Origin of the sequence: Sphingobium sp. KCTC 72723 (assembly GCF_014280435.1) — a bacterium.
Lineage (GTDB): Bacteria > Pseudomonadota > Alphaproteobacteria > Sphingomonadales > Sphingomonadaceae > Sphingobium.
Map to the genome: position 1 here is coordinate 2,369,631 of NZ_CP060388.1, position 47,870 is coordinate 2,417,500.

Below are 47,870 nucleotides of genomic sequence, written 5' to 3' on the forward strand. Positions count from 1 at the left end.
AATTCCTGTCTTGGCACCCGCCTCATCTAAGGCCTGGGCAATACCAGCGGCTAAAAAGTCAGCATCTTCCACTGTCACTGCTAGATAGACAGTTTTCCCAGCAACGTTCGAACGCTCTGCAAAACAGCGTCCAAGCGCCTTGCCTACCAGCGTCATAACATCGCCGTACTCAGACGGAGGCAATGAAGTGTCCGCTAGTCGCGCCAATGCCGCCACAATATCTTCACCAGCAGCATGAGCTAGCTTCGAAAGGGTTCGATTGCCACTCATACATGCGCCTTGAAAATGGCAAAAAACTCAAAGAAATCTGTAGCCTGAGCGTGAACCAAGGCGGTTAGAAACGCTCCGAACTCCGGGGTGTGGCAATGATATTCCGCCCATCCCTTCATCGTATGATCTCCAAATCCTTGATACTCAAAACCGAAAAAATTCTTGGTGACATAGAATCGCAAATACTCGATCTTGTCGAGTGCATTTTTTGCCTCCATGGGAATCTCAAAGGCAGGCAGAAGAGGGGCAACTATGCCGCCGGGTCCTTCAGCAGCCCGGTTTATCAGCTCCTCAAGGGATTGATCTCCGCGAGACTGAGCCCAAACTCCGACCAGCATACGCCAAATTTGTTCCCTCACCACTCGCTCTGGATCTCTTGGGCTTAAAAGGTCCAGTGCGACCGCGAGGTCCGGCCGGTTAGCAATCAGAGCCGTATCTGGAAAGCCTTCAGGGAATTGAACAACCTCAACGTTAGATAGATCTTGAGGACGGGAGGAGATAAGAGAGGCGCGACGCCCTTCGTCGGAAACGACTAAGCGATAATCGGCTTTAATTTCACATGCCGCATCTAACTTCATTTGTAGCCGGAAATCATCAGCTAGAGCATGGTCCCCGCCGTTCCAAGCGGCAGCGCCACTCTTCAACTGCTCAAGAGTTCGCTGGTCTTGGCGAGATATGATGAAATCATCCACGAACGACAGCACCTGGTCGTGGAAGGTAACCCCTTCCCCGAGTGTGCCCGTTTCGAACGCTTTTGAGGCTTCGAGCGCGATGCGGTAGGCACCATAAAGTATCTCGAAATCGCGCCCCTTTGCGCTCGACCTGCCGCCTCGATTTTTGTTCCGCGCGTAGGTTAATCCGTCGTCGCCGACTGCTGCGGCAATTTTTGCAGGATCGTACATACCCGAGGCGATACAGCATCACGGCACAATGCGATAGATTTCGCGTAAGCCCGTTCGCAATTTCCCCAGATCGGGATGGAGCGCTTCGCGCTACCAACAAATTTGGGGGCCAAATTGGGGGCCATGCTGAGATCCGTAATCAAAGATAGTTAGCAAATATGGCATTTTTGTCCATCAATACGAATCCGTCTCCGGGCACCATTTTTCCCCAACCTGTAAATGCTGGCCAGCGCACCCTCCTGTGTTGCGCCCATCCTGCGACACCCTTAGCGTTGGCACATCTTTCCCTTCGCGTGAGTGTCCGTTTTCCCGATGCGCCTGCTTGCCTGCTGCCTTTTCGTCCTGCTGTCGATCCTGCCCGGCATGGCCAGCGCGATCCCCGCCAACCGCCCTACGCCCGGCCCTACACCGGGCAATGTGCGCGTCGCGATCGACACGTCGGTCGGGCGGATCATCGTCGCGGTGGACACCCGGCGCGCGCCGCTAACCTCCGCCAATTTCCTGACTTATGTGGATGATGGCCGGTTCGACGGCGTGACTTTCTATCGCGCGGCCCGGCGCAAGAGTGCGCCGCAACTGGGGCTGATACAGGGCGGGATCGACAGTGATGCACGCCGGTCGCTGCCCCCCGTCGCGCATGAACCGACCAGCCGGACGGGCATCCGGCATCTGGACGCGACCCTGTCGATGGCGCGGCCCGATCGCCCCAATTCGGCGATGGGTAATTTCTTCATCACCGTGGGACCGACCCCCAATATGGACGCGCGGGGCAGCTATATCGGCTATGCCGCGTTCGGCCATGTCGTTGCGGGCATGGACGTGGTGAAGAAAATCCTGGCCGTGCCGACCTGTTGCGGGTCGGGACCGATGCGGGGGCAGATGATCGTCAAGCCGATCACCATATTGCGCGCAAAGCGGCTGGATGGCGTTGCCAAACCGTCGCGCGGGGTAAAACCCTGGCTGATCGGCCTGAACCGCGCCAAGGCACGATAGCGGCAGGTCAGGCGAACGCCGCCTGCCCCTTCATCCATTGGCGGGCGCCCGCACGCGGAGGCCGGGCCTGAATTTTCTTCCATGCCTGTTCGTGGAAGAAGAAGGCCACCGCATTGATGACCGGCTCGACCAACGCAATCCCGCCCGCCAGCGCGAGCGATCCGGTCATGAGATAAGCGACGGTGAAACCGACGGTCAGGTGAATGGTCAGATATGTGCCTGTCTTGATGAGGTCCAGCGACATGGGGATGCTCCTTGTTGCGATCTATTTAAGAATCGTTCGCAACTTGCGCCAACAGCTTTTTCCGCTGGCTCTGATCGCATCGGGCGATGATGGGTCATGACTGCGGCTTTGCGGTAACAGCACTGTTGCATTTGTTGCAATCGTAAACTCACGCTTTGCGATTGTTACAACAGCATGACAGGAGCATAGGCCCGGTCCGCCCAGTCGGGCGACAATCGATACTCAATCAAGGAACGAACATGCGACAGGCCTTTCAGGGCGCGGCGCTGGTAGTTGCGGTCGGCGTACAGATGCTGACCTTCTATTCGGTGCTATACGCCTGAGCGCACCCCGCGCTCCTATAATATCCCGATCTTTCGGAACATGAAAAGGCCGCCCGTGGCATATGCCGGGGCGGCTCTTTTATTATCCGCTGACTTTGGTAGACCGCAATCAACCTTCGGCGATCCAGCCCGCGAGCAGATAGGCCACGACACCGACCAGTCCGAGCGCGCAAAGCGTCAGCAGCACAAGCGCCACACGCATCAGCGTGACGTCCAATCCGGTACGGTTGGAAAGGCCCGCGCATACGCCCATGATTTTGCCGTTGCGGCGGTCGAGAGTGAAGCTGTTGTTCATGTGACTGACCTTTTCAAAAATGCGATGGATGGATTCAGGCGATCGGTGCCAGCGGCACTGCGGCACCGATGAACAGGGTGGCGACGATGACGGCACCGACAAAAGCGGTTGCGGCGGTCTGGATGCGGGCGATGGACATGGTGGAAACTCCCTGATGTTACTGGCCGACCGATGCGGCCTTGATGCCAACTGGTATTGCAGAAGCCGTGCCAATTTGCCGTTTCGGCAGAAATGCGCCACTTTCAGCGCCGCACCCACGAACAACGCCTGTTACAATTTCAGGATGTTGGTGAAATTCACGAATATATGGGCCAATTTTTTCAGGATGCCGTCATGACCATCCCCTTATTTGTCTATGGCACGCTGCGCAGGGGCTTTGACGGGGCGATGGCCCGGCAGTTGCGCGCCGCTGCGTGCTATGTCGGATCTGGCACGGTGGCTGGTCGGCTCTACCGCATTGCCGACTATCCGGGGCTGGTGCCGGGACCGGACGGGCAGGTTGCTGGCGACCTGTTCGCGCTGGACGATCCGGCAGCCACACTCGCGCTGCTGGACGAATATGAGGAATGTGCCGCCCATCACCCGCAACCGCATGAATATCGTCGTGAGCAGCTGGTGGTTGAGACGGCAGATGGTCCGGTTACGGGATGGACCTATATCTATGCACGCGATGTCGCGGGATTGCCGCTGATCGCCGGTGGCGACTTTCTGGCAGGATGAGGGACGCCAAACCGCACGCCCCTCCCCCCTGATATTTATTTCTGCTTCATCGCCTCGACGGCGGCCAATGTGTTTTTCACATGGCCGGCATAGCTCATTTCCGAATGGACGAACGCGATGCGGCCCGACGGCGCGATGACGTAAGACGTGCGATCGGTCATGCCCGGCCGCATTTTCAGCGCCACGTCATAGCCCGACACAATGCCCGGTCCGGCCGAAGCGACCGCAAACTTGCCCGCACATTCCTTGGTCGAAAAGGAAACCAGATCATCGACCGAATCAGCCGACATACCGATGACCGTTGCGCCAGCCGCCTTGAACTTGTCGATATTGTTGGCAAATTCGCGCGCCTCGGCCGAACAGCCCGGCGTGAACGCCTTGGGGAAGAAATACAGCACGACCGGGCCACGCTTCAACTGATGCGACAGGGTCAAGGTGAAGGTCTTGCCCGCCTGCGCGCCGCGCGTGGTGAAATCGGGCGCCTTCGCCCCGATGGCGAGGGCGGCCATCGCGCCGCTCGACCCCAGCAGGGCCACCGTGGCAGCGGCGAAAAACAGGATCGGGCGCTTCATCATCAGGTTCCTTGGCAATCGGGGATATGATCAGGTGATGGCCGCAATGCGCGCAACGCGCAAGTCGGCCTGAAGGGAATCGTCAGGGCAGGAACCAGTGAGCCAGTCACAGGTTCCTGTTAACATGCGCGCGCTGACCATCCTCCTGCTGCCGATCCTGCTTTCCGCCTGTTCTGGCGACGATCCGCCACAGCGCAAGGATGCCCGAGACACGCCGCCCGCCACCGATTTGGCGACAGCGAGGGAGACAGTGCCTGACGTTTCGCCAGCCCCGGAACCGATAAAAATTCCCGTTCTTCTTCAAGGACATTGGGCCGGCCTGAACGAGCAATGCGACGACAGGCGCGCGGTGCTGGAACTGACCATTTTGCCCGACCAGCTGGTCTTTCATGAAAGCGTCGGGACGGTCCAATCGGTAACCGGGCAGGCCGACGGCACATTCGCGGTAAAGGCCGCCTTCACGGGCGAAGGGCAAAGCTGGACCCGCACCCTGTCGATGGATGCAACGGACGACGGACAAAGGCTCACCATCGTCCATGACGCTGTCGCCATCACGCGCAAACGCTGCTGAACGCTTCCCCCGCCGTCCATCGCCCGCTACAGCCGGGCGATGATCGGCCGCCTTACCCTGAGCGATTTCCGCAACCATGCGGATGCGCTGATCGTGCCAGATCACGCTTTCATCCTGCTGACTGGCGACAATGGCGCGGGCAAGACCAATATATTGGAAGCGGTGTCGATGATGGCGCCGGGCCGTGGCCTGCGCGGCGCGGCGCTGGACGCGATGGCGCGGCAGGACGGACCGGGCGGCTTTGGCGTCGCTGCCGAAGTGGACGGCGTAGTGCTTGGCACCGGCGTCACGCCGCAGGCAGCGGGACGGCGGCAGGTGCGGATCGGCGGAGTGGCGGCATCGGCCAACGCGCTGGCCGACCATCTGTCGATCGTGTGGCTGACCCCGGCGATGGACCGGCTGTTCCTCGACAGCCCCGGCGGGCGGCGGCGCTTTCTGGACCGGCTGACACTGGCACTGCACCCGGCCCATGCCGGGCATAGCGCGCGTTATGATGCGGCGATGCGGGCGCGCAACCGGCTGCTCGCCGACCTGCGCCGGGCCGACCCGGCCTGGCTGACCGCGCTGGAAGCGCAGATGGACGAACATGGCAGTGCGCTGGACGCGGCCCGGCGCGATCTGGTCGATCGGCTGAACGCGCGGCTGGCCGACCAGCCCAACGCACCGTTCGCGCGCCCGCTGATCGCGATAGAGGGGGATGCCGCCGCCGCCGACACCGAACCGCTGGGGTTGCGTCTGGGCCGCGAACGGCGGCGCGACGCGGCGGCCGGGCGCACCCTGTCCGGCCCGCATCGCCACGACCTGAACGTCATTCACATCGCCAAGGATCAGCCCGCCGCGCTCTGTTCCACCGGCGAACAGAAGGCGTTGCTCCTGTCGATCCTGCTGGCCCATGCGGCGCTGGTTGCCGACCATCGCGGCCAGCCGCCGGTGCTGCTGCTGGATGAAGTCGCCGCCCATCTCGACCCGTCGCGGCGGGCCGCGCTGTTCGACCGATTGGCCGCAACCGGGGGGCAGGTGTGGATGACGGGGACAGAATCCAGTCTTTTCAGCGAATTAACATCATCGACCAGACTCACCGTAACCGCCGGCCATGTTTTTCGTTCCGCAACATAACGCACTACCGCAACGATTCATCGCCCGGCGGTTTTCAAGTCGGCCTGCGTCTGCCCTAAAGCGGCCATCGGGGTTTACCAAAAACCTAAAAGAATAAGTCGGGGTCGCAATCGCATGATCGTTGGTTTTCGGGCGCTTTTCGCAGCCACTATTCTTGCGCTCTCGACCCTGATCGTTTCGCCTGCGACCGCCGGAGTTCTCCAGTGCGCACCCTATGCCCGGCAGGTGTCCGGCATCCAGCTTTTCGGCAATGCCAACAGCTGGTGGGGTCAGGCGCAGGGCCGCTATGATCGTGGTAACGAACCCCGCGTCGGTGCCGTCCTCGCCTTCTCGTCCAGCCGTTCCATGCCCGTTGGCCATGTCGCCATGGTCAGCAAGGTGGTCAGCGATCGCGAAGTGCTGCTGACCCATGCCAACTGGTCCTATCGCGGCGGTATTGAGCGTGATGTGCGCGCGGTGGACGTGTCGGCCAACAATGACTGGTCGGACGTGCGCGTATGGTATGGCCCGATCGGCGGTCTGGGCCTGCGTTCCAACCGCGCCAACGGCTTCATCTATGCCGACGCGCCCAAGGCAATGGACAAGCCCGTGCAGATCGCATCGGCCGCCGGTATCCGCGCCGCCTTCTGATCCATCCCGACCCGTTTTCCGGTCGGTTTCCGGGCGCTTAACCTCTTCCTAAATATCCCAGTCTAGACCCGACCTCGGTGGGGCGATTCTTGTTTTTTTCAGGATCGCGCAAATGATTCGATGGTTTCGCTGGGCGGCTTTTTGCGTGCTGTCCGGCTTTATGACTGCGCCTGCTTTTTCAGCGGCGCTGCAATGCGTGCCTTATGCCCGGATCGTATCGGGCGTGGCCATTCGCGGGGATGCGCTGACCTGGTGGGAACAGGCAGAGGCAGCCTATAAGCGCGGACACACGCCCAAAAAGGGCGCAGTCCTTGCCTTCCGTCCCAACGGCCCGATGGTGCTGGGCCATGTCGCGGTGGTCAGCCGCGTGCTGGACGACCGGCGCGTGCTGATCCGCCATGCCAACTGGTCCGCCCCCGGCGCGATCGAGGAGGATGTGCTGGCGATCGACGTGTCGGACAGCGGCGACTGGAGCGAAGTGCGGGTGTGGCACAGCCCCACCGGCCAGATGGGCGCACGCACCAATCCGACCTTCGGCTTCATCTATCCGGCCAAGGCGAAGCTGCACGACTTCACGCCCGATCCGGCGCTGGGCAGCTTCATGCGTTTTGCAAAGGTCGATCCGGATATGTGGGACGGACAACAGGTTCCGCCTATGCGCCGCGCGGTGCAGCAGACCCCGCCCCTGACGCTGATGGCGCAGGCAAAGCCGGCCAAGCCCCGCCGCGCGCCCGCGCCCCGGCTGGAAGCGGACCCGTTCATCGTCGAATATGCCGACAATGCCCCATCGCAGCGCACGCTGAGCGCGATCATCGCCGACGTGAAGCGTGAGACGATGATGAACTGAGCGCCCGCCTGGAAGATCGGCGGGCGCGCCGACGCTTATTCGGCGTCGGTGGGCTTTTCTGCTTCGGCCTCTTGCGCCGGGTTTTCGAACCAGGCTTCGACCGGGCCGGTCAGCTTGATCGTCAGCGGGTTGCCATGGCGATCGCGGCTCTTGCCCGCAGCGACGCGAATCCAGCCCTCGGACATGGAATATTCTTCCACATCGGTGCGCACCCCGTCCTTGAAACGGATACCGATGCCGCGTTGCAGGACGTCCATGTTGAAATGGGGGCTGCGCGGGTTGGTGGAAAGCCGGTCGGGGGGGGTGTCGCTCATGATGAAAATCCCTGTAAAGTTGCCGCTGCGCCTACTCTTTTGCCCGTCGCCCCGTCAACCACCCGCTCAACCACCCCGCGCGCCGTCGACATCGCAGAATATGCGGCGGATGACGCCGTCATTCACCCATGCGGCAAAACGCCCCTCCGCATCGGCCAGGCTGGCGAAGGGATAGGCAACGGGCCGGTCGTCCACCGCGCGGCTGGCCGCGACCAGGCGGGCCATGGCGTCGGGCGCGGTCGTCAATATCCGCCCGCGCCGGTCGGTCGATGCGCTGTTGACGCCCACGACATGCCCGTCCTCGGCAAAAATCGGCCCGCCGCTGATCCCCGACAATGTGCCGTCGCCATCGGGTAGGCGGTTGCGTTCGGCCCATGCCAGCACTGGCTGGGTCAGGTCGCTGCGCCCCCGCCGGGCGCTGGCTTCCCCGATCAGTTCCGATACCACCAGCGTGGGTCGTCCGGCCGGAAAGCCCATATGATAGCCCAGCGATCCGAGTGCAGGGGGCCGGGCGGACAAGGGCAGCGCGCTGTCGCTGGCCAGCCCGTCGCGCACCATCGCCGCGTCCGCCTCCCGGCTTTCGATCACCTGGGACACGGGCCGGGCAAAGCCGCCATCGTCCAGCCCGATGCGGGCGCAGCCATGGGTAACATGTTCAGCGGTCAGCCATGCGCCGTCGCGATCGACCGCAAAGGCCGTTCCCATCGAATCGGCCGGGCCACCGGGGCGATCCTCTATGACGAATTGTTCGTCGCTCCATTGCGGCAGCGGGCGGCGGGGCGAGCGCGGGTCGAATGTTTCCACGTCCAGCGGCGGCACCGGCGCACCCTGCCCGAACCAGGCGAGCAGCAACAGGCCGCCCAGCGCAAAGGGAAGGCAGCCACAGCCGCCACGCGCCACGGGACTTACCCGGCCACGGCGGCGGCGGTCAGGCAGGCGATCGCTGCCTTCATCATCGCCAGAAAGATCGCGGCGGACCGCTCGTTCGCTTCGATCCGGCCGGACAGTGAACCGAGCAGGAAATCGACGAAGCGAAAGGCAATGAGTTGCAGGACCAAAGTGACGCTGCCCCAGATGACGATGTCCCACACATTGACTGACCCGGCCAGGCACAGCGCCAGCGGCACCGCCAGCCCGATCGCCGCGCCGCCCAGCGAAATGGCCGCCGCTTCATTGCCCGCGCGGATCAGGGCAAATTCGTCATGCGGGGTGATCCACAGATAGATGGCCAGCGCCGCCAGCCACACCAAAGTCGCGCTGCCCAGATGGAGCAGCAGGATGGGAAGGCCTGACAACAGGCTTTGGATTACGGGCATGGGATCGGTCATGCCCCCTCAAATGCCGCAACCCGCCCCAAGGTTCAATCGGGACGGGCCGCGGATGATATTTGTCAGCGACAGATGCGCACGCGCACGTCGCGGTCGCGATACCGATCATAGCGCCACTCGGTCCAGCAACGCTGGCGATAGCCCCTGTTGCCGCGCCAGTCGCGCCGGTCGCCGCGCCAGTGACGGCGATTGTCCCAACGGCGATCCCAGCCCCGATCATTGTCCCAGCGGCGATGATCGGACCTGTAATGCCGGTCGCCGCGCCAGCCGCCGTAATTCTGCGCCTGCGCCGGGACCGCGCCGCTCAGGCCCGCAATCGCCAGACTGGCCAGCGCCGCCGCTTTCCACACCAATTTCATCATGTCTCTCCTCATGCGGGCTTCGCCAGTGGATGGCGAAACCATGGAGGGAAGATGACCCGGCTCGACTGAACCGACCGCGAACGCCGTTGTAAGCGGGCGTTCAGTCAACGACCGCGCAGGTCCGCCTCGGCCTGCTGCATATAATCGCGGGTGATGGGCAGGGTCCGGCGGTCGCGGGCATATTGGACCTGATAATTGACCATGCCGCCATGTTCGAACACTGTCGCCGCGCCCGCCAGATAGAAAGTCCACAGGCGAAAAAAACGCTCGTCATACAGGGCGATAATGTCCGCCCGGCGCGCCATCGCCCGTTTATACCATTGGCGAATCGTCAGGGCATAATGCAGCCGCAGCACCTCTACATCGGTGACCATCAACCGCGTGCCTTCGCTGCCCGCCACCATTTCCGACAGAGCCGGGATGTAGCCGCCGGGGAAGATATATTTCTGCGTGAAGGCGTCGGTCACGCCCGGTCCGCCCATCCGGCCGATCGTGTGGACCAGCATCACGCCATCGGGGGTCAGCAGGTCGTGGCACTGGTTGAAGAAGACGCGGTAATCGGCGGTGCCGACATGTTCGAACATGCCCACCGACACGATCCGGTCGAACGGCCCGGTCATGTCGCGATAGTCGATCAGTTCGAACCGCACATGGTCGGCGACGCCGGCTTCCTCCGCCCGTTGGCGCGCGACCTTCAGCTGTTCTTCGGACAAGGTGATGCCGGTGACGTCCACGCCGCAGGTGCGGTGCAGATACAGCGCCATCCCGCCCCAGCCGCAACCAATGTCCAGCACCTTCATGCCCGGCGTCAGGTGCAGCTTGGCGGCGATATGCGCCTTCTTGTCCTCCTGCGCCTGATCCAGGCCGATGCCCGCTTCATCGTCGGCGTCGGGCCAGTAGGCGCAGCTATATTGGCGGTCGCGGTCCAGAAACAGGGCGTAGAGCGCGCCCGACAGGTCGTAATGATGGGCGACATTCGCTTTCGCCCGCGCGCGGTGGTTGGCCTGCCACAATTTCTGGCGCGCCGCCTTGAACCCGCGTGTCAGCACGCCCTTCGCATCGATCGACCGGCCGCTTTCCCACGGATTGTTGGCGCGGATCATGGACACCAGTTCCATGATGCCGCCACCCTCTACACTCACGCGCCCGTCGATCCACGCTTCCGCCATGCCAAGGCGCGGGTCGCGCATGATGTCGAAAGCGACTCGCCCGTCATGCAGCCGCAGCGCCAGGTCGGAAAAGGCGAGATCGGAGCGGCCCACTGTAAAATGCCTGCCATCCGGGGTAAAGAAGGTGATCTGGCCGCGTGTGACCAGTCGCCGGACTATCCGCTCGAACACTGTCATGCCGACATTTTGTCAGGCGGACAGGCGCAGGTCAAATACCGGCATACCAGTCATAATCGGCATGATCTTCCCAAAAGCCGCCCTTGCCGCGCCCGATGCCGTCCAGCGTGGCGACTGCCTCTATCCCCATCAGATATTTGGCGTGCTTATAGCCCAATTGCCGTTCGACCCGCAGGCGCAGCGGCGCGCCGTTGGCGACGCTCAAGGGGCGATCGTTGAGCGCGAAGGCCAGGATCGTCTGCGGATGGAAAGCATCGATCAGGTCGATGCTTTCATAATAGGGCCGCCCGCCGCCCATATCATCGGCGCAGCGAAAGACGATGTAGCGCGCGTCCTGCCGCATCCCCGCCGCGTTCAGGATGGTGGCGAGCGGCACGCCGCGCCACTTGCCGATCGCGCTCCACCCTTCGACGCAGTCGTGCCGGGTGATCTGCTGACGGTGCGGCATCGCCTGCAATTGCGACAGCGAGATGGACAATGGGTTGCGAAAAAGCCCGCTGACCTGCAAGCGCCAGTCGGCAAAGCCGTTGCGCCATAACCCCTTATATTCAGGCGTATTGGGGTTCGAAGTGCCATTGGCGCGAAAGGTCGGCGACATCTGGTCGGGGCGAAATTCCTGCGCCAGCGCGTCGCGCGCCATCAGGCTGCGCTGCGCCCATTTGTGGAAATTTTCCGCCGAGAACAAAGCCTCGCGAAAGGACGCATGGGTGGCGAGCCGATCGCACCCCGCCAGCGTCGCGGTAGCCCCCAGCAACAAGGTGCGGCGGGTCAGGATCATGGCCGTTCCTCCGGCAGGCGGAAGCGGCCAGTTATCATCGACCGCACCTCATTAACCGGCCCGGCGAGCAGCACCATGGCGATATGAATGATGAAAAAGGCGATCAGCGCAAAGGCGGCGATGAAGTGGAGCGAGCGAGCCGATTGCCGCCCGCCAAACAGGTCCGCCAGCCAGGGCCAGGCCGCATTCATGCCCGGCGCCATGGTGAGGCCAGTGAAGATAAGCAGTGGCAGAAGCAGGAAAATCACCCCGATATACGCTCCCTTTTGCAGGACGTTATAGCGCAGCGCCGCAGCACCCGTGGGAAAGCGTAGCCGGGCATGGTCCTTGATATCCTGCCAGATATGGCGCGGGGTGACATCGGCGCGGGTCAGCGCCAGATCGCGGACGATATGGCGATTGCCAAGGCTCCAGAGCATATAGGCGAGCAACGCGAAGGCAAAGATCGGCGCGGCGGCCAGATGCCAGTGCCGCGACATCGCCAGACTATAATGCGCAGGCAGGGTCAGCCAGCCGGGGAAACGATCCAGCTCCAGCCAGGCATGATCGAAATTCGCGCCATAGACGCCCCAATAAAGGCGCGGGTGCGCGTTGAAGATGCCAAGGCCGCTGGTGAACAGGATATAGAGCAGCAGCGCGTTCAGCCAATGCCATAGCCGCGTCGACAGCCGGTGCCGCCTGACCATCATGCCCACCGGCGCGGCGGGTCGTAGGGCGACGGGCGGCGGGCCGCCATCTTCCGTGCTGCTGTCCATCGCACCATCCTACGCGATCGGCGCGGATATGCCAGCACCACCATCGGGCAAACGCCATTGTCACCAATTTGCAACATTGCGCTGAAATCATTTGAAATAAACATCCACCCCCTTTGCAAAGGAAAAGAGCGACCCTAGATGAGCGTTGCGAGATGTTGATGCACATCAAGCCCATGGATACTCCTGATAAGGGAGACAATGGATCGCAGGAGTCATGTATTTTTGGATGATTTCCTTGCATCTAACCTGAACGCCAGATGAATTTACAATAACTGGCTACAAGAAAAATAACGAGGACTTTATGAAAACTGTGATTTTCGCTGCGATTGCTGCTGCCTGCGTTTCGGCCCCCGCTTTCGCTCAGGACGCTGCGCCCTTTACCGGGCCGCGCGCAGGCGTGACCATGGGCTATGACAAGTTCGATGGCGAAGAAGGCTTTTCCTACGGCGTGACCGCCGGCTACGATCTGGCGCTGGCCCCCCGCGTCACCGGCGGCGTGGAAGTCAGCCTGGGCGATTCGACCGTCGATGGCGCTGGCTTCGACGCCAGCCGTGATCTGGCCGCATCGTTGCGCCTTGGCTTTGTCGCCACCCCGCGCGTGCTGGCATTCGGCAAGGTCGGCTATGCGTCCTCGCGCGTCGAAGCGCTCGGCACCGGCTCCGCGTTCGAAGGCGTCCGTTTCGGCGGCGGTCTGGAATTTGCCGCCACGCCCAACACCTATATTTCGGCCGAATATCAGCGCACCGAATATGAACAGAATATCGGTGGCCGCGATGCTGCCGTCGTCGGTGTCGGCTTCCGCTTCTGATCCTTTCGGGTCGCACGGAACATAAGGAAAGGGCGGTCCATGCGGGCCGCCCTTTTTGCGTCATGGCAGGGGTTGAAGGTCCGGCGCGATCCAGCCGCGCCGCGCGGGCGCAGCCATCAGCGTGGCGCGCGACCAATAGGCAAATAGCCAATCCTTGTCGCCCAGCGGCGAATGATTCAGCGCGGCCAGCGCCGACGCAGGCGTCACGTCGGCAGGCAAGGTGGCGATCAGCGCGCGGGCCATATGCAGCGACGCCTGCGTGATCGTTTCGTGATAGCCGCTGCTGTCGCTGTTCACGCCGCCCACACTCTCATTATAGCGGCGGATCATGGCGGGCATGACGCTTTCCGGGCGCGGATCGGGACACCGCAGGATCAGCCAGAGCGCCGTGGCAAAATGAGCGGCGTGGGTCCATTGCGCCTTGGGCAGGGTGCAGGCGCGGAAGCGGGCAGCGAGATGTTCGATGTCTGCGTCGGTCATGGCGTTGCTCCCGGCATCGAGACAATCCCGCCCCTGTGGGCAAGGCTATCGCATATAAAAATGTCTTCTCTTTCAATCGTCATGCTGAACTCGTTTCAGCATCCATTTCTCGTTACGGGCGGCGGCTTTTTGGGCAAAATGGATCCTGAACTAAATTCAGGATGACGCTGAGGCTTGGCGAAAAGTCATATATGATTGCCCTCCCCTTGCAGGAGAGGATTTCGCACTCAGCCCAGCGCCGCCTGCTTTTCCGCCGCTAGCCGGTCCATCTCGGCGCGGCTTTTCTTTTCGCTGGCCGACTTCAACTGGCCGCACGCCGCCATGATGTCGCGCCCGCGCGGGGTGCGGACGGGGGCGGAAATGCCGCCTTCGAACACGATGGAGCTGAATGCGCGGATCCTGTCCGGCGTCGAGCATTCATAGTCGGTGCCGGGCCAGGGGTTGAACGGGATCAGGTTCACCTTGGCCGGCAGCTTATATTTGCGGATCAGGCGCACCAGTTCACGGGCATCGTCGTCGCTGTCATTCTTGTCGCGGATCATGACATATTCAAACGTGATGCGGCGCGCATTGCTGGCCTTGGGATAGTCGGCACACGCTGCCAGCAGCTCCTCTATCCCATATTTCTTGTTGAGCGGGACCAGCTCGTCGCGCACTTCCTTGGTCACGGCATGGAGCGAAACGGCCAGGTTCACGCCGATTTCCTCGCTCGCCCGCGCCATCATCGGGATAACGCCGCTGGTCGACAGCGTGATGCGGCGGCGCGACAGGGCCAGGCCATCGCCGTCCATCACGATTTTCAGCGCATCGCGGACATGCTCGAAATTATAGAGCGGCTCGCCCATGCCCATCATGACGATGTTGGTCAGCATCCGCCCGTCAGGCGAATATTGCGGCGCGTCCTCATCCTCATCATCCTGCACCGCCGCCGCGCTGCCCATATTTCCCTTGGGCCATTCGCCCAGCGCGTCGCGCGCCAGCATCACCTGACCCACGATTTCGCCGGGCGTCAGGTTACGGACCAGCCGCATCGTGCCAGTGTGGCAAAAACGGCAATTGAGCGTGCAGCCGACCTGGCTGGACACGCACAGCGTGCCGCGATCCGCATCGGGGATGAACACCATCTCATAATCCTGCCCGTCGTCGGACCGCAGCAGCCATTTGCGCGTGCCATCGGTCGACACCTGCGCCTCGACTACTTCCGGGCGTCCCACGACGAAACGTTCGGCCATCCAGCCACGCATCGGCTTGGCCAGATCCGTCATTGCCTCGAAATCGGTTTCGCCGCGATGATAAAGCCAGTGGAACAATTGCTTGGAGCGCAGCTTGGCCGCCTTCACGTCCAGCCCCGCCTCCTCCAGCACGCCCTTGATCTGCGGGCGCGACAGGCCCAGCAAGTCAGTGCGGCCATCGGCGCGCGGAGTGACCGCGCGCGGCACAGGCACAGGGTCGATAAGGCCGGGAATCGGCATGAGAGGCGTGGCGGCTGATTGCATGACCGCGCACATAGTCGATTTTGGCGAAATTACAAAGTGGCGTGCATTCACCGCACCCGCGCGCAACCCAGCGCCGCTGCGTCGATCGCCGTGGCTGCGCCGCGCAGGGCGTAGCTGTCAGCAAAGGCACGTCCGTCGGTGCCGATGGTGGCCACGCTCATGCTGCTGGCCGATCGCATGGCCGCCACGATCGCCGCGTCGCCGCGCGGGTCGGCGGCCCATACATCGCGCTGCCCCGCGACCAGCGCGAAACGGCGTTCGCCAACGCTCAGCGTCACGGGCGCCCTGGCGGCGCGGGCGCGGCTGAGGCGCAGATGGACCTGCCCCCGCACCTTTTGGCGCGGCCAGGTGCCGACACCGGCGAAAGCCCCGTCTGCCCGTTGCCCCGTGCGGGCGGCAGGGCGGGCAATGGCGTAGCAGCGCGGCCCGTTCTGACCGGCGGGGGGATCGCGAAACGCGCCCCATTGTTCGAACATGCCCAATGAATCCCGCGCCATGGCAGGCATGGGGACCAGCAATATGAGGGTCAGGAAGGCAATCGCGCGGCGCATGGGCCATGGCAAAGCGCACCCTGTCCCGTTTTGCAAGCGCGCTTGCATCGGAAAGCGCCAGCGAGTGCTTGCCCATGCCGCAACAGCGGTTATGAAGAACCATCCATCATTGTCGCCCGGATTCGACCGCATCCGGGCCATTGCAGAAAAAGAAACGGACAGAACAGGGACATGAAGGCCACCATCGAACGCGCAACGCTCCTCAAGAGCCTGAGCCACGTCCAGTCGGTGGTCGAGCGGCGCAACACGATTCCGATCCTGTCCAACGTGCTGATCGAAGCATCGGCGGACGGCGCGATCAAGCTGATGGCGACCGATCTCGACCTCCAGATCGTCGAAAGCGTGTCGGCGCAGGTGGAACAAGCCGGGGCCACGACCATTTCGGCCCACACCCTGTTCGACATCGCGCGCAAACTGCCCGAAGGCAGCCAGGTGTCGCTGATCGCGGCTGAAGGCAAGATGCTGATTCAGGCGGGGCGTGCGCGCTTCAACCTGTCCACTCTGCCGCGTGACGATTTCCCGGTGATTGCCGAGGGCGACCTGCCCACCCGGTTCGAATTGCCCGCCGAAACGCTGAAGCAGATAATCGACAAGACGCGCTTTGCGATCTCGACCGAAGAAACGCGCTATTATCTGAACGGCATCTATGTCCATGTCGCCGACGATGGCCAGCCCGTGCTGCGCGCGGCCGCGACCGACGGCCATCGCCTGGCGCGCATGACTGTCCCCCGGCCCGATGGCGCGGACGGGATGCCCGGCATCATCATCCCGCGCAAATGTATCGCCGAACTGCGCAAGCTGCTCGACGAAGTCGACGGGTCGGTGCAAATCGCCCTGTCGGCCAGCAAGATCCGCTTCGGCCTGGGCAGCGCGATCCTGACCAGCAAGCTGATCGACGGCACCTTCCCCGATTATAGCCGCGTCATCCCGACCGCGAACGACAAGCTGCTGCGGATCGACCCGCGCGGGTTCGAGGAAGGCGTGGACCGCGTCGCCACCATCGCCACGGAAAAGACCCGCGCGGTCAAGATGAGCCTGGACCGCGACAAGATCACCCTGTCGGTGACCAGCCCGGAAAATGGCACGGCGGCCGAAGAAGTGCCGGGCGCGTTCCAGGGCGAAGGCTTCGACATCGGTTTCAATGCGCGCTATCTGCTCGACATATTGGGACAGATCGACAGCGAACTGGTGGAACTGCATCTGGCCGATGCCGCCGCGCCGACGCTGATCCGCGAAAACGACCATAGCCCGGCGCTCTATGTCCTGATGCCGATGCGCGTGTAATGGCCGCGCCGCCGCGCGACTTGTCGTACTTTGCGGCAAGTCGTTACGGCTGGCGGTAATTGTCTATCAACACACATGCGCTATCGATTGGCCCATGGTTTCCCCGCGTACCCCCCTTCCTGAGAATCAATCCCGCCCCATGACCCTGATGGTCGCACTGGGACTGGCGGAAAGCGGGACGGAAGTCGCCGCGTCGTGGATTTCGGGCGCGTTCGTTCATATCGCGCGGCTGTGGCCGCTGACCCTGCTGGCCAAGATTTGCGTCGTCGCGCTGCTCGGCATTCCTTTCTATCGCGCTGGCGACGGGGAACAGGCGACGATCATGGCGCTGATGCTGCTGGTCGACGGCGCGATCATGCTGGTGCCGCGCTGGCCCTTGTTCCAGCAGCGTATGCCCCATATCCAGAACTGGCTGATGCTGCCGATGGTATTCCTGTCGGGCCTGACGTTCAGCCTGTGGCTGGGCCATGAACCGATGGCCGCGTCGGACACGATCTTTCTGGCCGCCGTGCCGGAACTGGCGGTCGCGCTGCTGGCGGTATGCCTGTTTGGCGACCGGCGGTTGATGGGCATCAGCTATTTTCTGGGCGCATTGCTGGTGTCGGTCACGGAAAAGGCAGGCATGGCGCAGATCGGCCTGCTGGTCTGCTGCGTCGGCGTCATGGCCGTGGCCACGCTGCGCCAGGCGACGGCGGACCGCGAACGGGCGATCGCGCTGCACCAACAGGATTTGCGCGCGCAACGGTCCGACCGGCTGTTGCAGGAACATGAACGCACCGGGCGCGGCTGGTTCTGGGAAACCGACCGGCATGGCTGCATCACCTATATTTCCGATACGCTGGCCAACACGCTGGATGCGCGGCCCGGCGGCATGATCGGCCGCGCGATCACCGAAATCATCCGCCCCGGCGACAAGCAGCAGGGCGATGGCGAACGGACTTTGGGCTTTCATCTGTCGGCCCGCACCGGATTTTCCGATATTCCGGTGCAGGCGGCCATGGCGAAGGAAGAACGGTGGTGGTCGATTTCCGGCCAGCCGGTGTTCAACGAATATGGCCAGTTTCACGGTTTTCGCGGGTCAGGCACCGACCTGACCGAAATGCGCCGCAGCCAGGCCGAAGTCACCCGGCTGGCGCAGTTCGATTCGCTCACGGGCCTGGCCAACCGCATCCAGATGCTGCGATCGCTGGAGCAGGCCGTGGCGGTGCGTTATGGCAAGCCGGGCGATTGCACGCTGATGATGCTGGACCTTGATCGGTTCAAGAGCGTCAACGACACGCTGGGCCATCCGGCGGGCGACGCGCTGTTGCGGCAGGTCAGCCAGCGGTTGCAGCGCGTGGTCGGCGACACTGGCCTTGTCGGGCGGCAGGGCGGCGACGAATTCAAGATATTGCTGCCGGGCCATCGCGACCCGGCGATGCTGGCGCAACTGGCGCAAAGCATCATAGAGGCCGTGGCCCAACCCTATTCGATCGAAGGGACCGCCGTCGTGATCGGCGTGTCGATCGGCGTGTCGTCCTGCCCGCAGGACGGGGTGACTGCCGACGCGCTGATCCGCAATGCGGACCTGGCGCTTTATGCCGCCAAGGGCAATGGCCGGGGCGTCCATCGTTTCTATTCGTCCGACATGCACGCCGACGCAGAAGATCGCCGTGCGCTGGAGGAAGATTTGCGGCACGCGCTGGCCGCCGATGGCCTGCATCTGGCCTATCAACCCGTGGTATCGTCCAAGACCGAGCAGATTACCGGCTATGAAGCGCTGCTGCGCTGGGTCCATCCAGTGCGCGGGTCCATTTCGCCAGCCCTGTTCATCCCGATCGCGGAAGATAGCGGGCTGATCGGCCAGATCGGCGAATGGGTGATGCGCACCGCCTGCCGCGATGCGGCGCAATGGCCCGAAGACATTCGGGTCGCGGTCAACGTATCGCCGACCCAATTTGCCAATCCCGGCTTTCCCTCAACGGTGATGAACGCGCTGGCATCGGCGCAGCTTGCGCCCGAACGGCTGGAACTGGAAATCACCGAAAGCGTGTTCCTGAACGACGATGATGGCACCGACGCCATGTTCGTGCGCTTGAAAGCGCTGGGCGTGCGGCTGGCGCTCGATGATTTCGGCACCGGCTACAGCTCGCTTGGCTATCTGAAGAAAGCGCCGTTCGACAAGATCAAGATCGACCAGAGCTTCGTGCGCGGCGCAGCGACCAAGGGCAGCCGCAACAGCGCAATCATCAAGGCGATCGTCAGCCTGGCCGAGGCGCTGGGCATGGACACGACAGCCGAAGGCGCAGAAACGCAGGACGAACTGGCGCTGATCCGCCAATTGGGGTGCAGCCATATTCAAGGCTATATCTATGGCCGCCCGATGCCCGCCGCCGACGTGCTGGCCGGCCAACGCGCCAATGGCACCGCCGCATCCGCCAACGGCTTCCAGTCCAGCCGACCGGAACGCAAGACGATGCTGCGCACGGTCGTGATCCATCATGACGGCCATCTCTACACTGGCCGGGTGCGCAATATTTCGGCCACCGGCGCGCTGATCGAAGGATTGTGGAACGTCCCGCTCGGCACGCTGTTTTCGATCGAGCTGGCCGACGGACACTCAGTCAACGCCACGGCCCGCTGGGCGAAAGACGACCGCATGGGCGTGGAATTTGCCGGAGCGATCGACATCAACGCCCTGCGCGCCGCGCCACGGGCGCTGGCGTCCTAGGGTCGGCGTCCAGGCCAACCAAAATCCGTCATTCCCGCCTGCGCAGAAACGATGCGTGAGGCATGTCTTGGGGCGAGGAGCGGAAGATAGGCTTACATCCTCCCCTTGCAGGCAGGGGAATCGCATATGGAACGCACCTTATTTTACTTCGTCATGCTGAACTCGTTTAGCTGCGCTGGCCTGCGGCTCAGCATCCATCATGCCCCCAACGCCGCTGCTTGGGACGAGAAATGGACCCTGAAACAAGTTCAGGGTGACGATGAAGGAGGAGGTGGGTTCATATGCGATAGCCCTCCCCTTGCAGGGGAGGTAGGCAGCACGAAGTGCTGACGGAGGGGTGTCACCCCATCGAGAGGGCAACACCCCCTCGCCGCCAGCACTTCGCCGCCCGCAAAGCCCTTCCCTACCCGGATTTCCTCTGATCTATCCTCTCGGATGATCCTCCACTGCCCCGCCCGGTTATCGACGCGCGCCTGTCGCGCCGATGGCGTCCACCTGTTACTTTACTGTAGCGTTCCTGTGGCGTTGATGATGCAATTGCCCGCAAAATGCCCCACGACGGTGTGAACTTCGCATCCCGCCCGGTGCCTTTGCCTTTGGCGCGGAAAGCGGTAAAGCCCGGTGCCATGACACACCCTGCTCCCAAGGACTGGATCCTGGGCATTTCGCCCTATGTTCCGGGTAAATCCGCCACCGACGATGGTCGCCCGCTCATCAAGCTGTCGGCCAATGAAAATCCGCTCGGCACCGGCGCGGCGGCGCGCGCGGCGCTGGTCGCGGCGACCGCAGACCTCGCCACCTATCCCGATCCGGGCGCAACCAGATTGCGCGAAGCGATCGGCGCGGTCCATGGGCTGGACCCCGAACAGATCATCTACGGCACCGGGTCCGACGAACTGCTGCACATCGCCGCATCCGCCTATGCCGGGCCAGGCGATGAAGTCCTCTATGTCCGCTATGGCTTTGCGGTTTATGACATTGCCGCCCGCCGCGTCGGCGCGACCCCCGTGATTGCCCCGGACAAGGATTATGCGACGGATGTCGACGCCCTGCTGGCGGCAGTGACCGAAAAAACGAAGGTCGTGTTCCTCGCCAACCCCAATAACCCGACCGGCACGATGACCAGCCGGGAGGACATTGCCCGGCTGCACGCGGGCCTGCGCCCCGACATATTGTTCGTGCTGGATCAGGCCTATGCCGAATATCTGGACGCGGGCGAAGATGATGCCGGTCTGGAACTGGCGAAAAATGCGTCGAACGTGCTGGTCACGCGCACCTTTTCCAAGATTTACGGCCTCGCCGCCGAACGGATCGGCTGGGGCTATGCCTGCCCGCAGGTCATCGACATCCTGCACCGCATCCGCGCGCCGTTCAACGTAACGACCGCCGGACAGGCCGCAGCGGTCGCGGCGATCAATGACGCCGCGTGGGTCGAATCCAGCCGCACCCATAATGCGCGCTGGCGCGAATGGCTGGCCGGCGAAGTGGCCGCGCTGTCCAACCACGGCCTGCGCGTGGTGCCGAGCAAGACCAATTTCCTGCTGATCCTGTTCGACGGCAAACTGACCGCAGAAGCCGCGATGAAGGGATTGTGGGAGGAAGGCTATGCCACCCGCTGGCTGCCCGGACAGGGGCTGCCCAACGGCCTGCGCATCACCATCGGCACCAAGGCGCAGACCCGCGCCGTGGCCGCCAAGCTGCGCGCCATGGCCGAAGCGGCCTGACGCGATGCTGCCCTTTGCCCGCATCACCATCATCGGCCTTGGCCTGATCGGCTCCTCATTGGCCCGCGCCATCCGGGCGGAGATGCCGACCGTGCGGGTGACGGGCCACGACGCCGATCCGGCGGTGCGGGAAACCGCCCGGCGCATCGACCTGTGCGACGACATCACTGACACGGCGGGGGCATCCGTCACTGACGCCGATCTGGTGATATTGTGCGTGCCGGTCCGCGCAATGGGCGTGGCAGCGGCGGAAATAGCCGATGACCTGCCCGCCGACGCGATCGTCAGCGATGTGGGATCGTGCAAGGCCGACGTGCTGGCGCAACTGTCCGCTGCGCTGCCGGGGCGCATGATCATTCCGGCGCATCCGGTGGCCGGGACCGAAAATAGCGGACCCGAAGCGGGCTTCGCCACGCTGTTCAAGGGCCGCTGGTGCATCGTTACCCCGCCCGCCGACGCCGATGCCGCAGCGGTGGAGCGCGTGTCGGAACTGTGGCGGCGCGTCGGCGCGGACGTGGAGACGATGGACCCGGCGCATCATGACCTGGTGCTGGCCGTGACCAGCCACCTGCCCCATCTGATCGCCTACACCATCGTCGGCACTGCCAGCGATCTGGAAAATGTCACTCAGTCCGAAGTGATCAAATATTCCGCCGGGGGCTTTCGCGACTTTACCCGGATTGCCGCGTCGGACCCGACCATGTGGCGCGACGTGTTCCTGGCGAACAAGGACGCCGTGCTGGAAATGCTCCAGCGTTTTTCGGAGGATCTATCCGCGCTGCAACGCGCGATCCGCTGGAATGACGGCGACGCGCTGTTCAACCTGTTCACGCACACCCGCGCGATTCGCCGGTCGATCATCGAACAGGGTCAGGACGACGCCAAACCCGACTTCGGTCGCGCTCACTGAATGAGGGCGGATGGAGGATTCAGGGCATTGATGGCCGCATGAACCCGCCGTTCGGCCTCTCGCCGGTCCAGCCCCGCCGGCACGATCTCACCGACCTTGTAGGTGATGATGCCCGATCGTTTGAGGAATTTGCCGCGCGGCGACACTCGCCCACTGTCGATGGCGATCGGCACGACCGGCAGGCCCAGCAGGCTGTACAGCCCGGCAAAACCCGCCCGCAACGGCGGAGCTTCGCCATGGGGGACACGAGTGCCTTCGGGAAAGATGCACAGCGGCCGCCCCTGCGCCAGCGCCGCCTGCGCCGCACTGCGCAAGGTCCGCATCGCACTGGCCCCGGCGGCGCGTTCGATGGGGATCAGGCCATAGTTGCGGGCAACGGCACCCCACAGCGGCAGGTCGAACAATTCCCGCTTCGCTGCGATGACCGGGCGGTTGAACAGGGTGATGATATCGATCGTCTCGAACATGGATTCATGCTTGGCGATGTAGAGATAGGGACCGATCGGCAAGTCGCCGACGATTTGCACCTTCTGCCCCAGCAGCCAGCGGGCGCAGCGGCGGTGATAGCGACTCCACCCCGCGGCGATCGGCAGCACGGCGGACGGCACGACTTTCCCCCACAGCAAAGCGGCCAGCACGAAGAACAGGCTGCCGGTGTAGAAGGCCAGCGAAAAAGCGACGGAACGCAGCAAAGTGATCATTCAGATGCCGATCAGCGCCGCAGCCCGGCGCAAAAGATATTTATTATATTCCCGCGCCAGCATGGTCAGGCTGGGACGACTTGGCACCGCGTCATAGAAGATCGCGACCCCGCCCGGCAAGGTTTGCCGCAGCTCCAGCGCGGCGCGGCGCATATGCCAGTCGGTGGTGATCAGGCGCACCGTCTTATAGTCACGCCGTTCGAGCCAGCGTGCCGTCTCTATCGCGTTGGACCGGGTGTCGATCGCTTCGCGACCCAGCGTGATGCAGCAAGTGAACAGGCTCTCGGGCGTCTTATATTCCACCGCCAGTTCGGACGGGCGCACCGCCCGGTCGACGCCGGAAATCAGCATCCGCTTGGCCGCCTTATCCTCCAGCAAGGCGATACCCCGGTCGATCCGCCCCGCCCCGCCGGTCAGCACGACAATGGCGTCGGTGCGGCGACCATCGAGCGGCTGGGGCAGGAATATCGCGAACCAGACGAAGCCGAGCATCCAGCCCAGCAGCGACAGGGCCAGCAGCCGGATGATCACAATGCGCGTCCCAACGCACGCAACACCGTCCAGCGCGCCGCCAATGTCGCCAGCCCAACCCCCGCGACCGGCAGCAGCGCGAGCAGCAGCCAGCCGGTCCAACTCAGGTCGACCGCACCCAGCAGTTCCGATCCCGTCGCCGCCAGCCGCAGGCCGATCAGCAGGATCACCAGCACCGCAAAGGCAAAGCCCAGCGCCCCGCCGACCATCGCATCCAGCCCGATCCGCCGCTGGAACAGCCGGGCAATCTGCACGTCCGTCGATCCCATCAGGTGCAATACGTCGATGGTCGTGCGATGGCTGTCATGCGCGCCGCGCGCCGCCAGCACGACCACGGAAGCGGTAGCAAGCGTCATCAGCAACACCACGCCGACGGCCAGCCATCCCAGCGCGGACAGCAGCCCGGCGAGCGGCAGGAGGAAAGCGGCATGGGGTTCGATCCGCAGCTTGGGCGACAGGCCCGTCAGCAGGCGGCGCAGATGCGCGACCTTCGCTTCGGCATTTCCCGGCGACAGGCTGACGTCGATCAGCGCGGGAACGGGCAGGTCGCCGCTGACCGCATCCTCGCCCAGCCAGGGACGCAACTGGTCGGCCAGCGCAACAGGATCGACAGCGGTGGCGGCGCGCACGCCGTCCGCGCCGCGCAACACCGACAGGACACGCGCAGCCAAGCGATCGCGCAATTGGGCGTCGGCCTCCACCACCTGCACGCTGGCCCGTCCGGCCAGGTCCGCGCTCATGGCACGAACCGCTGCGCCGATGCCAAGACCAGCGGCGGCGGCCAATATGGTCAGGAACATCATGATGGCGATGATCCACGGCATCGGTCCTGCGCCGCGTCCGCCGGGCAGCAGGCGATGGCGCGCGGCGGCCGCAGCGCGGCGATCGGCGGACGCCGCCATCACTCGTTCCCCTGGCCGCGCGGCGGATAGCGCAGCGACCCGGTGGGATCGGCCAGCCGCCCCTTGTCCAGCCGCATCATCTGCGCGCCCGTCACCTGTGCCATCAGCGGCAGATCATGGGTAGCAACGACGATGGTGGTGCCAAGGCGATTGAGCGCTTCGAACAGAGTCATCAGGCGGCGGGCCATGTCCGCATCGACATTGCCGGTCGGTTCGTCGGCCACCAATATTTCGGGCCGACCAATCACCGCTCGGGCAATGGCAACGCGCTGCTGCTCTCCGCCCGACAGGGTGGCGGGACGCGCCTGGCCCCGATCGCCCAACCCTACCCAGTTGAGCATTTCACTGACCGGGGCGTCAATCTCGCTCTCCTGCATCCCCGATACGCGCAGCGGCAGAGCGATATTGTCATAAGCCGACAGATGCGGGACCAGCCGGAAATCCTGAAACACCACGCCGATGCGGCGGCGAAAGCCGGGCAGGCGTTTGCGGGGCAAAGTCACGACATCTTCGCCGAACAGACGGATGACGCCGCGACTGGGCCGCTGGGCCAGATAAAGCAATTTGAGCAAGGAAGTCTTGCCCGCGCCCGATGCGCCCGTCAGAAAATAGAAGCCGCCCCCGTTCAGCGAAAAGCTGACATCGGTCAGCGTTTCACTGTCGAGGCCATAGCGCAGGCCGACATTTTCAAACTGGACGATGGCCGACATGTCAGATTGATGGCGCCCGATAGCGCTCCCTGCTTCCCCGAAACCACAGCCATGGCACAGCGGGCAGGCCGCCGTAAAGCCTGCGAGTCGCAATGGATTGGCGGCAATGCGCGTTGACCGCTTGCGCGCGAGTCCCTGCCATGCCTATGAAGCATCATGATCCTGGTCTGCCCCAATTGCGCGACGCGCTATGTTGTGCCGGACAGCGCAGTCGGCGCGAATGGCCGTCAGGTGCGCTGTGCATCGTGCAAGCATAGCTGGTTCCAGGAACCAGCGACTCTGCCCGTGCGCGATGCAGTGCCGCCCGTCACTGCGCCCCCGCCTGTCGAACCTGCCCCTCCACCACCGGAGCCGGAGCCGGTCGTTGCCCCGCCTGCGCCGGAGCCGGAGCCGGAGCCAGCAGCGCCCGATCCCGTGGTCGCACAGGACGCGCCGGACGACGCGCTGCTATTTTCGCCGCCCCCCGCCGACGCACCGCCGATCGCGGCCCCGGCGGCCCATCGGTTCGACGACATTTATGCAGGCGCGCCGGTCGATACCGATGCCGAGAGCCGTTTCGACCCCGCTCCGCCGTTCAAGCCGCGCCGCAATCCGCTCAAGCTATGGACATGGGCAGCGGTCATCTTCGCGTTGCTGGTCGCGGCGGCGGGCGGTGCGCTGCATTATTTCGGTGCGCCCGGCTGGGCGATCAATCTGGGGCTGGTCGCCGAGGAAGGCGAACCAGACCTGCTATTCTATCTGTCCAAGCCCGCCGAGCGGCGCAAGTTGCCGACGGGCGAGGAATATTTCGCGTTCGGGGCGCGGATCGTCAACAGCGGGACGCAGGCGTTGCCGGTGCCGCCGGTGCTGGTGCAATTGCGCGACCGGCAGAACCGGCTGGTATTCAGCTGGACCACCAAGGCGGACAAGGCGCGGCTGAAACCGGGCGAGGAAGCATCGATCAACGAAAGCCGGATCGACATTCCCAAAAATGCCGAAAATCTGTCGCTGGCCTTCGTGCAATAGCAGTAAGCCAGCAGGCAGGCATGATGCCTGCCCTGCGTGCCAAATCAGGGATAGCTGATCGTCTTGGGGCGGCCCTGCGGGATTGGGATATATTCCTGATCGTCGCCGGGTATCAGCGGAAAGCGCATCGCGTCCCAATCTTCCCGCGCCTGCATCAGGCGGTCGGGGCGGGAGGAGACGAAATTCCACCAGACATGGCGCGGCGTCTTGAACGCTTCGCCGCCGCACAGCACGACGCGGCCACCATCCACGCTCATCAGCGTGGCTTTGGTGCCGGGGCGCAGGACGTAGAGCGTCTGGGGCGTGAGCATCATGCCGTCGAGCGCTGCGTCGCCGCCCGACACATAAATCGCGCGTTCGTCGGCCGACGGGTCGATCGGGATGCGGCCGCCTGGCGACAGCTGAATGTCGGCATAGATGGTCTGGGCATAGGTCGTGACCGGCGAGGTTTCACCCCAGAGCGACCCCATGATGACGCGGGCGCGGGCCTGCCCATCCTCGATCACCGGCAGGCCACCTTCGCCGACATGTTCGAAGGCGGGGTCCATTTCCTCGACTGCATCGGGCAGCGCCAGCCAGGTCTGGATCGCCGAGAGCTTCGAGACTTTCGCACGATCCTCATCCGGCGAACGTTCGGAATGAACGATGCCCTTGCCTGCTGTCATCAGGTTGACCGCGCCCGCCTCGACAATCTGTTCCGTTCCCAGCGAATCGCGGTGGAAGAACGCGCCTTCATACATGTAGGTGACGGTGGCCAAGTTGATATGGGGATGGGGGCGCACGTCGATACCCTGCCCCGCGCCGATCTTTGCCGGACCGGCCTGATCGAAGAAGATGAACGGGCCGACCATGGTGCGACCCCGGCTGGGGAGCGAACGATGGACCTTGAAATCGCCCAAGTCGTGCGTAGTGGGCGCAATCGTCTGGATGACGAGATCGTCTAGGGTCATGCTGCATCCTTTCCAGCGGGCGCGGCGGGCAAGGCGGCCCAGAGCGCGAGGAGATCGGTGGGGAAATAGGGTTCGGGACAATCGGCCAGCTCTTGCGGTGTCCACCAGCGGTGGCTGGTCATGACCTGACGTTCGAGCGCGGTATGGCCATCGAAGCACAGGGCCGCTGCGGGGGGATAGACCGGATAATAGCGTTCCTCCGCATCGACATCGACGCCCTCGATCGTCACGAAGCGGACGTGGCGCGTCGCGACCAGCGGGCCGATGGCGCAGGTGAAGCCGGTTTCTTCGCGCAATTCACGGACCGCCGCCTGTTCGAAACTTTCGCCCGGATCGAGCGCACCGCCCGGCGTCACCCAGAAAGGAGGCCGGTCGTCGGGGGTGAAGCGGAACAATAGCAGGCGGTGCGCGGCGTCCAGCACCAGTAGCCGAGCGGCCGGGCGACGGGGACGTATCGTCATTCGCCGGGTGCGCGTGCCTTGATGGCCAGGGCGTGGACCTTGCCCTGCAACAGGTCGGCCAGAGCCGTGTTGACCAGCCGCTGGCGCGCGACGCGGCTCTGGCCAGTGAAGCGGTCCGACACGATGTCGACGGTGAAATGGCTTTCGCCCGATCCGTCATGCCCGGCATGGCCGCGATGCTTTTCGCTGTCGTCGATCACGGCGAGCTGTTGCGGAGTCAGGGCGTCGCGCAGCAGCGCCTCTATTTCAGTGGCTATTGGTCCCATTGGCGGGTCTTTCACAATCTGGGTCATGGCCCCTATATAGACGCTTTGCCGCGACTTGCATCAGGACAACTTTGTCGACCGACCCTTTCTCTAACCGCCGTTTCAACCGCTTTCATGGCCGGGTGGAAGGCGACCGCCCCTGCTGGGTGGCGGGATGCCCCGAACCGGGCGAGTTCCGCGCGCCGCCAGTGGAAGGCAGCGGCCCGACCAGCGAGGGACCGCGCTGGCGCTGGCTGTGTCTGGAGCATGTGCGGCAGTTTAATCAGGGCTATAATTTCTTCACCGGCATGACCCCGGACGAAATTGCAGCGGCGCAGCGCCCCTATGCCGGGTGGGAGCGGGAGACGCGGGCCTTTTCATCGAACGCGCACAGCCCGTCGCCCAAATGGGCCGACTTCGTCGATCCGCTCGATGCGATCGGCGCGAAGTTCAAGGCGCGGATGGCCAAGGCGCGGGCCGATGCGCAGGTGCGGCAGGTGCGGCAGGTGCGGCAGGTGCGGCAGGATGGTGTGTTCCTGTCGGCGGAGGACCGCAAGGCACTGGACGTAATGGGTCTTGGGATCGACGCGGACCGCAAGGGGCTGCGCACCCGCTACACGGAGTTGCTGCGGCGCTATCACCCCGACCATAATGGCGGCGACCGCAGCCATGAAGGCGCGTTGCAAGGCGTGATCGCCGCCTATGCCCATTTGCGCAAAGCGGCGGCGTTCGCTTGACGCTGGATGTTTACTAACTTCGTCCATATCGCCCATGGCAAGTTCTCAGCACGTCTGACGATAGAAAGGGCCGGTGCGGAGCATGACGGCAAAGCGGGGTGTAGGACAGATACGACCGCCCCTGCTGCCCCCTTGCCGCGATGCGGCGCGGCTGTCATAGCGCGCGGCCCTTTCCCCCGCCCCCTTTCCCGACCGGAGTGATATGATGCAGGACGTGCCGCGCGCGCTGGGCCTAGATTTCGGTACGACCAACAGCGTCGTTGCCATTGCCACGGGCCAGCAGTCCGATCTGGTCGAGTTTTCGGGCGCGCAGGCCACCGGGGCGGTGTTTCGGTCGGCCCTGTGTTTCTGGCATGAGGAAAGCGTCAAGGGCGGGCTGGCGCATGAAGCGGGGCCGTGGGCGATCGCGGAATATATGGAATATCCAGAAGATAGCCGCTTCCTCCAGTCGTTCAAATCGGTTGCGGCCAGCCCGATCTTCGAAAGCGCCAATGTGTTCGAGAAGCGTTACTGGTTCGAGGAATTGGGCGCGATGTTCCTTGAACGGATGGTCGGTCATGCCGGCGGCGCATTGCAGCAAAGGCCCGAACGGATCATCGTCGGGCGGCCCGTCACCTATGCAGGTTCCCGCCCGGACGAGGTGCTGGCGCGCAAGCGATACGACGCGATGTTCGCCGATTTCGGCACCGACATCCATTATGTCTATGAACCGCTGGGCGCAGCGTTCAGCTATGCCAGCCGGTTGACGCAGGCAGCAACGATCCTGGTCGCCGATTTTGGCGGCGGCACCAGCGACTTTTCGATCGTGCGGGTCGAAGCGCCCGGTGCGGCGCGGCGCGCGACGCCGCTGGGTTCGGCGGGCATCGGCATTGCGGGCGACCGTTTCGACTATCGGATCATGGATCGGCTGGTGCTGCCGATGCTGGGCAAGGGTGGCAGTTACCAGTCGTTCGGCAAGACGCTGGAAATACCGCGCAGCTATTTTGCGGACTTTGCCGACTGGTCGCGGCTGGCCCTGATGCGCAACCGGCGGACGATGGAGGAACTTACGCGGTTGCAGAAATCGGCCAATGAACCCGCAGCGATCGGCCGGATGATGACGGTGATCGAAAAGGAGCTGGGCTATCCGCTCTATGATGCGGTGGGGTCGCTCAAGCGGGCGCTGTCGGCGCAGGAAAGTGCCGCGTTCCGCTTCAGCGGCGGCGGGCTGGAGATTGAGACGCAAGTGAGCCGTGCCGATTTCGAGGAGTGGATCGCGCCCGACATTGCGCAGATCGAAATCACCGTGGACAAGGCACTGGCCAAGGCGGGCGTGACGAGTGACGCCATCGACCGGGTGTTCCTGACCGGCGGATCGTCGCTGATTCCCGCGATCCGGGGTATATTCGACGCCCGGTTCGGCGCGGACCGGATTGCGACCGGCGGCGAATTGACGTCGATCGCGCATGGGCTGGCGTTGATCGGGCAGGAAGCCAATCTGGCCGAATGGGCCGCTTGATCCGTTCGTGCGTTGGCCCCACTCTATCGACATGGCCCGAAATTATCGGTTAGGGGCTGGAGTGACTCGCAGGAAGATGATGACCCGATGACTGATATTTCCAACGTCCAGCCCGACACCCGCGCCGAAACGCTGCTGGACGCGCCCGACCGCGAAGTGGATGCGCGCGAGGTTTTCGGCATCGACGTCGATATGAAGATCCCGGCATTCAGCGACGCTGACGAGCGTGTGCCTGACCTTGACCCCGCTTATGTGTTCGATCCCGACACCACGCTGGCGATTCTGGCAGGGTTCGCGTTCAACCGGCGCGTGATGGTGCAGGGCTATCACGGCACCGGCAAGTCGAGCCATATCGAACAGGTTGCCGCGCGCCTGAAATGGCCGTGCATCCGCATCAACCTGGACGCGCATATCAGCCGCATCGACCTGGTCGGGCGCGACGCGATCGTGTTGCAGGACGGGCAGCAGGTGACCCAGTTCAAGGAAGGCCTGCTGCCATGGGCATTGCAGCGCCCGGTCGCTTTGGTGTTCGACGAATATGATGCCGGTCGCCCCGATGTGATGTTTGTCATTCAGCGCGTGCTGGAAACCGACGGCAAGATGACGTTGCTGGATCAGAATAGAGTGATCCGCCCGAACCCCAATTTCCGCCTGTTCGCGACTGCCAATACAGTGGGTCTGGGCGATACGACCGGCCTGTATCATGGCACGCAGCAGATCAACCAGGGGCAGATGGACCGCTGGAATCTGGTGGTGGCGCTGAACTATCTGCCCGCCGCGACCGAGGCGCAGGTGGTGCTGGCCAAGTCGGGCGAATATGATCATGCCGGCGGCCGCAAGGAAGTCGAAAATATGATCAAGGTCGCCGAATTGACGCGGCAGGGCTTCGTCAACGGCGATATTTCGACCGTCATGTCGCCGCGCACGGTCATCAGCTGGGCGCAGAATGCGCTGATCTTCAAAAATGTCGGCTTTGCGTTCCGGTTGAGCTTCCTCAACAAATGCGACGAGGCGGAGCGGGCGCTGGTAGCCGAATATTATCAGCGCGTGTTCGGCAAGGATTTGCCCGAAAGCGTGGCGAGCCGGGCGGTCTGAACATGATCGTCGTCGAGCGGATCGCAGCGGACGGCACCGCGCACAGGATCAGCATCCGGGGGCATGAGATTGTCGCGGATATGGCCGCGCCCGACGGCGATGATGCCGGGCCGGACCCGCATGACCTGTATGATGCGGCGCTGGGCGCGTGCAAGGCAATGACGATGCTGTGGTATGCGCAGCGCAACGACATTCCGGTCGAGGACATTCATGTCGGTGTGGTGCGCGACGCCAGCGGGGAGCGCAACGGCATCTATAAGCTGACGACGCGGATCGCGCTGACCGGGCCGATGAGCGACGAACAGCATGACAGGCTGATCGGCGTGGCGGCGAAATGCCCGGTCCACAAGCTGATGGCGGAAGTAGAAACGCAGATCGAGACGATCGCGGTGCCGCGCACGGGCAACCGGGAAGGCTGAATGACGCAACGTTCCCCCCTGGACGCTTTCAAGGATGTGCTGTCCGGCACGGCGCGCGCGATGACGCGCGACGCCGAAGTGGAGGTGGGCTTTACCGCCGACGCGCCGCATCTGGCGGGCAAGGCGATCAAGGTGCCGACACCGGGGCGGACCCTTCCCGCCGATCAGGTGGCGCTGGCGCGCGGTTTTGCCGATGCTCATGCGCTGAAATTGCGGCATCATAGCGCGAAGATTCACGGTGCTTCGGCGCCGGGCGAGGCGGTAGCGCGCGCGGTGTTCGACGCGGTCGAGCAGGCGCGGGTCGAGGCGATCGGATCGCGGCAGATGGAGGGGGTGCGCGCGAACCTAAACCATGCGCTGGAGCTACGGCTGAAATCCGACGCGATCCGCCGGGCGCGGTCCGCCGACGAAGTGCCTTTGTCCACCGCATTGGCGCTCAAAGTGCGCGAGCGGCTGACCGGCCAGGCAATCCCCAAGGATGTCGCGGCGGGCGTGGCGATGGTCGATCAATGGATCGAGGACAAGGCCGGGCATGATCTGGACGCGCTGGCCATGGCGATCGACGACCAGCGCGCGTTCCAGAAGCTGACCACCACGATGCTGGAGCATCTGCAACTCATCGACGCCGATGTGCCGCCCGATACCGAAGAACCCGAAGCGCAGGATGAGGGTGAGGATCAGGAGGATCAGTCCGAGGACGGCGATTCGGGGCAGGACGAGGCTGGCGACAGCGATGTGAACGCCGAAACCCGCGCCGAGGACCAGGGTGGCGACACCGAGGACGGCGAAACCGAATATAGCGACGAGTTCGACGCCGACAATGATGCGGGCGCGGACGATATGGGGGAGGAAGGCATGATGCCGGTCCGCCCCAATCGCCCCATGTCCGACCTGCCGCCGGGGTTCGATTACAAGGCCTATACCACCAAGCATGACGAGATCGTCACGCCGGAGGAATTGTGCGACGAGGATGAGCTGGTGCGGTTGCGCGGCTTCCTCGACCAGCAACTGGTCAGTTTGCAGGGGGCCGTGACGAAGCTGGCCAACCGATTGCAGCGCCGGTTGATGGCGCAACAGTCGCGGTCGTGGGATTTCGATCAGGAAGAAGGGATGCTGGACGCGGCGCGGCTGGCGCGGATCATCATCGACCCGACCCGGTCGCTGACTTACAAGATCGAGCGCGATACCGAATTTCGCGATACGGTGGTGACGCTGCTGATCGACAATTCAGGTTCCATGCGCGGGCGGCCGATCAGCATCGCGGCGATCAGCGCCGACATCATGGCGCGCACGCTGGAGCGGTGTGGGGTCAAGACCGAGATTTTGGGCTTTACTACGCGGGCGTGGAAGGGCGGACAGGCGCGTGAGCAATGGCTGGGCGCGGGGCGTCCGCCAATGCCGGGGCGGCTCAACGACTTGCGCCATATCGTTTACAAGAAAGCGGACGATCCGTGGCGGCGGGCGCGCAAGAATCTGGGCCTGATGATGCGCGAAGGCTTGCTCAAGGAAAATATCGACGGCGAGGCTTTGTTGTGGGCGCATAGCCGTTTGATCGCGCGGACCGAGGAGCGGCGCATCCTGATGGTGATTTCGGACGGCGCGCCGGTGGATGACAGCACCCTGTCAGTCAATAGCGGCACCTATCTGGAACGGCATTTGCGGCAGGTGATCGATTGGATCGAGAACAGGTCGCCGGTGCAACTGGTCGCCATCGGCATCGGCCATGACGTGACGCGCTATTACAAGCGCGCGGTGACGATCATGGACGCCGAGCAGCTGGGCGGGACTATGGTGGAGCAGTTGGCCGGGCTGTTCGATGAGGATTAGGCCATGAGCGTCGCCTTTCGTCGCGAGGGCGATGATGAGCATATGGAGCCGAAGTTCGAGTTGCCGATTCCGCCCGGTCCCAATTGGGTGACGGCGCGGGGGTTGCGGTTGACGCGGGAACGGCTGGACGCGCTGGAGGCAGTCGATGTCGGCGCGATGGACGAGGATGCGGGCAAGAAGCACAAGCGGGTCGTGCGTTACTGGCGGACGCGGCTTTCCACCGCCGAATTGCGGCCTGCGCCCGACGGCGAGACGGTCGCGTTCGGGTGCGCGGTAACGTACCGGCTGAACGGGCGGGAAAAGATGGTCGCGCTGGTCGGTGATGATGAGGCGGACCCGGCGGAGGGACGGATCAGTTTTTCATCGCCGCTGGCCCGCGCGATGATGGGGGCGGAGGTCGGCGAGCGTGTCGATTTCGCCGGGAAGGACGAGGCGGTCGAGATCGTGGCGATTGGCCTGAACGACGAAGCCTAGAGCAAAAAAAGCCCCCCGGTTTGCGCCGGAGGGCTTTTTTGCTGGCTGGCTTTAAGCGCCCCGACCTGCTTCGAACAGGAACCAGGCGCGCTGTTCGGCCTGATCGGTCCAGTCATCGACAATGCCTTCGGTTGCATTGTCACCCGCTTCGGTCGCCGCGGCCTTTACCGCGCGGAAGGTTTCGACCAGCGCCAGATTGTCGTCACGCAATTCCTTGAGCATGTCAGTGGGGCTGACGAAATCGGCGTCATTGTCGGTCAGGCTTTGATGACGGGAAATATCGCCGATCGAGCGCAGCGTGACATTGCCGGTCTTGCGCACCCGTTCTGCGATCAGGTCGGTCGTGGCGAGGATTTCGGTGGCCTGTTCATCGAACATCAGATGATAGTCGCGGAAATGCGGGCCGGAGACGTGCCAGTGGAAATTCTTGGTCTTCAGGTACAGCGCATAGCTGTCCGCCAGCGCGCCGTTGAGCGCCTGCGCGACGGACTTGGTGGCGTTGCTTTTAAGGTCGGTCGGGGTCTTTAGGTCGGGGGCGGTCATATATGTCCTCCTGTTGGGCGGAATTGGTTTCGGACATATAATGATCGACCGTCAAGAAGGTGCCACGCAAAAAGCCGATCAGCCTGATGGATGAAAGCGATCAGAGCAGGGCAAGCGCCGAGAGGGCCATGATGCCGCCGGTCAGCAGCAGCAGCGCCCCGCCGACGATGCGGATGGCGCGCAGCGGCAGCACGGCCAGCAGCCGGTCGCGCAGCAGCACGACCGGCACCAGCGCGGCCATCACGCCGATCGCGCCGCCGATGCCCGCCAGCAGCGGATCGCCGGTACGAGTGGCGATGCCCAGGATCAGAAATTGCGGGCCGTCGCCAAAGCCCAGGATGAACAGGCCAAGCGCCGTCGTGAGGAAAGCGCCGGTGGGCCAGCCGGTGAGCATGTCGGGTGCCTTGACCGGCCAGAGCAGGCCAGCGCCCAGGAACAGGACCGAGAGGGCAAGGAACAGCAGGCGGGCGTCCGCGCCCATCATCGGGCCGATCCATGCGCCCGCAGCGGCGGAGATGGCCGCGTTGGCGATGGCCGCGACGGCAATGCCCGCGATTACCGCGCCATTGCGGTTGTATCGGGTGGCGAGCGCGAGGACGAGCAACTGGCTCTTGTCGCCGATTTCGCCCAGCAGAGCGCCGATGAGGGCAAGCAGCAGGGCGTCCATCGGCGGCGTGGTGTCAGGCGCGCAGGGCTGTAACGGACGCGGGCGGCGTGCGCGCGACCATCGGCATGATGTCGGCCATGGGCATGTCCGCCGCAATCGCATCGCGCAGCAGGTCGAGATAGGACAGCACCACCGGGCCAAGGCCATGGAGGCAGAGCGCCGATTCGAGCGTGCCGGCAAGCCCCTCTACCGTATCGAGGCCAAAAGCGCGGGCGGTGTGGCGAATCTGGTCGACTTCGTCGGTCAGGCGCATGACCGACAGATGGCCGCGCTGATTCGCCAGCCCATCGACCCGGCGCATCAGGTCGGCCAATATCGCCAGCATCGGATCATGTCGCATGGGAAGCCCTTCCCTGTCATAAGCTAGAGCCGCGATCATGCGCGCGCAGGGTTAAGGGCGCGTAAACTGGACCATCGGCACGCTGCTTTTCACGGCCCTGCTTTGACCCCAACTCTTGACATAAGGGCGAATCTGCCCCAAGGGCGACCGCTGAAACGGGGCGGTCCTGACTTTTTGCGGGCCGCTCTTACTTTTTTAGTCATTCACGTCCGGGGACACAAGGCCATGGCCAAGCCAGCAACTGTCAAGATTCGCCTCGTCAGCACCGCTGACACCGGCTTCTTCTACGTCACCAAGAAGAACCCGCGCACCAAGACCGAGAAGTTCAGCTTCAACAAGTACGACCCCGTCGTGCGCAAACATGTCGAGTTCAAGGAAGCCAAGATCAAGTAAGCCGCAGCGGGGCAGACGCCCCGCGCGCCTGATCGGTTTTCGCGACAACAGCAAAAGGCCCGTCCCCTGCCAGGGAACGGGCCTTTTGCTGTTGGGTTGCGTGGAAATTAGAGTGAGAGCGTGAACATCACACTCCCACCCCAACCCCTCCCCTGAAGGGGAGGGGCATTTATCACAGCTCGATCAGGCGCCGACCGGCTGGCTGTCGGTGCGACGGACCACGATGGTGGACGAGCGGGGCTGTTGCCCCGACACTGGCCAATTGCCCGTGGGATGCTGGATATTGACGAAGAAGGTCGTCAGGTCCGGCGTGTAGGCAAGGCCGGTGATTTCGCACCCGACCGGGCCGACCAGGAAGCGTTTGGACTGTTTGGTGGTCTGGTCGATGTAGAACATCGCATTATGGCCGAACACCTGGTCGATGGTCCGCCCGGCCACGCCCGAATTGCCCGGCACGCTATGGTCGGTCTGAACCCACAGGCGACCCTTGGGATCGATGCGGATGCCGTCGGGGCTGGAGAAGGTGTCGCCGTTGATGTTGCCGACAAGGTTGCTGCCGCCCGATGCCAGCGAGGGATCGCCCGCCAGCAGGAAGATTTCCCAGCTGAACTTGGTGGCGAGCGGCGAGTTGCCCTCTTCCTTGAACTTGATGATGTGGCCGTGCAGGTTGGTGACGCGCGGATTGGGGGTATCCACCACGCGGCGGCCGCTATTGTTGGTCAGCGTCACGAAGATGGCGCTGTTGTCAGGCGCGACCGTGATCCATTCGGGGCGATCCATGATGGTGCCGCCCGCAACCCGTGCCGCCGACGCGCATTTGATCAGCACATCGGCCTGAGTGGCGAAAACAGCGGCGGTGGGCGCGGCAGGCGTCACGCTCTGGCTGCTGCTGGTGCCAGGATCGGACGCGGTGGCGGTCAGGCCGTTCTGACCCTGCACCAGAGCGCGCCATTCGCCGGTGCCGTCCGCGTTGAAGCGGGCGACATAGAGCGTGCCATAGTCAAGCAGGTTGGTGTTCGCCGCGCGGTTGGACATGCTGTAGGCGCTGTCGGGGATGAATTTATAGATGCAGCCCGGCGTCGAATCGTCCCCCATGTAAAAAGCGACGCGGCGGTCGCTATTGGCCATATAGGCCGTGTTTTCATGGCTGAAGCGGCCCATGGCGGTGCGCTTGGTCGGGGCGGCGAGTTCCAGATAGGGATCGATTTCGACCACCCAGCCATAGTTGGTGGCAGGCTGGGTCGGGTCGAGATAATTGTCGGTCGTTTCCTCGCAGGTGAGGTAGGTGCCCCAGGGGGTGCGGCCCGACGCGCAATTGTTGAGCATCCCCTTGATCGTGCCGGACAGCAAGCCCGCAGCGGGACCGCCCGCGCGATAGCTGCTGTTGCCGGTGTAACGCTTGTTGAAGCGCGAACCGGCTTTCACGGCCCATTTGCCGTCGCTGCCCTTGGCGATTTCGACCACACCGATGCCAACAGCCGACAGGGCGACCGCCTTCTGTTCGGCCGTCGCGGTCGCAGCATTATAGGTGCCGGACATCAGGATGTTGAAATCGGGATACTCGAAATTGAGGGCCAGAAGGCCGCCGGTGTTGGCATCCGTGCCGGACAGTTCGAAATATTCCATGCCGTCATGATTGCCGCCTGCCCATTTTTCGGCATCGGCCGCGCTGGGGAAGCTGCCCGAATAGGGGGTGCCGGTTTCGACCGAATCGCCAGCCTTGAGCAGCACGTCGACAGTGTAGCCGGTTGGCACGGTGACGGTGTCGTTCATGTTGGCCGCGACCGATGCGAAGTTGATCGCATAGCTGGGCGCTGGCGTGGGTGTCGGGGTTGGCGTGGGCGACGGGGTTGCCGCGTCGCTGTCGTCATCACCACAAGCAGCCAGCGTGCCGAGCATCGGCAGGATCGACAGACCCATCAGGCCGTTCTTGAGCACCGAGCGGCGGCCCGGATTGGCGGCGACCAGCGCTTCAAGGCTGTTGCCTTCGCCGGAAATCATGGACTGCGCATCGCGATAGGGCGCGCGCGCGTCATCGGTGAGATGAGACATGGATAATACCCCTGTGCTTTTTCAGGCTGTCGGCCAAATGCCGCGCCCTTCGCAGCGGCGGGGTGGCACAGGGGAATGACGGGCAGACGGCACAACCGGGTCGGACGCATGAAAGAGATGTGACACGGCCATGACGGTCATGCTTTTTGAGATGTGCTGACGCACATGCGTGCCGCACCGGCCCTCTCCCCCACCAGGCCACCCACAGAATATCTTGGATAGGCGGCCGGGTGGGGGAGAGGGCCAGTGCGACCTTCCAAATTCTCCATTCTGCGGAATTTCAAACGGTCGGTCAGAGCAGCGCGTTTACCTGCTCCACGAAACGCAGCACCGAAATGGGTTTCGACACATAGGCCTGCGCGCCGGCTTCGCGAATCCGGTCCTCATCCCCCTTCCCCGCATAGGCGGTGACGGCCATGATCGGGACGGCGGACAGGCGATCGTCGGCTTTCAGGGAAATGATGAGGTCCAGGCCACTGACATGGGGCAGGTGGATGTCGGTAATGACAAGGTCGGGCAGGAAGTCGCGCGCCTGCGCCAGCACGTCGCGCCCGTCACGCAGCGGCAGCACCTCATGCCCGTGGGCGCGCAGCAGGTCGCAAAAAAGTTTGAGATTGAGTTCGTTGTCCTCGACAACGAGCACGCGCTTTGCCACCAGTCACCCGTTCTGAAAAATACGCCCGATGAAAGCGCGCCGGACTGGCCGCCGCTTCCCCTGCCGAGAACCGATCATGCGACCCGACACCCATAATGGCAAGACAGATAGCGGGACGGACGCCATGACTTTGGCGCTGATGGCGCTGGGGTGGATATTGGCCGACGGGCCAAGGGCCGAGCGTTTGCTGGCGCTGACCGGCATGGATGCCGACAGTTTGCGCGACGGGATAGAGCAGCCTGCGATATTGGGGGCGATGTTGGGCTTTCTGGCCGATCATGAGCCAGACCTGATTGCGTGTGCCGACGCAATCGGCAGCACGCCCGCCGGGTTGATCGCCGCAAAGGAGAGATTGAGCGCATGACCCGTCCCCTGATCATCACCGATTGCGACGAGGTGCTGTTGCACATGGTCGTGCCGTTCCGAGCCTGGCTCGAGGAACATCATGATGTGCATTTCGACATGCGCGAACGAGGTTTTGCCGAAGCGTTGCGCCACAAGGATAGCGGGCTGGTGGTCGAGCGCGAGCAGGTGTGGGCGCTGCTGATCGGCTTTTTCGATACGGAAATGCACCGGCAGGCGCCGATCACCGGCGCGGTCGCGGCACTGGGGCGGCTGAGCGCAGTGGCCGACATCGTCGTGCTGACCAACATCGGCGAGCGGCATCATCAGGGCCGTGTGGAACAACTGGCGAGCCATGGGCTGGACCTGCCGGTCCATTGGAACAGCGGTCCCAAGGGACGGCCGCTGGCGAAGATCGTCGAAGAACGCCAGCCCGGCGTCGCGCTGTTCATCGACGATCTGGCCGAACATCATGAATCGGTGGCGCGTCATGCGCCGGGCGTGTGGCGGCTGCATATGGTGGGCGAGCCGGAGATTGCGGGCGAAGTGCCTGACGCACCCCATGCCCATGCGCGGATAGACGCATGGGACGCGGCCGAACGCTGGATCGCCGCGCGATTGGCGGACGGACCGGCGCCCAACCCTGTTTCCCAAGATGATGGAGTGTTTTCATGAGCATCGATGCCCGCCTTGCCGAACTCGGCATCACCCTGCCCCAGCCTGTCGCCCCGGTCGCGGCCTATGTGTCAAGCGTGGAAGCGGGCGGGATGCTGCATATTTCCGGGCAGATTTCGCTGGGCGCGGACGGGTTGATGACCGGACGGCTGGGCGAGGATCGCGATCTGGACTATGGCGTAGCGGCGGCGCGGATATGCGGCCTGAACCTGATCGCGCAGATGAAGGCGGCGCTGGGGTCGCTCGACCGGGTGGAGCGGGTCGTGAAGCTGGGCGCGTTCATCAGCAGCGCGCCGTCCTTCACCGACCAGCCCAAGGTCGCCAATGGCGCGTCCGAGTTGATGGCCGATGTGTTCGGCGAAGCGGGCAAACATGCGCGCAGCGCGGTGGGCGTGCCGGTATTGCCGCTGGGTGCGGTGGTGGAAATCGATGCGATAATTCTTGTCCGGCCCGCGACCTGATCTGGACTGGCTGACCGCCCGCCCCTTTGCCCATCGCGGGTTGCATGGGGCGGGTGTGAGCGAGAACGGTATGGCGGCGTTCGACGCCGCCATCGCCGCCGGATTCGGCATCGAATGTGATGTGCGGGCAAGCCGGGATGGCGTGGCGTTCGTGCATCATGACCGGGCGTTTGGCGACAGCGACATGGACAGTTGTGACGCAAAAAACGTCGCGCGCCATCGGCTGGCGGACGGGGACGAAATTCCCCGGCTGGCCGCGGTTCTGGCGCGCTGCCCGGCGGACTGGCCGTTGCTGGTGGAGATCAAGGCGGAAGGGTGGCGCGTCGCGCCGGTGTGTCGCGCGGTGATGCACGACCTGACCGGACACACGCCGGGATCGACTGCTATCATGTCATTTAACCCATTGATATGTAAGTGGTTTTCCGACCATATGCCGCATATTCCGCGCGGATTGATCCTGACGCGGCGGGGCAAGGCGAAAGTGCGGGCGGATGGCGAATCGGCCCTTGCGCTTTGGTGGGCGAAACCCGATTTCCTGGCTTGTGATATTGATGACCTGCCATCGCCGCTATCCGTCCGCGCCCGTGCGCAGGACATGCCCGTGCTGAGCTGGACCGTGCGTAGCGCGGCAGAACGGGCGCGCGCGGCGCTTCATGCCGACCAGATCATATTCGAGGCTGAACATGACTGATGTGTCGGCACGCCTGCTGGCCGGTGTCGCTGACGTGCCGCGCGATCAGTGGGATGCGTGTGCCGGTGGTGGCAATCCGTTTGTCAGCTGGGATTTCCTGAGCGCGCTGGAACAATCGGGCAGCGTGGGCGAAGGGACCGGCTGGCAACCCCTGCCATTGGTGATCGACGGCGCGGACGGGCGGATCGCCGCCGCCGCGCCGCTCTATGCCAAGAGCCATAGCCAGGGCGAATATGTGTTCGACCATGGCTGGGCCGATGCATGGGAACGGGCAGGCGGGCGCTATTATCCCAAGATCCAGATCGCCGCGCCCTTCTCACCCGTTCCCGGTCCCCGGCTGTTGCTGCGCGATGCGGCCATGGCCCCGGCGCTGATCGCGGGGATCGAGACGCTGGTGGAGCGCAACCGCCTGTCGTCCGCCCATGCCACTTTCATCGCGGCGGACGAGGTGGCGTTGTTCGAGGCGGCAGGCTGGCTGATCCGCGAAGATAGCCAGTTTCACTGGACCAACCGGGGCTATGGCGATTTTGCCGATTTCCTGGCCGACCTGTCGAGCGAGAAGCGCAAGAATATCCGCAAGGAACGCGCCCGCGCGGTCGAAGGGCTGGACATCGTCCACCTGACCGGCAGCGACCTGACCGAGGCGCATTGGGACATATTCTGGGAATTTTATCAGGATACCGGCGCACGAAAATGGGGGCAGCCCTATCTGACGCGGGCATTTTTTTCGCTGCTGGGCGAAAGAATGGCCGACAAGATATTGCTGATTCTGGCGCTGCGCGACGGGCGGGCGATCGCAGGGGCGCTCAACATGATCGGCGCGGATGCGCTATACGGGCGCTATTGGGGCTGCAATGCGGAGGTGCCGAACCTGCATTTCGAGCTTTGCTATTATCAGGCGATCGACATCGCGATCGCGCGCGGCCTGAGCCGTGTCGAGGCAGGCGCGCAGGGCGGCCACAAGCTGGCGCGCGGCTATGCGCCGGAACCGACATGGTCGGCGCACCATATTCCAGACCCCGGATTCCGTCGGGCCGTCGCCGATTTTCTGGCGGCCGAACGGCGCGGGGTGCAGCAGGACCGGCAATGGCTGGTCCAGCGGACGCCCTTCAAGAAGGGCGAATGAGGATAGGGTAAGGCCGCGAGAATCAGGCGGCCGGGATCAGGCCGCGGAGATCAGGCGGCTCTGGCCTGCGTCGTGACGATCCAGGCGCGGGCCTGACGCTGGGCTTCCGCGATTTCGCGGGCGGTCATTTCCTCGGCGATTTCGGCGCGCATCGACTGGCCCTGTTCGCTGCCGCCAAGAGCCGCGAGATTGAACCATTTATGGGCTTCGATAAAGTCGACCGGCATACCGCCCGTGCCGCAGCTATAGGCGACGCCCAGATCGAAGCAGGCCTCTGCCGACCCACATGCCGCCTGCGACAGGCGGCTTTCCATCAAAAACTGTGCGCTCTTACTACTATTGCCCATGATCTGCTTTCCTTGTCCCGTCTAATGCAATGGATATCGACCTTATGCTTTTCCACGAGGGACAGACTGGACCGGCGGCTGTAAAAAAATGGTTAACGCGCTTTGGCGACAATATAGAAAAATCATCGCTAATCTGCGGGCGGAGACAGTTAACGGGTTGCCGCACACCAAAGGACAGTTGCAGATAAGGCACTGGCATCGGCGCGTCATTATCCCCATAGCCGCGTGCATGACGCAATTTACGCCCGCCAGCCCCCCGCTAGCCCGCAAGGACATCCAGTTCCGCGAATTCGTGCTGCTGTGCGCCTGCCTGATGGCGATGAACGCATTGTCGATCGACCCGATGCTGCCCGCATTGCCCGCGATCGGCCGTGATCTTGCCATTCCCCATCCCAACGACCGGCAGCTGATCATCAGCGTCTATTTTCTGGGGCTGGGAATCGGGTCGTTGCTGTTTGGCGTATTGTCCGACCGTTATGGCCGTAAAAAGGTGTTGGGCAGCGCCATGGTGCTGTTCATATTGTCATCCGTTGCGTGCGCGGGCGCGCAGAGTTTCCCGATGATGCTGGCGGGCCGGGCGTGCGCGGGTTTCTTTGCCGGGGCGAGCCGGGTGATTACCGTGGGCATCATTCGCGACCGTTTTCGCGGCGACGCGATGGCGCGCGTCATGTCGCTGATCTTTGCCGTGTTCATGCTGATCCCGGTGATGGCTCCCAGTTTCGGGCAGGCGATATTGTGGATCGCGCCGTGGCGCTGGATCTTTTGGGCGCTGGCGATATTGGCGACTGCCGTCCTGCTGTGGATGATGGTGCGGATGCCCGAAACGCTGATGCCCGAAAACCGGACGCGGATTACCCCGCGCGCGCTGATGGCCACGGTAAAACAGATCATGCGAACGCGCAGTTCGATCGGCTATATGCTGGCAAGCGGCGTCGTTATGGGGGGGCTGATCGGCTTCATCCTGTCAGTGCAGCAGATTTTCTTCGACATTTTCAAAGCCGAACATTTCTTCCCGATCGCCTTTGCCTGCATCGCGGGCAGCATGGGGATAGGCAGTCTGGTCAATAGCCGCCTCGTCTCCCGCTTTGGCGCGCGGCGATTGAGCCAGGGCGCGCTGATTGCGCTGATCCTGATCGCGATCGTCCATTTGGGGATCATCTGGGCCGGGTGGGAAACGATCGTCACCTTCATGGTGCTTCAGGCGCTGACCATGGTGACGGTTGCCTTTACCGCGTCCAATTTCAGCGCGATTTCGATGGAGCCTTTTTCCAAAGGGGCAGGCGTCGCATCCTCTTTTCAGGCGTTCCTGACCACCGCGCTGTCGAGCGCGCTGGGCAGCATCGTCGGCCGCGCCTTCAATGGCACGACATTGCCGCTGACGCTTGGGCTGGCCGTGTTCGGGACGCTGTCATTCCTGATCCTGTTGTGGGCGGAACGGGGGCGAATGTTCACCCGGCCCCATCATGCCGGTTTGCGCGATGTCGAAATGATGCACTGAAACGATCGGGGAGACGATCGCGCTACAATAAAAAAGGGGCGGTTTCCCGCCCCTTTTTTGTGTCCGATCAGGCGTCCTGCCCGCCCGGCGTATGCGCGCCGGGTAGCGGCGGCACCGGCTGGGGCGGAATGCCATCAGCATATTCCGGCACATCATCCACCCCGCGTCCGACATGGCTGCGGCTTCGGCTGTAGCCGAAATAGACCAGCAGACCGACGCTGGCCCACCCCACGAACATCAGCTTGGTTTCGACGCCCAGGCTCCAGAACAGATACATGCAGCCCAGAATGGCGATGGGCGCCGTGACCATGATCGCCGGGGTGCGGAAGGGACGCTTGCGCGAGGGATCGGTGCGACGGAGCACCATCACGGCGATCGACACGGCGGCAAAAGCGAACAGCGTGCCGGAGTTGGAGATGTCCGCCAATATGCCGACCGGGAAGAAGGCCGCGAACAGCGCAACGAATATGCCGGTCAGGATGGTGATGACATGGGGCGTCTTGAAAGTAGGATGCACCTTCGAAAACACAGCGGGGAGCAGGCCGTCACGGCTCATGACGAAGAAGATGCGGGTCTGGCCGAACATCATCATCAGGATGACCGATGGCAGGGCAAGGCCAGCGGCCAGGCCGAGCAGGTTGCCGATCTGGGGCCAACCGATTTCACGCAGGGTCCAGGCCAGCGCTTCCTTCGAGCAGGTGACGGCTTCGGTGCCTGCTGCGGCGAGGGCAGCGCATTGCTGCGACAGGGCAGTGGAGCCGGGTGCGAGCGCAATGCCGCCCTGGGCAATGGCGATGCCGCCCTGCGTCACGGGTTGCGCCCCGACGGTGCCGATGACGCCAGCGGCGACCAGCATGTAGAAGATGGTGCAGATGGCCAGCGATCCGATCAGGCCAATCGGCATGTTGCGCTGGGGATTTTTGGTTTCTTCAGCGGCGGTCGAAACAGCGTCGAAGCCGACATAGGCGAAGAAGATGGAAGCCGCCGCCGCCGAGATGCCGGAGAAGCCGAGCGGCGCGAAGGGCGTGAAATTCTCCATCTGGATGACGGGGAGAGCGAGGACGACGAACAGCGTGAGCGCCGCGACCTTGATCGCGACGAGGACGGCATTGACGGCCGCACTTTCCTTCGTACCGATGACCAGCAGCCAGGTGACCAGCGCCGCGATCAACATCGCGGGCAGGTTGACCACGCCGCCGTCGAACGGCCCGCGCGTGAGCAGATCGGGTATGTCGAGATGGAATGTATGTTCGATCAGGCCGACGACATAGCCGGACCAACCGACCGATACGGCGCCCGCCGCGACGGCATATTCCAGAATGAGCGCCCAGCCCACCATCCAGGCGATCAGTTCGCCCATCACGGCATAGCTATAGGTGTAGGCCGAACCGGATACCGGCACCATGGCGGCCATTTCGGCGTAGCAGAGCGCGGCCACGGCGCAGACGAAACCGGCGATGATGAAGGACATCATCATGCCCGGCCCGGCCTTTTGCGCGGCTTCGGCGGTCAGCACGAAAATGCCGGTGCCGATGACTGCGCCGATGCCGAGCATCGTCAGCTGAAACGCGCCCAGCGAGCGCGTTAGCGATTTCTTTTCGGCCGTCGCCAATATGGCGTCGAGTGACTTAACGCGCCCGAATATCATGGATGGAAACCCTTTTATCTTTCGATCTTTTGCCCTGGCGGACGAACGATGCCGTTCCGCTTGCCTATGGTGCAGGAGACTATCGCCTAATCGCGCGCGCGCAAGTATGTTGCGTCTTTGCGACCTGCCCGGCGAGTGGCGGCATAAGGAAATGACGATGATCGAGTTGCTGCGGGCGCCAGGCCTGCATGATGTGCCGCATGGTTTTGCGGGACGACGCGGCGGGGTTTCCCGCGGGATTTATGCCGGGTTGAATGTCGGACTTGGGTCGCAGGATGATCGGGCTGCCGTGCTGCATAATCGCGAATTGGCGCGGGATTCGGTAATGCCGGGCGCAACGCTGGTGACTGTGCATCAGGTGCATTCGGCCGATGTGGTGACTGTGTCGGCGGCGGTCGGCGCGGGGGATCGGCCGGCAGCCGATGCGATGGTAACGGATCGGCCCGGACTGTTGCTGGCTATTTTGACGGCGGATTGCGTGCCTGTCTTGTTTGCTGATCGGGCGGCGGGTGTGGTGGGTGTGGCACATGCGGGCTGGAAGGGGGCGCTTGGCGGCGTGACCGACGCGACGATTGCGGCGATGGAAGCGCTGGGCGCGCGGCGGGATCGGCTGCGCTGTGCGATCGGACCGTGCATCGCGCGAAGTTCCTATGAGGTGGGACTTGATTTTGCGGAGCGTTTCGAGCGGGCGGACGCGGGCAATGCGCGTTTTTTTGCGGCGGGACGTGCGGGGCATGTGCAGTTCGACATTGCGGCCTATGTGGCGTCGCGACTGGTCGATGCGGGGGTTGCCGATGTGGATTTGATGGAGGAGGACACCTATGGGCAGGCGGATCGCTTTTTCAGCTATCGGCGGTCGTGCCATTTGGGCGAGGCGGATTATGGGCGTCAGGTTTCGCTGATTGGTGTGGCCGGGTGATGTGCGTTGGACATTAAAAAACCCCGCTGTTTGGGCGGGGTTGTGTTTGGTGTTCTGGATCCCCGCCTTCGCGGGGACAATGCAAAGCCTAAGCTCACTACGTTCGCTCATGCTTTGCATTGGTTGCGGGAGTAGGATTTGAACCTACGACCTTCAGGTTATGAGCCTGACGAGCTACCGGGCTGCTCCATCCCGCGATACCAACGGTAAAAGGGCGACCTTTTGGGTCGCCCTTTTAAGAACAAGTGAATGGGTTTTTGTGTCCTGATATGCGCGTGCTTCAATGCCTGGCGACGCCCTACTCTTCCAGTGCTTGAGCAATAGTACCATCGGCGCAGTCAGGTTTCACGGCCGAGTTCGGGATGGGATCGGGTGGGTCACAGACGCTATGGTCACCAAGCAATGAAGCAGGCGCATATAAGGGGGTTTTAATCGATACCGTGCACGGTGTTTTTGTAATTCATCTAGCTGGCTTAACAACCGACCATGTTCTGACGGCCTGTTTCCAGGGCTGTCATTGATGGTGGGACTCTGCGGTTCATTGCTGAACCGTTTAAGCGCGAATAGGACAATTAGTATCGGTTAGCTTCATGGATTACTCCACTTCCACATCCGATCTATCAAGGTCGTGGTCTTCGACCGTCCTAAGAAATCTTATCTTGAGGGAGGCTTCCCGCTTAGATGCTTTCAGCGGTTATCCCGTCCATACATAGCTACCCTGCTGCGCCACTGGCGTGACGACAGGTACACCAGAGGTATGTTCAACCCGGTCCTCTCGTACTAGGGTCAACTCCTCTCAAATTTCGACGCCCACGGCAGATAGGGACCAAACTGTCTCGCGACGTTCTGAACCCAGCTCACGTACCACTTTAATTGGCGAACAGCCAAACCCTTGGGACCTGCTCCAGCCCCAGGATGTGATGAGCCGACATCGAGGTGCCAAACGATTCCGTCGATATGAGCTCTTGGGAATCATCAGCCTGTTATCCCCGGCGTACCTTTTATCCGTTGAGCGATGGCCCTTCCACGAGGGACCACCGGATCACTATGACCGACTTTCGTCTCTGCTCGACTTGTCAGTCTCGCAGTCAGGCGGGCTTATGCCATTGCACTCTAACAGACGGTTTCCAACCGTCCTGAGCCCACCATCGCGCGCCTCCGTTACTCTTTAGGAGGCGACCGCCCCAGTCAAACTACCCACCACAGAGGGTCCCTGCACCGGATAACGGTGCGAGGTTAGACATCAGAAAACAGCAGGGTGGTATTTCACCTATGGCTCCACATCAACTGGCGTCGATGCTTCAAAGCCTCCCACCTATGCTACACAGCTCTTTCCTAATGCCACTCTGAAGTTGCAGTAAAGGTGCACGGGGTCTTTCCGTCTAACCGCGGGTACTCCGCATCTTCACGGAGAATTCAATTTCGCTGAGCATATCCTGGAGACAGTGGGGAAGTCGTTACGCCATTCGTGCAGGTCGGAACTTACCCGACAAGGAATTTCGCTACCTTAGGACCGTTATAGTTACGGCCGCCGTTTACCTGGGCTTCAATTCAGTGCTTGCACACCTCCTCTTAACCTTCAGGCACCGGGCAGGCGTCAGGCCCTATACGTCGTCTTGAAGCCGACTT

The 47,870-nt window shown here is 63.2% G+C and carries 55 protein-coding genes, 1 tRNA gene and 2 rRNA genes (2 of these 58 cut by a window edge); 26 read left to right on the forward strand and 32 right to left on the reverse strand.

The features are described from left to right. Window positions 1–270: the 5' portion of a hypothetical protein gene (locus tag SPBM01_RS11715; protein WP_188061997.1), read on the reverse strand. It extends 435 nt beyond the left edge of the window; only the first 270 of its 705 coding nucleotides appear in the window; it begins with the start codon at window positions 268–270; the stop codon falls past the left edge of the window. Next, window positions 267–1,172 carry a hypothetical protein gene (locus SPBM01_RS11720; protein WP_188061998.1) on the reverse strand — a complete coding sequence of 302 codons (906 nt, stop codon included), beginning with the start codon at window positions 1,170–1,172 and terminating at the stop codon, window positions 267–269. Before SPBM01_RS11720 ends, SPBM01_RS11715 begins: the two co-directional genes overlap by 4 nt. A 312-nt stretch (window positions 1,173–1,484) precedes the next feature. Here SPBM01_RS11720 and SPBM01_RS11725 point away from each other — a divergent pair, with 312 nt between their 5' ends. Then, on the forward strand, window positions 1,485–2,165 hold the full coding sequence (locus tag SPBM01_RS11725) for a peptidylprolyl isomerase (protein ID WP_188065684.1): 681 nt from the start codon (window positions 1,485–1,487) through the stop codon (window positions 2,163–2,165). Between the two features lie 7 nt (window positions 2,166–2,172). On the opposite strand, the gene SPBM01_RS11730 is transcribed toward SPBM01_RS11725, so the two are convergent. Next, a complete protein-coding gene (locus tag SPBM01_RS11730; RefSeq protein ID WP_188061999.1) occupies window positions 2,173–2,409 on the reverse strand; it encodes a DUF2061 domain-containing protein in 237 nt (78 codons plus the stop codon). A 432-nt stretch (window positions 2,410–2,841) separates the two neighbouring features. Beyond that, window positions 2,842–3,027 (reverse strand): PspC domain-containing protein, encoded by a 186-nt coding sequence (locus SPBM01_RS11735; protein WP_188062000.1) that lies wholly within the window; start codon window positions 3,025–3,027, stop codon window positions 2,842–2,844. A 333-nt stretch (window positions 3,028–3,360) separates the two neighbouring features. Between SPBM01_RS11735 and SPBM01_RS11740 the strand changes: the two genes are divergently transcribed. After that, on the forward strand, window positions 3,361–3,747 hold the full coding sequence (locus SPBM01_RS11740) for a gamma-glutamylcyclotransferase (RefSeq protein WP_188062001.1): 387 nt from the start codon (window positions 3,361–3,363) through the stop codon (window positions 3,745–3,747). A gap of 35 nt (window positions 3,748–3,782) precedes the next feature. Here SPBM01_RS11740 and SPBM01_RS11745 read toward each other — a convergent pair whose 3' ends face one another. Continuing rightward, on the reverse strand, window positions 3,783–4,319 hold the full coding sequence (locus tag SPBM01_RS11745) for a peroxiredoxin (protein WP_188065685.1): 537 nt from the start codon (window positions 4,317–4,319) through the stop codon (window positions 3,783–3,785). A gap of 124 nt (window positions 4,320–4,443) precedes the next feature. Between SPBM01_RS11745 and SPBM01_RS11750 the strand changes: the two genes are divergently transcribed. The 4 genes from SPBM01_RS11750 to SPBM01_RS11765 all read left to right on the forward strand — a co-directional run bounded on the left by SPBM01_RS11750 (window position 4,444) and on the right by SPBM01_RS11765 (window position 7,483). Beyond that, window positions 4,444–4,890: a hypothetical protein gene (locus SPBM01_RS11750; protein ID WP_188062002.1), complete on the forward strand. Its 447-nt coding sequence runs from the start codon at window positions 4,444–4,446 to the stop codon at window positions 4,888–4,890. A gap of 39 nt (window positions 4,891–4,929) precedes the next feature. After that, window positions 4,930–6,006 carry a DNA replication/repair protein RecF gene (gene recF / locus SPBM01_RS11755; RefSeq protein ID WP_188062003.1) on the forward strand — a complete coding sequence of 359 codons (1,077 nt, stop codon included), beginning with the start codon at window positions 4,930–4,932 and terminating at the stop codon, window positions 6,004–6,006. A gap of 114 nt (window positions 6,007–6,120) precedes the next feature. Then, window positions 6,121–6,636: a CHAP domain-containing protein gene (locus SPBM01_RS11760; protein ID WP_188062004.1), complete on the forward strand. Its 516-nt coding sequence runs from the start codon at window positions 6,121–6,123 to the stop codon at window positions 6,634–6,636. 112 nt (window positions 6,637–6,748) lie between these two features. Beyond that, window positions 6,749–7,483, forward strand: a complete 735-nt coding sequence (locus tag SPBM01_RS11765; protein WP_188062005.1) for a CHAP domain-containing protein — start codon at window positions 6,749–6,751, stop codon at window positions 7,481–7,483. Window positions 7,484–7,518: 35 nt separating this feature from the next. Here SPBM01_RS11765 and SPBM01_RS11770 read toward each other — a convergent pair whose 3' ends face one another. From SPBM01_RS11770 to SPBM01_RS11800, 7 genes are all read right to left on the reverse strand, one after another. Continuing rightward, window positions 7,519–7,797, reverse strand: coding sequence for a DUF3297 family protein (locus SPBM01_RS11770; protein ID WP_188062006.1), 279 nt, complete (start codon window positions 7,795–7,797; stop codon window positions 7,519–7,521). 66 nt (window positions 7,798–7,863) lie between these two features. Next, entirely contained in the window at window positions 7,864–8,697 is an 834-nt protein-coding gene (locus SPBM01_RS11775) for a serine protease (protein WP_188062007.1), read from the reverse strand. Window positions 8,698–8,702: 5 nt separating this feature from the next. Next, window positions 8,703–9,125, reverse strand: coding sequence for a DUF350 domain-containing protein (locus tag SPBM01_RS11780; protein WP_188062008.1), 423 nt, complete (start codon window positions 9,123–9,125; stop codon window positions 8,703–8,705). Between the two features lie 62 nt (window positions 9,126–9,187). After that, a complete protein-coding gene (locus tag SPBM01_RS11785) occupies window positions 9,188–9,484 on the reverse strand; it encodes a hypothetical protein (protein ID WP_188065686.1) in 297 nt (98 codons plus the stop codon). A gap of 107 nt (window positions 9,485–9,591) precedes the next feature. Next, window positions 9,592–10,833, reverse strand: coding sequence for an SAM-dependent methyltransferase (locus SPBM01_RS11790; RefSeq protein WP_188062009.1), 1,242 nt, complete (start codon window positions 10,831–10,833; stop codon window positions 9,592–9,594). Between the two features lie 31 nt (window positions 10,834–10,864). Continuing rightward, window positions 10,865–11,611 (reverse strand): molybdopterin-binding protein, encoded by a 747-nt coding sequence (locus SPBM01_RS11795; RefSeq protein WP_188062010.1) that lies wholly within the window; start codon window positions 11,609–11,611, stop codon window positions 10,865–10,867. Further along, entirely contained in the window at window positions 11,608–12,297 is a 690-nt protein-coding gene (locus tag SPBM01_RS11800) for a cytochrome b/b6 domain-containing protein (RefSeq protein WP_188065687.1), read from the reverse strand. The genes SPBM01_RS11795 and SPBM01_RS11800 overlap by 4 nt, the downstream gene beginning before the upstream one ends. 370 nt (window positions 12,298–12,667) lie before the next feature. Here SPBM01_RS11800 and SPBM01_RS11805 point away from each other — a divergent pair, with 370 nt between their 5' ends. Beyond that, the gene (locus SPBM01_RS11805) at window positions 12,668–13,174 is read left to right on the forward strand and encodes a porin family protein (protein WP_188062011.1); all 507 of its coding nucleotides are present in this window, start codon (window positions 12,668–12,670) and stop codon (window positions 13,172–13,174) included. 60 nt (window positions 13,175–13,234) lie between these two features. Here the strand turns inward: SPBM01_RS11805 and SPBM01_RS11810 are convergent, their stop codons facing one another. The 3 genes from SPBM01_RS11810 to SPBM01_RS11820 form a co-directional block, all read right to left on the reverse strand. After that, window positions 13,235–13,654 (reverse strand): hypothetical protein, encoded by a 420-nt coding sequence (locus tag SPBM01_RS11810; RefSeq protein WP_188062012.1) that lies wholly within the window; start codon window positions 13,652–13,654, stop codon window positions 13,235–13,237. A 227-nt stretch (window positions 13,655–13,881) separates the two neighbouring features. Continuing rightward, complete coding sequence (gene rlmN, locus SPBM01_RS11815) at window positions 13,882–15,150, reverse strand: 23S rRNA (adenine(2503)-C(2))-methyltransferase RlmN (protein WP_188062013.1); 1,269 nt, start codon at window positions 15,148–15,150, stop codon at window positions 13,882–13,884. A gap of 47 nt (window positions 15,151–15,197) precedes the next feature. Further along, window positions 15,198–15,701 carry a hypothetical protein gene (locus SPBM01_RS11820; RefSeq protein WP_188062014.1) on the reverse strand — a complete coding sequence of 168 codons (504 nt, stop codon included), beginning with the start codon at window positions 15,699–15,701 and terminating at the stop codon, window positions 15,198–15,200. Window positions 15,702–15,872: 171 nt separating this feature from the next. On the opposite strand from SPBM01_RS11820, the gene dnaN reads away from it, so the two are divergent. The 4 genes from dnaN to SPBM01_RS11840 all read left to right on the forward strand — a co-directional run bounded on the left by dnaN (window position 15,873) and on the right by SPBM01_RS11840 (window position 22,329). Beyond that, a complete protein-coding gene (gene dnaN / locus SPBM01_RS11825; RefSeq protein ID WP_188062015.1) occupies window positions 15,873–16,985 on the forward strand; it encodes a DNA polymerase III subunit beta in 1,113 nt (370 codons plus the stop codon). Between the two features lie 139 nt (window positions 16,986–17,124). Continuing rightward, window positions 17,125–19,695 carry an EAL domain-containing protein gene (locus SPBM01_RS11830; RefSeq protein ID WP_188062016.1) on the forward strand — a complete coding sequence of 857 codons (2,571 nt, stop codon included), beginning with the start codon at window positions 17,125–17,127 and terminating at the stop codon, window positions 19,693–19,695. Window positions 19,696–20,321: 626 nt separating this feature from the next. Next, on the forward strand, window positions 20,322–21,419 hold the full coding sequence (gene hisC / locus SPBM01_RS11835; RefSeq protein ID WP_188062017.1) for a histidinol-phosphate transaminase: 1,098 nt from the start codon (window positions 20,322–20,324) through the stop codon (window positions 21,417–21,419). Window positions 21,420–21,423: 4 nt separating this feature from the next. Further along, entirely contained in the window at window positions 21,424–22,329 is a 906-nt protein-coding gene (locus tag SPBM01_RS11840; protein ID WP_188062018.1) for a prephenate/arogenate dehydrogenase family protein, read from the forward strand. On the opposite strand, the gene SPBM01_RS11845 is transcribed toward SPBM01_RS11840, so the two are convergent. From SPBM01_RS11845 to ftsE, 4 genes are read right to left on the reverse strand one after another with little or no spacing between them, the layout of a single operon-like run. Further along, window positions 22,323–23,030, reverse strand: coding sequence for a lysophospholipid acyltransferase family protein (locus SPBM01_RS11845; protein WP_188062019.1), 708 nt, complete (start codon window positions 23,028–23,030; stop codon window positions 22,323–22,325). The genes SPBM01_RS11840 and SPBM01_RS11845 overlap by 7 nt on opposite strands. Further along, window positions 23,031–23,561 (reverse strand): YdcF family protein, encoded by a 531-nt coding sequence (locus tag SPBM01_RS11850; RefSeq protein WP_188062020.1) that lies wholly within the window; start codon window positions 23,559–23,561, stop codon window positions 23,031–23,033. Next, the gene (locus tag SPBM01_RS11855; protein ID WP_188062021.1) at window positions 23,558–24,463 is read right to left on the reverse strand and encodes a cell division protein FtsX; all 906 of its coding nucleotides are present in this window, start codon (window positions 24,461–24,463) and stop codon (window positions 23,558–23,560) included. Before SPBM01_RS11855 ends, SPBM01_RS11850 begins: the two co-directional genes overlap by 4 nt. After that, the gene (ftsE, locus tag SPBM01_RS11860; protein ID WP_188062022.1) at window positions 24,463–25,173 is read right to left on the reverse strand and encodes a cell division ATP-binding protein FtsE; all 711 of its coding nucleotides are present in this window, start codon (window positions 25,171–25,173) and stop codon (window positions 24,463–24,465) included. Before ftsE ends, SPBM01_RS11855 begins: the two co-directional genes overlap by 1 nt. 156 nt (window positions 25,174–25,329) lie before the next feature. Between ftsE and SPBM01_RS11865 the strand changes: the two genes are divergently transcribed. Next, window positions 25,330–26,178: an MJ0042-type zinc finger domain-containing protein gene (locus tag SPBM01_RS11865; RefSeq protein ID WP_188062023.1), complete on the forward strand. Its 849-nt coding sequence runs from the start codon at window positions 25,330–25,332 to the stop codon at window positions 26,176–26,178. Between the two features lie 44 nt (window positions 26,179–26,222). Here the strand turns inward: SPBM01_RS11865 and SPBM01_RS11870 are convergent, their stop codons facing one another. The 3 genes from SPBM01_RS11870 to SPBM01_RS11880 are packed head-to-tail and all read right to left on the reverse strand — an operon-like array spanning window position 26,223 to window position 27,882. After that, window positions 26,223–27,128: a pirin family protein gene (locus SPBM01_RS11870; protein WP_188062024.1), complete on the reverse strand. Its 906-nt coding sequence runs from the start codon at window positions 27,126–27,128 to the stop codon at window positions 26,223–26,225. Then, the gene (locus SPBM01_RS11875; protein ID WP_188062025.1) at window positions 27,125–27,589 is read right to left on the reverse strand and encodes an NUDIX hydrolase; all 465 of its coding nucleotides are present in this window, start codon (window positions 27,587–27,589) and stop codon (window positions 27,125–27,127) included. The genes SPBM01_RS11870 and SPBM01_RS11875 overlap by 4 nt, the downstream gene beginning before the upstream one ends. Then, a complete protein-coding gene (locus tag SPBM01_RS11880; RefSeq protein ID WP_188062026.1) occupies window positions 27,586–27,882 on the reverse strand; it encodes a BolA family protein in 297 nt (98 codons plus the stop codon). The genes SPBM01_RS11875 and SPBM01_RS11880 overlap by 4 nt, the downstream gene beginning before the upstream one ends. Window positions 27,883–27,926: 44 nt before the next feature. Here SPBM01_RS11880 and SPBM01_RS11885 point away from each other — a divergent pair, with 44 nt between their 5' ends. The 6 genes from SPBM01_RS11885 (at window position 27,927) to SPBM01_RS11910 (ending at window position 33,884) form a co-directional block, all read left to right on the forward strand. Then, window positions 27,927–28,571: a J domain-containing protein gene (locus SPBM01_RS11885; protein WP_188062027.1), complete on the forward strand. Its 645-nt coding sequence runs from the start codon at window positions 27,927–27,929 to the stop codon at window positions 28,569–28,571. Between the two features lie 205 nt (window positions 28,572–28,776). Beyond that, entirely contained in the window at window positions 28,777–30,069 is a 1,293-nt protein-coding gene (locus SPBM01_RS11890) for an Hsp70 family protein (RefSeq protein ID WP_188065688.1), read from the forward strand. Between the two features lie 87 nt (window positions 30,070–30,156). Further along, the gene (gene cobS, locus SPBM01_RS11895) at window positions 30,157–31,164 is read left to right on the forward strand and encodes a cobaltochelatase subunit CobS (protein WP_188062028.1); all 1,008 of its coding nucleotides are present in this window, start codon (window positions 30,157–30,159) and stop codon (window positions 31,162–31,164) included. A 2-nt stretch (window positions 31,165–31,166) separates the two neighbouring features. Further along, window positions 31,167–31,583 carry an OsmC family protein gene (locus SPBM01_RS11900; RefSeq protein ID WP_188062029.1) on the forward strand — a complete coding sequence of 139 codons (417 nt, stop codon included), beginning with the start codon at window positions 31,167–31,169 and terminating at the stop codon, window positions 31,581–31,583. Continuing rightward, window positions 31,584–33,410, forward strand: coding sequence for a cobaltochelatase subunit CobT (gene cobT, locus SPBM01_RS11905; RefSeq protein WP_188062030.1), 1,827 nt, complete (start codon window positions 31,584–31,586; stop codon window positions 33,408–33,410). Between the two features lie 3 nt (window positions 33,411–33,413). Further along, the gene (locus SPBM01_RS11910; protein WP_188062031.1) at window positions 33,414–33,884 is read left to right on the forward strand and encodes a GreA/GreB family elongation factor; all 471 of its coding nucleotides are present in this window, start codon (window positions 33,414–33,416) and stop codon (window positions 33,882–33,884) included. A gap of 51 nt (window positions 33,885–33,935) precedes the next feature. Here the strand turns inward: SPBM01_RS11910 and SPBM01_RS11915 are convergent, their stop codons facing one another. The 3 genes from SPBM01_RS11915 to SPBM01_RS11925 all read right to left on the reverse strand — a co-directional run bounded on the left by SPBM01_RS11915 (window position 33,936) and on the right by SPBM01_RS11925 (window position 35,434). Then, a complete protein-coding gene (locus SPBM01_RS11915; RefSeq protein WP_188062032.1) occupies window positions 33,936–34,427 on the reverse strand; it encodes a Dps family protein in 492 nt (163 codons plus the stop codon). Window positions 34,428–34,527: 100 nt separating this feature from the next. Then, entirely contained in the window at window positions 34,528–35,094 is a 567-nt protein-coding gene (locus SPBM01_RS11920; protein ID WP_188062033.1) for a TMEM165/GDT1 family protein, read from the reverse strand. A gap of 13 nt (window positions 35,095–35,107) precedes the next feature. Further along, entirely contained in the window at window positions 35,108–35,434 is a 327-nt protein-coding gene (locus SPBM01_RS11925; RefSeq protein ID WP_188062034.1) for a hypothetical protein, read from the reverse strand. A 225-nt stretch (window positions 35,435–35,659) separates the two neighbouring features. On the opposite strand from SPBM01_RS11925, the gene rpmG reads away from it, so the two are divergent. Next, window positions 35,660–35,827: a 50S ribosomal protein L33 gene (rpmG, locus tag SPBM01_RS11930; protein WP_043154839.1), complete on the forward strand. Its 168-nt coding sequence runs from the start codon at window positions 35,660–35,662 to the stop codon at window positions 35,825–35,827. Window positions 35,828–36,010: 183 nt separating this feature from the next. Here the strand turns inward: rpmG and SPBM01_RS11935 are convergent, their stop codons facing one another. Both SPBM01_RS11935 and SPBM01_RS11940 read right to left on the reverse strand, forming a co-directional pair. Then, on the reverse strand, window positions 36,011–37,879 hold the full coding sequence (locus tag SPBM01_RS11935) for a PhoX family protein (protein ID WP_188062035.1): 1,869 nt from the start codon (window positions 37,877–37,879) through the stop codon (window positions 36,011–36,013). A 292-nt stretch (window positions 37,880–38,171) separates the two neighbouring features. Next, window positions 38,172–38,534 carry a response regulator gene (locus SPBM01_RS11940; RefSeq protein WP_188062036.1) on the reverse strand — a complete coding sequence of 121 codons (363 nt, stop codon included), beginning with the start codon at window positions 38,532–38,534 and terminating at the stop codon, window positions 38,172–38,174. A 76-nt stretch (window positions 38,535–38,610) separates the two neighbouring features. Here SPBM01_RS11940 and SPBM01_RS11945 point away from each other — a divergent pair, with 76 nt between their 5' ends. The 5 genes from SPBM01_RS11945 to SPBM01_RS11965 are packed head-to-tail and all read left to right on the forward strand — an operon-like array spanning window position 38,611 to window position 41,829. Next, window positions 38,611–38,898, forward strand: a complete 288-nt coding sequence (locus SPBM01_RS11945; RefSeq protein ID WP_188062037.1) for a DUF3572 domain-containing protein — start codon at window positions 38,611–38,613, stop codon at window positions 38,896–38,898. Further along, entirely contained in the window at window positions 38,895–39,551 is a 657-nt protein-coding gene (locus SPBM01_RS11950; RefSeq protein ID WP_188062038.1) for an HAD family hydrolase, read from the forward strand. Before SPBM01_RS11945 ends, SPBM01_RS11950 begins: the two co-directional genes overlap by 4 nt. Beyond that, window positions 39,548–40,012, forward strand: coding sequence for a RidA family protein (locus SPBM01_RS11955; protein ID WP_188062039.1), 465 nt, complete (start codon window positions 39,548–39,550; stop codon window positions 40,010–40,012). The genes SPBM01_RS11950 and SPBM01_RS11955 overlap by 4 nt, the downstream gene beginning before the upstream one ends. Next, complete coding sequence (locus SPBM01_RS11960) at window positions 39,993–40,703, forward strand: glycerophosphodiester phosphodiesterase family protein (RefSeq protein WP_262504137.1); 711 nt, start codon at window positions 39,993–39,995, stop codon at window positions 40,701–40,703. Before SPBM01_RS11955 ends, SPBM01_RS11960 begins: the two co-directional genes overlap by 20 nt. After that, window positions 40,696–41,829: a GNAT family N-acetyltransferase gene (locus SPBM01_RS11965; protein ID WP_188062040.1), complete on the forward strand. Its 1,134-nt coding sequence runs from the start codon at window positions 40,696–40,698 to the stop codon at window positions 41,827–41,829. Before SPBM01_RS11960 ends, SPBM01_RS11965 begins: the two co-directional genes overlap by 8 nt. Window positions 41,830–41,879: 50 nt before the next feature. Here SPBM01_RS11965 and SPBM01_RS11970 read toward each other — a convergent pair whose 3' ends face one another. Beyond that, window positions 41,880–42,176 carry an SEL1-like repeat protein gene (locus tag SPBM01_RS11970; RefSeq protein ID WP_188062041.1) on the reverse strand — a complete coding sequence of 99 codons (297 nt, stop codon included), beginning with the start codon at window positions 42,174–42,176 and terminating at the stop codon, window positions 41,880–41,882. A gap of 229 nt (window positions 42,177–42,405) precedes the next feature. On the opposite strand from SPBM01_RS11970, the gene SPBM01_RS11975 reads away from it, so the two are divergent. Then, window positions 42,406–43,674, forward strand: a complete 1,269-nt coding sequence (locus tag SPBM01_RS11975; protein ID WP_188062042.1) for a multidrug effflux MFS transporter — start codon at window positions 42,406–42,408, stop codon at window positions 43,672–43,674. 67 nt (window positions 43,675–43,741) lie between these two features. Here SPBM01_RS11975 and SPBM01_RS11980 read toward each other — a convergent pair whose 3' ends face one another. Continuing rightward, complete coding sequence (locus tag SPBM01_RS11980; RefSeq protein ID WP_188062043.1) at window positions 43,742–45,322, reverse strand: amino acid permease; 1,581 nt, start codon at window positions 45,320–45,322, stop codon at window positions 43,742–43,744. Between the two features lie 157 nt (window positions 45,323–45,479). On the opposite strand from SPBM01_RS11980, the gene pgeF reads away from it, so the two are divergent. Further along, window positions 45,480–46,241 (forward strand): peptidoglycan editing factor PgeF, encoded by a 762-nt coding sequence (gene pgeF, locus SPBM01_RS11985; RefSeq protein WP_188062044.1) that lies wholly within the window; start codon window positions 45,480–45,482, stop codon window positions 46,239–46,241. Between the two features lie 120 nt (window positions 46,242–46,361). Here the strand turns inward: pgeF and SPBM01_RS11990 are convergent. The 3 genes from SPBM01_RS11990 to SPBM01_RS12000 form a co-directional block, all read right to left on the reverse strand. Continuing rightward, a tRNA-Met gene (locus SPBM01_RS11990) sits at window positions 46,362–46,438 on the reverse strand. An 88-nt stretch (window positions 46,439–46,526) separates the two neighbouring features. Next, a 5S ribosomal RNA gene (gene rrf, locus SPBM01_RS11995) occupies window positions 46,527–46,641 on the reverse strand. 153 nt (window positions 46,642–46,794) lie between these two features. Continuing rightward, a 23S ribosomal RNA gene (locus SPBM01_RS12000) occupies window positions 46,795–47,870 on the reverse strand (it continues 1,724 nt past the right edge of the window).

Bases quoted from the DNA above. Each gene is read 5' to 3' on its own strand.
- SPBM01_RS11720 (WP_188061998.1), bottom strand. From the start codon at position 1,172: ATGTACGATCCTGCAAAAATTGCCGCAGCAGTCGGCGACGACGGATTA.
- SPBM01_RS11725 (WP_188065684.1), top strand. From the start codon at position 1,485: ATGCGCCTGCTTGCCTGCTGCCTTTTCGTCCTGCTGTCGATCCTGCCC.
- SPBM01_RS11730 (WP_188061999.1), bottom strand. From the start codon at position 2,409: ATGTCGCTGGACCTCATCAAGACAGGCACATATCTGACCATTCACCTG.
- SPBM01_RS11735 (WP_188062000.1), bottom strand. From the start codon at position 3,027: ATGAACAACAGCTTCACTCTCGACCGCCGCAACGGCAAAATCATGGGC.
- SPBM01_RS11740 (WP_188062001.1), top strand. From the start codon at position 3,361: ATGACCATCCCCTTATTTGTCTATGGCACGCTGCGCAGGGGCTTTGAC.
- SPBM01_RS11745 (WP_188065685.1), bottom strand. From the start codon at position 4,319: ATGAAGCGCCCGATCCTGTTTTTCGCCGCTGCCACGGTGGCCCTGCTG.
- SPBM01_RS11750 (WP_188062002.1), top strand. From the start codon at position 4,444: ATGCGCGCGCTGACCATCCTCCTGCTGCCGATCCTGCTTTCCGCCTGT.
- recF (WP_188062003.1), top strand. From the start codon at position 4,930: ATGATCGGCCGCCTTACCCTGAGCGATTTCCGCAACCATGCGGATGCG.
- SPBM01_RS11760 (WP_188062004.1), top strand. From the start codon at position 6,121: ATGATCGTTGGTTTTCGGGCGCTTTTCGCAGCCACTATTCTTGCGCTC.
- SPBM01_RS11765 (WP_188062005.1), top strand. From the start codon at position 6,749: ATGATTCGATGGTTTCGCTGGGCGGCTTTTTGCGTGCTGTCCGGCTTT.
- SPBM01_RS11770 (WP_188062006.1), bottom strand. From the start codon at position 7,797: ATGAGCGACACCCCCCCCGACCGGCTTTCCACCAACCCGCGCAGCCCC.
- SPBM01_RS11780 (WP_188062008.1), bottom strand. From the start codon at position 9,125: ATGACCGATCCCATGCCCGTAATCCAAAGCCTGTTGTCAGGCCTTCCC.
- SPBM01_RS11785 (WP_188065686.1), bottom strand. From the start codon at position 9,484: ATGAAATTGGTGTGGAAAGCGGCGGCGCTGGCCAGTCTGGCGATTGCG.
- SPBM01_RS11790 (WP_188062009.1), bottom strand. From the start codon at position 10,833: ATGACAGTGTTCGAGCGGATAGTCCGGCGACTGGTCACACGCGGCCAG.
- SPBM01_RS11795 (WP_188062010.1), bottom strand. From the start codon at position 11,611: ATGATCCTGACCCGCCGCACCTTGTTGCTGGGGGCTACCGCGACGCTG.
- SPBM01_RS11800 (WP_188065687.1), bottom strand. From the start codon at position 12,297: ATGGTCAGGCGGCACCGGCTGTCGACGCGGCTATGGCATTGGCTGAAC.
- SPBM01_RS11805 (WP_188062011.1), top strand. From the start codon at position 12,668: ATGAAAACTGTGATTTTCGCTGCGATTGCTGCTGCCTGCGTTTCGGCC.
- SPBM01_RS11810 (WP_188062012.1), bottom strand. From the start codon at position 13,654: ATGACCGACGCAGACATCGAACATCTCGCTGCCCGCTTCCGCGCCTGC.
- rlmN (WP_188062013.1), bottom strand. From the start codon at position 15,150: ATGCAATCAGCCGCCACGCCTCTCATGCCGATTCCCGGCCTTATCGAC.
- SPBM01_RS11820 (WP_188062014.1), bottom strand. From the start codon at position 15,701: ATGCGCCGCGCGATTGCCTTCCTGACCCTCATATTGCTGGTCCCCATG.
- dnaN (WP_188062015.1), top strand. From the start codon at position 15,873: ATGAAGGCCACCATCGAACGCGCAACGCTCCTCAAGAGCCTGAGCCAC.
- SPBM01_RS11830 (WP_188062016.1), top strand. From the start codon at position 17,125: ATGACCCTGATGGTCGCACTGGGACTGGCGGAAAGCGGGACGGAAGTC.
- hisC (WP_188062017.1), top strand. From the start codon at position 20,322: ATGACACACCCTGCTCCCAAGGACTGGATCCTGGGCATTTCGCCCTAT.
- SPBM01_RS11840 (WP_188062018.1), top strand. From the start codon at position 21,424: ATGCTGCCCTTTGCCCGCATCACCATCATCGGCCTTGGCCTGATCGGC.
- SPBM01_RS11845 (WP_188062019.1), bottom strand. From the start codon at position 23,030: ATGATCACTTTGCTGCGTTCCGTCGCTTTTTCGCTGGCCTTCTACACC.
- SPBM01_RS11855 (WP_188062021.1), bottom strand. From the start codon at position 24,463: ATGGCGGCGTCCGCCGATCGCCGCGCTGCGGCCGCCGCGCGCCATCGC.
- ftsE (WP_188062022.1), bottom strand. From the start codon at position 25,173: ATGTCGGCCATCGTCCAGTTTGAAAATGTCGGCCTGCGCTATGGCCTC.
- SPBM01_RS11865 (WP_188062023.1), top strand. From the start codon at position 25,330: ATGATCCTGGTCTGCCCCAATTGCGCGACGCGCTATGTTGTGCCGGAC.
- SPBM01_RS11870 (WP_188062024.1), bottom strand. From the start codon at position 27,128: ATGACCCTAGACGATCTCGTCATCCAGACGATTGCGCCCACTACGCAC.
- SPBM01_RS11875 (WP_188062025.1), bottom strand. From the start codon at position 27,589: ATGACGATACGTCCCCGTCGCCCGGCCGCTCGGCTACTGGTGCTGGAC.
- SPBM01_RS11880 (WP_188062026.1), bottom strand. From the start codon at position 27,882: ATGACCCAGATTGTGAAAGACCCGCCAATGGGACCAATAGCCACTGAA.
- SPBM01_RS11890 (WP_188065688.1), top strand. From the start codon at position 28,777: ATGCAGGACGTGCCGCGCGCGCTGGGCCTAGATTTCGGTACGACCAAC.
- cobS (WP_188062028.1), top strand. From the start codon at position 30,157: ATGACTGATATTTCCAACGTCCAGCCCGACACCCGCGCCGAAACGCTG.
- SPBM01_RS11900 (WP_188062029.1), top strand. From the start codon at position 31,167: ATGATCGTCGTCGAGCGGATCGCAGCGGACGGCACCGCGCACAGGATC.
- cobT (WP_188062030.1), top strand. From the start codon at position 31,584: ATGACGCAACGTTCCCCCCTGGACGCTTTCAAGGATGTGCTGTCCGGC.
- SPBM01_RS11910 (WP_188062031.1), top strand. From the start codon at position 33,414: ATGAGCGTCGCCTTTCGTCGCGAGGGCGATGATGAGCATATGGAGCCG.
- SPBM01_RS11915 (WP_188062032.1), bottom strand. From the start codon at position 34,427: ATGACCGCCCCCGACCTAAAGACCCCGACCGACCTTAAAAGCAACGCC.
- SPBM01_RS11920 (WP_188062033.1), bottom strand. From the start codon at position 35,094: ATGGACGCCCTGCTGCTTGCCCTCATCGGCGCTCTGCTGGGCGAAATC.
- SPBM01_RS11925 (WP_188062034.1), bottom strand. From the start codon at position 35,434: ATGCGACATGATCCGATGCTGGCGATATTGGCCGACCTGATGCGCCGG.
- rpmG (WP_043154839.1), top strand. From the start codon at position 35,660: ATGGCCAAGCCAGCAACTGTCAAGATTCGCCTCGTCAGCACCGCTGAC.
- SPBM01_RS11935 (WP_188062035.1), bottom strand. From the start codon at position 37,879: ATGTCTCATCTCACCGATGACGCGCGCGCGCCCTATCGCGATGCGCAG.
- SPBM01_RS11945 (WP_188062037.1), top strand. From the start codon at position 38,611: ATGCGACCCGACACCCATAATGGCAAGACAGATAGCGGGACGGACGCC.
- SPBM01_RS11950 (WP_188062038.1), top strand. From the start codon at position 38,895: ATGACCCGTCCCCTGATCATCACCGATTGCGACGAGGTGCTGTTGCAC.
- SPBM01_RS11955 (WP_188062039.1), top strand. From the start codon at position 39,548: ATGAGCATCGATGCCCGCCTTGCCGAACTCGGCATCACCCTGCCCCAG.
- SPBM01_RS11965 (WP_188062040.1), top strand. From the start codon at position 40,696: ATGACTGATGTGTCGGCACGCCTGCTGGCCGGTGTCGCTGACGTGCCG.
- SPBM01_RS11970 (WP_188062041.1), bottom strand. From the start codon at position 42,176: ATGGGCAATAGTAGTAAGAGCGCACAGTTTTTGATGGAAAGCCGCCTG.
- SPBM01_RS11975 (WP_188062042.1), top strand. From the start codon at position 42,406: ATGACGCAATTTACGCCCGCCAGCCCCCCGCTAGCCCGCAAGGACATC.
- SPBM01_RS11980 (WP_188062043.1), bottom strand. From the start codon at position 45,322: ATGATATTCGGGCGCGTTAAGTCACTCGACGCCATATTGGCGACGGCC.
- pgeF (WP_188062044.1), top strand. From the start codon at position 45,480: ATGATCGAGTTGCTGCGGGCGCCAGGCCTGCATGATGTGCCGCATGGT.